This window comes from Nonomuraea sp. NPDC005983, assembly GCF_040614375.1.
In the GTDB taxonomy this organism is placed as follows: Bacteria; Actinomycetota; Actinomycetes; order Streptosporangiales; family Streptosporangiaceae; genus Nonomuraea.
On the sequence record NZ_JBEXUP010000053.1, the window covers coordinates 1 to 56,467 of the forward strand.

Genomic DNA, 56,467 nt, shown 5'->3' on the forward strand with positions numbered 1-56,467 from the left:
GCGGGGCCCGGGCCCCCCCCCATCACCCCCCCGCGCGCCCGTCGGGGGGGGGGGGGGGGGGGGGGGTGGGCCCCCCCCCGCCCGGCCAGTCGCAGGCGGCGGCCGGACGAGGTGCCCGGCGGCACCTTCAGCTTCGCCTCACCGCCTGGCGTGTCGATGGCGACCGTGGACCCCAGCGCCGCCTCCCAGGGTGTGAGGGGCAGGCTGACATGGATGTCGCGGCCCTCCACCCGGTAGCGGGGATGGTCGGCGAGCCGCACGATGAGGTAGAGGTCGCCCGGAGTCCCTCCCTCGCTTCCCTGCCCGCCCTGACCGGCCAGCCTGATGCGCTGCCCGTTCGTGACCCCCGCAGGGATCGTGACGTCCACCCGCCGGCCGCCGGGCAACGTGAAGGAACGGCGCCCGCCGTGGTACGCCTCCTCCACCGTGAGCGTCAGCTCCGCCTCCTGGTCGGCGCCGGGTATCGGCCCCCGGCGCCGCCGGCCGCGTCCGCCGAACACGCCGCCGAGCAGTTCCTCCAGGTCGACGTCGGCGCCTGCGCCGAACCCGAAGTCCTCGGCCCGCGCCGAGCGCCACGGGCCCCCGCCCCCGCCCGCGCCCGCTCCGGCGCGGGCACGGGCCCACTGCGCGGGATCCACGTCCGGCGGCACCTGACGGAAGTCGTGCCCGAACGCGTCGTAGCGGCGGCGGGTCTCGGGATCGGAGAGCACGGCGTAGGCCTCGGAGACCTCCTTGAACGTGTCCTCCGCCCCGGGGTCCTTGTTGACGTCGGGATGGTAGGAGCGCACGAGCTTGCGGTAGGCCCGCTGGATCTCGTCCTGGTCGGCGTTCCTGCCGACGCCGAGCACGTCGTAGAAGTCCCGTCGATCGGCCATCACGCCACCTTTTTCGCGACGACCACCACCGCGGGGCGCAGCTGCCGCCGGCCGTCGCCGTAGCCGGGCCGCAGCACGTCCACGACGGTGCCGGGCTCGACGTCGTCCCGTTCAACGGTCGCCACCGCCTCGTGGCGGGTGGGGTCGAAGGGCACGCCGGTCTCGTCGTGGCGGGCGTAGCCGAGGCGCGACAGCGCGGCGACGGCCTGGTCCCGCACCGCCCGTACCCCGGCGACGATCGCGTCGGCGTCCTCGCCCGCCCCCTGGCCGGCATGGCTGAGCGCGAGTTCCAGGTTGTCCAGGACGGGCAGCCACTCGGCGGTCACCCTGTCCCGCTCCTCGGCCCGCAGCCGCTCGCTGTCACGGGCGATCCGCTTGCGGAGGTTGTCCAGGTCCGCGACGGCACGCAGCCAGCGGTCCTCCAGCTCCGCGAGCTTGGCATCCGTCTCCGCGGCCCCGTTTTCCAGGGGGCTTTCCTGGGTGTCTTCCTGGGTCTGTGCCTCGGCCATCCGGCCGGTGGTGCCGGGCACCTCTTCGTGGCCGTTCATGTCACCCCGTTCGTGTCACCCCGTTCGTGTCACCCCTTCATGTCACTCGGAGTCGGATGTGGTGAACTCGGCGTCGATCACGTCCTCGTCACCGCCCGGGACGCCTTCCTTCCTGCCCTGTGGCGGCACGCCGGCCGCTGCCTCCGGCCGTGCGCCTGCCACGGCTCCGAGGCCGTGGTAGACCTGCTGGAGCTCGCTGCTGAGCGGGCGCAACCGGTCGATCGGCGCCTCTTCCTTGATCGCCTGCCGGGCGTCGCCGACGAGCTGCTCGGCACGCGCCTTCTCGTGCACGGGCACCGCGTCGCCGAGCTCCTGCAGCCGGCGCTCCACCTGGTAGGCGACCGAGTCCAGCTCGTTGCGCGCGTCGACGGTCTCGCGGAGCCGGGTGTCCTCGGTGCGGTGCTGCTCGGCGTCCGCGATCATCCGCTCGATCTCCGGCTTGTCCAGATTGGAGCTCTCGCTGATGGTGATCCGCTGCTCGGCACCGGTGTCCTTGTCACGGGCGGAGACGTTGAGTATGCCGTTGGCGTCGACGTCGAAGGTGACCTCGACCTGCGGCACTCCACGCGGCGCGGGGCGGATGTTCTCCAGCCGGAAGCGTCCGAGCACCCGGTTGTCGGCGGCGCGCTCCCGCTCTCCCTGCAGGATCACGACGTCGACGGCGTTCTGGTTGTCCTCGGCCGTGCTGAAGGTCTCGGTTCTGCGGGCCGGGATCGTCGTGTTGCGCTCGATGACCTTGGTCATGAGGCCGCCGAGGGTCTCGACGCCCAGCGAGAGCGGCGTGACGTCGAGCAGGACGACGTCCTGGACCTCGCCCTTGATGATGCCCGCCTGGATCGCCGCGCCGATGGCCACGACCTCGTCCGGGTTGACCGTCATGTTGGGGTCCTTGCCCCCGGTGAGCCTGCGTACGAGGTTCTGCACGGCGGGCATCCGGGTGGACCCGCCGACGAGGATCACCTCGTCGATGTCGGCTGGCCTGAGCTTGGCGTCCTCCATCGCCTGTTCGACGGGGTGGATGCAGCGCTCGACCAGGTCGGTGGTGATCTGCTCGAAGGTGGACCGCATGAGCGTGGTGTTGAGGTGTTTGGGCCCCGAGGCGTCCGCCGTGATGAACGGCAGGCTGATCGTGGTCTGGCTCACCGCGGAGAGCTCGACCTTGGCCTTCTCGGCCGCCTCGAAGAGCCGCTGCAGGGCCTGCGGGTCGCGGCGCAGGTCGATGCCCTGCTGCTGCTGGAACTCGTCGGCCAGGTGGTCGACGATCCTGCGGTCGAAGTCGTCACCGCCGAGGTGCCCGTCGCCCGAGGTGGCGCGGACCTCGATGACCCCCTCGCCGATGTCCAGGATGCTGACGTCGAAGGTGCCTCCGCCGAGGTCGAAGACCAGCACGGTCTCGTTGGTCTTCTTGTCCAGCCCGTAGGCCAGCGCGGCGGCGGTCGGCTCGTTGATGATCCGGAGGACTTCCAGCCCGGCGATGCGCCCCGCGTCCTTGGTCGCGTGGCGCTGGGCGTCGTTGAAGTACGCCGGAACGGTGATGACGGCCTCGGTCACCTTCTCGCCGAGGTACTTCGCCGCGTCGGCGGCGAGCTTGCGCAGCACGAGGGCGGAGACCTCCTCCGGCGCGTACTCCTTGTCGCCGACCTTGAAGCGGACGGCTCCCTGCGGCCCTTCCACCACGTCGAAGGAGACGGCGTTCAGCTCGCTGGTGACCTCGTCGTACCGGCGGCCGATGAACCGCTTGGCGGAGTAGATCGTTCCTTTCGGGTTGAGGATGGCCTGCCGGCGGGCGAGCTGGCCCACCAGGCGCTCGCCCTGGTCGGTGAAGGCCACCACGGACGGCGTCGTCCGGGAGCCTTCCGCGTTGGGAAGCACCTTGGGCTGGCCGTCCTCCGTGGCGGCGATCACCGAGTTGGTGGTGCCGAGATCGATGCCTACTGCTTTCGCCATGGCTCGCGCCCCCTTGGCGCCCTAGCTGTTCATCTTCGCGAGTAGTTCATGGGCCCTGGCCGCGTGCTGCGACTCGACGAGGACCTCGTACTTGTCGGCGACCAGGCCGCTCTTGGAGACGAAGTCCCGCGACGCTATCCGGTGCATACCTCTTCGAGGCTTCTCCGGGCGCTTCGCCGCCACATCCCCCAGACGTGTAGTCATAGCCGCTCAGCCGGGGGGTCGATCCGTCCCTGCGCGACGGCGAGCCGCGTGAGCTCGACCCGGGAGTTGATGTGCAGCTTGCGGTAGATGTGCCTCAGGTGGAAGGCGACGGTGTGCACGCTGATGAACATCTGGTCGGCGATCTGCCGGTTGGTCCACCCGTCGGCGACGAGCATCGAGACGCTGTGCTCGGTCTCGGTGAGGCTGTCCCAGCCGGAGATCGGCCGTTCGGCGTAACTCCAGTGCCGGTGGCGCACGCCCATGCCACGCAGCCGCTGGCGGACGCGCGCCGCGTCCCTGACGGATCCGATGTCGTCGTAGATCGCCAGCGCCTGATCCAGGCTGCCGGTCGCGTCCTCGCGCCGCCCGGCCACGGCGAGCGCCACACCGAGGTCCTCCGCGGCGGAGGCGCGCGCCCACACGTCCTGGGTCTGACCGGCGGCCCGGGAGAGGGCCTCACAGTCACCCTCGAGCAGCCCCCGGGCGTGCGCGGCGGAGGCGACCAGCGCGGGGAGGCCCGGGTTGGCACGGCTGAGGGCCTCCGCGGTGGCCACGACGGCCTCGGCCGCCGGCCGGTCGTCCACGGCGAGAGCCATGCGGACCAGCCACGCGCTCGCCGTGGGCTCCATGGTGAGCATCAGCCGTTGCCGCCCAGACGACCGGCCGGGAAGGTCCGCGAGCAGCGTCATCGCGCTCAGCGGGCCGTCGCGCATGTCCGAGACCCGCGCTGCGAGCAGGGCGTGCCGCGTACGGCCGTCGTGGGAGTCGCCGGGCACGTGTGCGGCGTGCCGAGTCGCCGCCCGGAGGTCACCGCACCGCAGCGCGACGGCGGCGAGCACGGAGCTGGCCACCGCGGCGGATCGGGGCGTGTTCAGGGAGGTGGCGAGGTCCAGGGCTCTCTCGGCCTCGGTGACGGCACCGTCGAGGTGACCCGCGAGGAGCTCGGCCCGGGCCTCCAGGGCGGCGGCGTCCGCGGCCCAGGCCAGATGGCCGTTGGCGAACATGTCCTTGCGCGCCTCCCGGAGGATCGCCCGCGCCTCGTCGAGCCGGTGCACGTCGGTGAGCATCGCAGCGGAGATCAGCCGAGGCTCGTAGCGGTGCGCGGCCGGCACGTTCGCCCCGGCCAGCCGCCGGGCCTCCTCGGCGAGCGCCAGCGCGTCGGAGAGCCGCCCTTTGTCCCACTCGGTCGCCGCGAGCGCCATCAGGGCCGCGACCGTGGCCGCCGCACCGTGGCGGGAACGCTGTTCGAGGATCTTGCGCGCGTACGCGCGCACGGACCTGCCGCGGTTGCGCAGGGACGTCATGGCGTACAGCCGCACCCGGATCGCCCGGTCGCGCACCTGGCCGGGAAGGTCCGGCGCGGCCAGCACCGTCTCGGCCTCTCGCGTGGCCTGGTCGATCCTTCCGGTCAGGTACAGGATGTCCGCCAGCGCACAGCGCAGTTCGGCCACCTCGGACGCCGGTTCGTGGTCGGTGAGCCGCCCCCGGACCATCTGCTCGGCCTCTTGCAGCCGTCCTGCGGCGATGGCGGCGTCGATGCCGCCGATGCTGTGGCCGGGACCCGGGACGTCCGGCAGGCCCGCCGGCTCATGCGCCCCTGGAACGCCGATCTGGTCCAGCAGCGCCTCCCGGACCGGTCGCGGGACCTGCGCCGCGACGACGCCCCTGACCAGCTCCTGGCGGAACGAGAGGCCGTGCTCGTTGACGGCCAGGATGCCCGCTGCCATGCACTCCTCCACCATCGGGAGCAGCGCCGCCGGTGTGGTGCCGAGCAGCGACGCGGCCTGCGCCGGCGAGAACGACTGGCCGAGCACGGCGGCCGTCTCCACCAGGTTCCTGGCGTCCGCGCCGAGGGAGTCGGTCCAGTGCCGCACCACCCTGCGAAGACGGTCGGGGACGTGCGCGTGCGACAGGTGAACGCCGTCGCCGGCGACTCGGAGCAGGCCTTCGTCGCGGAGGCCGGCGAGCAGCTCGGTGATCAGCAGCGGATTGCCTCCGGCGGCGGACACCAGGGCCAGCGTCGCCGGATCGGGCGGCACCCCGAGCAGGTCCGTGGTCAGCTCGGTGGCCGTGTCCGGGGAGAGCGAGGCGAGCGCCACCCTCGCGGCCCCGTTCTGCTCCAGGAGATCGAACAGGGAGGCGGCGTGGCCCTTGGCCGCGCCGGTCGAGCGGCTCAACAGCCAGCCGATCGATCGGGGGGCGAGCAGGCCGTGGAGGGCACGCAGCGCCATCAGGGTCGCCGGGTCGGCCCACTGGAGATCGTCGAGGGCGGCCAGCACCGGTGCCACGGCCCGCTCCTCGAAAGCCGCCCTCAGGCGCTCCAGCGCCCGCGCCCGTGAGTCGAGGCGGAACGAGGGATCGTCCCGGCCGGTGTCAGGCTCCGGCCGGAGATCCAGTGCTTCGAACAGCATGCCGCACGGAACCAGCTCGCCCAGCTCCTCCGGCCGGCCCCTGAGCACGCCGATGCCCCGCTCGGACGCGGCGGCCGCGGCCTCGGCGAGCAGCCGGGTCTTGCCGGCCCCGGGCTCGCCGTCCACGAGCAGGGTGCCGCCCCCGCCGCCGCCGACCGTTCGAAGCAGGCCGTCGACCTGTCGCCACTCCCGTTCGCGTCCCCGCATGTCGCGTCCCCCGACGGACCGCTTACCGGCCGGAGACCGCTGAATCCCATGCCTGCGGAGATCTTTCCCGCCTCAGCCCTGTCGCGGAGCTCGACCGGGGCTCCGGCGATCCTCCCCCGCAGTGGGCCGCGAAGGCCCGGCGAGCGGGTTTCTCAGCGGGCCGCGGGGACCGGGCGGGGGACGCGCGGGATGCCCCAGAGCCGGTTGTCCTCGCGCAGCGTGCGCAGGCGCTCCACCTCGGACGTCCACAGGGCCCCGTCGGGCGTCGCCTTGGCCTTGCGGCGGGCGATGCGGTCGTCGTACGCCTTGACCCCGAACGTGGCCCGCTGGCCGCTTTCGGCCGCGCGCAGCGCGTCGGTGAGTGCCTTGTCGAACGCCTGACCGGCCGCGAGCAGCTCGATCTCGTCAGCGTCGGCGGCCCGCAGATCGCGCAGCAGCTGCTCGGCCTGCCTGACCTTGTCGAGCAGCTCGGGGAAGCTCTTGGAGATCTCCTGGTCCGCGTGGTAGCGGACCTCGGCCTCGCGGCTCACCCGCGGACGGAAAAACGCCATCGACTCTGCCCCTTCAGCGCAATCAGTTCTTACCGCCGACCAGCGTACGCCGTCCGGCGACACGTCCCGTAATCGGACGGGCGCGACCGCCTTTACATAGTAAGCTGCCCGCATGCCGGCCAAGCGACCGCCCGTCCCCCTCTCCCGCGAGCGCATCATCGACTCCGCGCTGCACATCGCCGACACCCAGGGCCTGCGCAGGCTGACGATGCGCAGACTGGGCGACGCGCTCCAGGTGGAGGCGATGGCCATCTACCACCACCTGCCCAGGGGCAAGGAGGCGCTGATGGACGCGCTGGCCGAGCACGTGACGTCCGTCCAGGTGGAGCAGGGCCCTACCTGGCAGGACACCGCCAGGGCCTGGTGCCGGGCCGGCCGCGAGCTGCTGCGGGAGCATCCGGGCGTCCTCGCGCTGGCCCTGACGAAACCCCCGAAGGGGGCCACGCTGCTGGCCATCAGGGAGCAGACAGAACAACTCGCCGACGGCGGCCTGGAGAACGCGGCCGAGGCCGTGCGGTCCCTGCGGGCGTTCGTCTTCGGCAGCGTCGCGGTCGAGGTGCAGCAGTCGGGCTGGGCCGACCCCGAGGTGGACGTGTGGACCAGGCGCGACGAGCGCGCCGACGAGGACTTCGAGCGAGGGCTCGACGCGTTGCTGAAAGGGTTGCGAATCTAGTGGGCGTGTCGAGCTTGGACCGTTATCCTGCATAAGGCACGCTGTGTCGAAGGTCACACGGACGGGCATCCTCCTCTAACAGTCCTAACGGGCTATGTCGGAACGTGTGACATACGTCGCACACTTGTTAGTAAGAACAACCCGAGCCGCTCCCGCCGCTCGCACGCCGGGGGCCGTCCACGAGATATCGGAGGCACGCCGATGTGCCCGCACGACCCGGCCTGTCCGTCAGCCGACGCGCCAGACCGCGAGGCCGCACGTACCCTCGCCTGCCACCCTGAGCAGGGGTGGAGTCTCCTCTGCAACGGCGTCGTCCTGTTCGAGGACACTGGGGAGCTCCTGCCGGGGGGCACCGTCATCGCCCCGCACCGCCCGGTCGTCGGCGCCGCCTGACCTCCAGGTCACAGGCGCCGGGTGATCGCACGGTCGCGGGTGCGGTCCGACAGCCCCGCACGGCCACGGACGGCGGGTCACCGCCCAGCCCGCGACCATCAGCCCGACCAGGGGCAGCAAGCCCCTCGCAGCGGAAACCGGGCTCGCACCCGAGCCCCACACGCGGGCCTCACACCTGACGCGACAGCCATTCGGCGACGACCTCGCCCACCCGGGCGGGGTCCTTCTTCAGATCGTGCCCCTCCCCCGGCAGCACCACCAGGCGCGCCGCGTCGGCCGGGTCGGGCACTCCGAACGGGTCCCGATCCCCGTTGACCACCAGTACGTCCACCCCGGCCCCGCGCAGCTCGTCGGCCCTGGACCGTTCCGGCTTGCCGGGCGGATGCAGCGGGAAGGCCAGCGCCACCACCGCCGACGCGCCGACCGCCTTCGCGGTGCGGCACGCCACCCGGGCGCCGTTGCTCCGCCCGCCCTGCACCAGCGGCACGCCGGGCCAGCGGGCCCGCAGCTGCTCCAGGACCACACCCCACGCCTCGTCCTGCCGGACGGCCGAGCCGGGCGCCCTGGCACCGGCCAGCCTGAAGGGCTGCGTCACCTTGGCGACGGTCGCGCCGATGCCCAGCGCGGCGTCGCGGACGGCCAGCAGGTCGGGCGCGTCCACTCCCCCCGCCGACCCGTGGGTCAGCACGAGCAGCATCCGGGGCTCCGCCACCTCGTCGACCTCGACCAGCGCCGGACCACGCGGGGTCACAATCCTCACGCCAGCACCGTACCTGGGGATGAGAAGAGCATGGCCCCCAGGGCGGATGACGGCGCGCCGTCATCAGGGGATGATGAACCTCATGCCAGACACGAGCCCCATCCGTGAGGAGCTGCAGGCGACCCTCGACGCCCGCCGCGACCTCGGCCCCGACTATGAAGCCGCGCTGGTCGAGTCGTTCGCGGAGCGTCTCGAAGCCACGATCGCGGCGCGCATCCACACCGAGCTCGAGCTGCGCGGCGCGGCCCCGCAGAAGTCCAAGTCGACCGGCGCCGCGATGATCCCCGTCGCGCTCGGCTCGATGGGCATCGGCATCCCCCTGACGGCCATCGCCGTAGGCAACGCCGGGCTGGTGGGCCTCACGATCTCCTGGATCGCCATCGTCGCCATCAACGTGGCGGCCGCGGCCGCCATCATCCGCCGCGGCTGACCCGTCACCCCGGCGCCCGCCCTGCGCGGTCACGCCGTACCACCCGAACGAGCCGCCCGGGCGCGACACGGGTGGTGGGCGGGGGCGTCGGCCTGTGGGCGGGGGCAGGAGAGGGTCAGGTGTCGCGGTCGTAGCGGAGGCGGACCTCGGCGGCGAGCGTCTCGTCCTCGTGGTTGAGGCCGTACGCCCACACGCTGTCCGCCTCCTCGTCGCGCCCACGGAGCGGGAGGGTGCGCGCCAGCAGTTCGACGGCGAGGGCGCTGGTCTCGGCGTCGCCACCCTGCTCCAGCGAGGCCGTGAACTCCGCGCACGCCAGCTCCAGGTGCGCGATCCCGAGCTGGACGCGCAGCCGCGCCACGTCGCCGTCGGCGGCGCCCTCCAGGGCGTCGAGGAGGACCTCCGCCGCCTGCCCCGGCTCGCCGCGCTCCAGCAGCAGGTCGGCGAGCTGCTGGCGGGCGTCGACGGCGACCTCCCCGTCGGACGCCTCCACGGCGGCCCGCAGCTCGCGTTCGGCCTCGTCGTAGTCGGCTGACAGCCTGGCCAGCGCCAGATGGGCCAGCGGGACGTAGGCGCGGGTGCCGAGCCCGAGCACGGCCTGCCAGGCGGCCCTGGCCTGCTCGGCCCTGCCCTCCCGTTCGAAGCCCTGCGCCAGGTGGCAGGCCGCCTGAGCGGCGAACTCGGGGTGGCCGGTCGCCAGGGCGGTGCGGGCGGCGGCGCGGGCGCCTTCGATGTCGCCGCGCTCGTCGAGCACCACGGCTAAGCCGACGGCGGCCTGCGCTCTGTCGGGGCCGTCGGGGTCGGCGGCGAGGTCGGCGAGGATGGCCGCCGCCCCGTCGAGGTCGCCGACCTCCGCCAGGCGGCGGGCGGTGTCGAGGGGTGGGGTCTCCAGCTCTGAGGACGTCAAGAGAGCTCCTTAGGCGACGGACGCCCCGAGCCTAACGAGTTCTGGCGATCATGTCTGCTCACTTGACGGTGAAGGACTGGCCCGCACTCGGTTCGCCGGGTTTCGGCCCGGCGCGCAGCAGGCGCAGCGACCTGATCGCGATCACGCCGAAGGCCAGTTGGAAGGCCGCCTGCCCGAGCACCAGGTGCCCTTCGGCGCTCAATACGTAGATTCCGGACAGCACTCCGCTGCCGACCTGGACGGCGACCAGCGCGACCGCGGCGGCGTCGGCGCGGGCCCACGCGACGAGCCGGATCGCCAGGATCAGCTCGTGAAGGAACAGACCGGCACCGAACAGCCTGTGTATCCAGTGCACGGTCTCGGCCAGCGTGTAGGGCGTCAGCAGGACGCCGGTCAGTAACACGGCGAAGGAGTCTCCGGCCCGCCGCACGAACCCGGGCGAGCGCAGGTCCGGAGCGGCGGCCCGTAACGCGCGACGGGTGAACAGCGCGGCCCCGAGGAGACCGATCGCGTAGGGGACGATGGTCCGCCAGTGGACGCCGAAGTCGCTCATGCCGCAGTTGACCGTCAGGCAGTCCGGCATGGCGACCAGGCACGTGGTCAGCCCGCCGAACAGACAGAGCTGGCCTTTGACGAGGTCGCCGAGCACGCCGTCGCGCATGGAGCCCTCCCGCGGTGATCCGCCGCGTCCACCGTACCGACAAATCACGCGAAACGGCCCTCCCCGCAGCGCGGAGAGAGCCGTGACGCGAGAAGGGCCGTGACGCCGAAAGGCCGTAGCACACAGAGCCGCAGCGCACAGCGGGCCGCGGCGCCGGAAGGCGTCGCGGGGCGGAGCCGTCAGTCCTCGTAGGCCTCCAGCGGCGGGCAGGAGCAGACCAGGTTGCGGTCGCCGAACGCCTGGTCGATGCGCCGCACCGGCACCCAGTACTTGCCGTCACGCAGCGACGGCAGCGGGTAGGCCGCCTCGGTACGGGTGTACGGGTGCGACCACTCGTCGGCGGTGACCGAGTCGGCGGTGTGCGGGGCGTTGCTCAGCGGGTTGTCGGACCGGTCGTAGGCGCCGGAGGCGACCTTCGAGATCTCGCCCCTGATCGCGATCATCGCCTCGGCGAACCGGTCGAGTTCGGCGAGGTCCTCGCTCTCGGTGGGCTCGATCATGAGCGTGCCCGCCACGGGGAACGACATGGTCGGCGCGTGGAAGCCGTAGTCGATGAGCCGCTTGGCCACGTCGTCGACGGTGACGCCGGTCTCCTTGGTGATCTGGCGCAGGTCGATGATGCACTCGTGGGCCACCAGGCCGCCGCGCCCGGTGTAGAGGACCGGGTAGTGGGGAGCGAGCCTGCGGGCCAGGTAGTTGGCCGACAGGATCGCCTGCTCGGTGGCCGCGCTGAGCCCGTCGCCGCCCATCATCCGGATGTAGGCCCACGAGATCGGCAGGATGCCCGCCGAGCCGTACGGGGCCGCCGACACGGGCCCGACCGGCGAGCCGTCGCGCAGCGGGTGGCCCGGCAGGTAGGGCGTCAGGTGGCCGCGCACCGCGACCGGGCCGACGCCGGGGCCGCCGCCGCCGTGCGGGATGCAGAACGTCTTGTGCAGGTTCAGGTGCGACACGTCGGCGCCGAACTGGCCCGGCTTGGCCAGGCCGACCAGCGCGTTGAGGTTGGCCCCGTCGACGTACACCTGGCCGCCGGCGGCGTGCACCTTGGCGCAGACCTCGGTGATCGTCTCCTCGTAGACGCCGTGCGTGGACGGGTACGTCACCATGATCGCGGCCAGCGCGTCGCGGTGCTTGTCGATCTTGGCGTCGAGATCGCCGAGGTCCACGTTGCCGTCGGAGTCGCAGGCCACGACCACGACCCGCATGCCCGCCATGACGGCGCTGGCCGCGTTCGTGCCGTGCGCCGAGGACGGGATGAGGCAGACGTCGCGGTGGGTGTCGCCGTTGCCGCGGTGGTAGGCGCGGATGGCCAGCAGCCCGGCGAACTCGCCCTGGGAGCCCGCGTTCGGCTGGATGGAGACCGCGTCGTAGCCGGTGACCTCGGCCAGCCAGCCCTCCAGCGTCGCGATCAGCTCGCGGTACCCGGCGGCCTGCTCCTCGGGCGCGTACGGGTGGACGGCCGCGAACTCGGGCCAGGTGATGGGCTCCATCTCGGTGGTCGCGTTCAGCTTCATCGTGCACGAGCCGAGCGGGATCATCGACCGGTCGAGCGCGATGTCCTTGTCCTGGAGCTTGCGCAGGTAGCGCAGCATCGAGGTCTCGGAGTGGTGGTCGTGGAAGACCGGGTGGGTCAGGTAGCCGGACTCACGTGCCAGTGACGCCGGGATCGCGCCTGGCTCCGCGAGCTCGTGCAGCGAGACGGCGACGCCGAAGGCGGCGGCGACCTGCTCCAGGTGGCCGAGGGTGGTCTTCTCGTCGCAGGAGACGGAGACGTGGTCGGCGTCGGCCTGCCACAGGTTGACGCCGCGCGAGGCGGCCTCGGCCACGACCGCGGCGGCCCGGCCCGGCACGCGGGCGAGCACGGTGTCGAAGAACGCGTCGTGCACGACCTCGACGCGTCCGGCCCGCAGCACCTCGGCCAGCGTGACGGCGTGCGCGTTGACGCGGGAGGCGATGCGGCGCAGCCCCTCGGGCCCGTGGTAGGCGGCGTACATGCCGGCGATGACGGCGAGCAGCACCTGGGCGGTGCAGATGTTGCTGGTGGCCTTCTCGCGGCGGATGTGCTGCTCGCGGGTCTGCAGCGCGAGCCGGTAGGCGGGCGAACCGTCGGCGTCGACGGAGACGCCCACCAGGCGGCCCGGCATCTGCCGCTGCAGGCCCTCGCGCACCGACATGTAGGCGGCGTGCGGGCCGCCGAAGCCGAACGGGACGCCGAACCGCTGCGAGGAGCCGATCGCGATGTCGGCGCCCAGCTCGCCCGGCGCGGCGACCAGGGTCAGGGCGAGCAGGTCGGCGGCGGCCACCACGAGCGCGCCGGAGGCGTGCGCGGCGGCGGCGACCGCGCGGAAGTCGCGCAGGCGGCCCGACGCGCCGGGGTACTGCACGAGGACGCCGAAGCACTCGGGCAGCTCGCCGGTCAGGTCGCTCTCGACGAGGGTGATGCCGAGCGGCTCGGCGCGGGTGGCCAGCACGGCCTTGGTCTGCGGCAGCGCGTCGGAGTCGACGACGAACACGGCGCTCTTGGCCTTGCCCGCCCGCCTGGCCAGCGTCATCGCCTCGGCGGCCGCGGTGGCCTCGTCCAGCAGGGACGCGCCCGCGACGGGCAGGCCGGTGAGGTCGGAGACCACGGTCTGGAAGTTGAGCAGCGCCTCCAGGCGGCCCTGCGAGATCTCCGGCTGGTACGGCGTGTAGGCGGTGTACCAGCCCGGATTCTCCAGCAGGTTGCGCCGGATGACCGCGGGGGTGATCGTGTCGTAGTAGCCGAGGCCGATCATGGAGGTGAGCACCTGGTTGCGGTCGGCCAGGGCGCGCAGCTCGGCGATCGCCTCGGTCTCGCCGATCGCGGCGGGCAGCTGGAGGCGGTCCTTGGCCCTGATGGCCTCGGGCACGGCCACCGCCACCAGGTCCGCCACGGACTCGAAGCCCACGGTTTCGAGCATGCGCTGCTGCTCGGATTCCGACGGGCCGATATGCCGGGACGAGAACGGCGGTGCAGACAGGTCGGTCATGGAGGTGCCTCCCGAGGGCTTGGAGACCGGCGCCAGGGCGCGGACGAGTGCCGGATCTCCCCCTCTGTCATGGCGACCTGAGAGCTTCACCCCAAGGGGCTTGCACCGTCGGTGAGACGCGCCTGGCCGGCGCGCCTGCTTTCCAGAGTTGCCTCACCCGAGCGGTACTGGCGCCTGAGAGATTCCGGGGAGGGTTGCTCCTTCGGCGCCCCGGGGCAGCAGCCCGGGGACTCTCCCGCACGGGGTCATCAGCTTTTGTCCCTAAAGGTTACTACCCAATGCGACGCGCGCGTCGCCGCTGGGCCAGCTCGTCAGTGGGATGGTCGGCCGGGACGTCGTCCGCGACCGCCGCTCTTTCCCCCGGCAGCTCCGCGAGGGACCCCTCGACCTCGCGCCAGACCCGGCCGAGCGCGATGCCGAACACGCCCTGGCCGCCCTGGAGCAGGTCGATCACCTCGTCGGCCGAGGTGCACTCGTAGACGCTGACGCCGTCGCTCATCAGCGTGATCTGCGCGAGGTCGGCGACCCCGCGATCGCGCAGGTGCTGGACGGCGGTACGGATCTGCTGGAGCGACACTCCGGTGTCGAGCAGCCGCTTGACCACCTTGAGCACCAGGATGTCGCGGAAGCTGTAGAGCCGCTGGGAACCCGAGCCCTGCGCGGCTCTTATCGTGGGCTCCACCAAGCCGGTGCGCGCCCAATAGTCAAGCTGCCTGTAGGTGATGCCGGCCGCCGAGCAGGCCGTGGGGCCGCGGTATCCGATGTCACCTGGCAACGTCGCGGGCCGCTCGTCGAAGAGCAGTCCCTGCTCTCCGGCACGCTGCCGCGCGCTCTCGCGCCGCACCGGATCTTCCTGGCCGGCCGTCTTTCCCTCGCCGCTGCTGACCGCCACGCGGACCTCCGGCTTTCTCTCATCCCGCGGTCTGATCTGGGGGTTCGTAAAAGGGCGACCACGGGTTTCACTTGCACCGTAGGACCGTGACCATGCTCAGTCAACGATCCGGCTCGGCGCGTCGTGAAGCGTAAATGCACTGAAATACCTACCCCGCCCTGCCGAAGTCTTCGGGAGTGATCGTGTCAAGGAACTCCCTGAACTTCTCCACCTCATCCTCTTGGTCGTCGGGGATGATGACCCCCGCCTCCTGGACGACTTCCTCGCTGGCGAAGATACGCGCTCCGGTGCGAAGCGCAAGCGCGATCGAGTCGGACGGGCGGGCGCTGACCTCCACCCCGTTGGAGAAGACCAGGTCGGCGAAGAAGATGCCGTCGCGCAGGGCGACGATGTTCACGGCACGCAGGCCGACACCCAGGGCGCTCAGCACGTCCCTGAACAGGTCGTGCGTCAGAGGCCGCGGCGGAGGCTCCTCCGCCTGGGCCAGGGCGATGGCCGTCGCTTCGGTCATGCCGATCCAGATGGGCAGGAACCGCTCCCCGTGTGCCTCCTTGAGCAAGACGATCGGCTGATTTGTGGGCATTTCTACCCGAACGCCCACGACCTCCATCTGCAACACGGGCTGCTCCGTATTCGACTGGCCGGTGACCCGGCGCAGCTATTTGCTGGTCCGCTTCTGCATTTCAACGTAACACCCGTTGGGCCCAGTACGCCCCGCCGGTCCGGTCATCGTCCCAGAACGTCGCGTACGCCGGTACGCAGAAGGGCGGCATGGAGGTCGAGCAGCAGGTTCGACAGCTCTCTGGCCACCTCGTCGGCCTCGCCGATGGCGCCGGGGGCGCGGCGCTTGAGGATGGGCGCGACCGTCTGCTCGATCAGCCCCGCCTCGCGCTCGGCCGCCGCCCTGACCGCGCGCAGGTGGCGGGCGTGCAGGCCGAACCGGGCCAGCGCGCCCACGCTGCGGGCGATCTTGAGCGCGTCCTCGTCGTAGCGCCTGGCCTTGGCGGCGAGCAGGCCGTAGTCCTCCAGCTCGGTGAGCGTCTCGTCATCGAGCCCGGCGGCCTCCAGCAGCTCGGTGCGGCTCAGCCGCACCTCCTGCTTGTCCTGCACGGCGCGCGGACGGCCGAAGCTCTCGGCCATCCTGTCCTTGATCACCCGCAGCGGCAGGTAGTGGTCGCGCTGCTCGGTGAGGATGAAGCGCAACTGCTCTACGTGCAGGTGGGTGAACTTGCGGTAGCCGGACGGGCTGCGCTCGGGCTCGATGAGGCCCTCGCCCTCCAAGAAACGAATCTTGGAGATCGTGACATCGGGGAACTCGCCCTGCAGGAGCGCGAGCACCTCCCCGATGCTCATGTGCGAGCGTGCCGCCTGCGAGCTCATGAGCCTGCGGCGGTCCGCATCAGGAAGACGAGGCGGAACTTGCCGATCTGCACCTCGTCTCCGGAGTGCAGGGGCACCTCCTCGATGCGCTCCCTGTTGACGTAGGTGCCGTTGAGGCTGCCCACGTCGCGCACCGAGAACTGCCCCCCGCGGTGGCGGTAGAACTCGACGTGACGGCGCGAGACCGTGATGTCGTCGAGGAAGATGTCGCTCTCGGGGTGCCGGCCCGTGGTGGTGAGCTCCTTGTCGAGGCGGAAGCGGCTGCCCTGGTTGGGGCCCCGGGTCACGCTGAGCAACGCCGTACCGGGCGGGAGCTGCTCCACCAGCGCCCGCTCGGCCATGAGCATGTCGCCCGCCTCAGCCTCGTATGCCTCGATTCCCGCGATAGAGATCGTCGACGTGGTATCCCCTGAGACCTCCTGTCTGGTCAACGGTGACCCACAGCGGGAACAGAAACGGGCATCCTCGGGGTTGGCGTGCCCGCACTGCGTGCAGTAGACGCTCGGCATCGATCGGCTCGGCCTCCTACCGCGAAGACGCGGCAACGGTGCTCGGGGCGCGCCTCGCTCTTCAAGTTTGCGAATGCCGCAACTTACGCTGATCAGCGGCAAAGGTCAAGGCGGGGCGCTGGACGACAGGTTTGGACGGTGACAAAGTTACCGCCGCCCGCGCCGAAAGGTCCATGCCGCCGCGCCTCTTAACAATACGATCTTGACCCAGGAGTTCACAAACTATCTCATTTCCGATCGAATCCGGGTGATCCACGAGGGCGCGCAGGGGTCCACCAACCCTCGCGTGACGCACGGTCACCGTCCGCTGTCGCTCGGGTGGCGCGGGGCTCCCGTCCGGCCCTCAGGTGGTGCACTGCTCCACGACGCGCGCCCAGCGCTCCAGAAGGGCGGCGGCCGTGTCGACGTCCGGCCCCTCGGCCCACAGGTCGGTGACGGGCTCGGTGGCGGCGGGCAGGATGAGCACCCAGCTGCCGTCCGGCCCCTCGACGCGGACCCCGTCGGTGGTGTCGATGCGGTAGCCCTCGCCCACCGCCTCGGCCGCCTCGATGACCGAGCGCATCACCGCGCCCTTGGCCGCCCACTGCGTCGGCATGGAGCGCTTGAGCAGCTTGGCCTCGGGGATCCTGGCGTCGATCTGGCTGAGCGACAGGCGGGTGCGGGCCACCAGGCCGAGCAGGCGCATGAACGCGGCCAGGCCGTCGATCGCCGGGCTGAACTCCGGCACGACGAAGCCGCCCCTGCCGTCGGCCGCGAAGATCATGTCATGGTCGGCGGCGGCGGAGGTGAGGGCGTCCAGCGCGGTCGGGGTCCAGCGCGCCTCGACGCCGTGGAAGCGGCAGACCTGCTCGGCGACCCTGGTGGTGGTCACGGGCAGCGCCACCCTGCCGCCCCTGCGCTCGGCGGCGACCAGGTCGAGCACCACCAGCAGGGCGCGCTCCTCACCGATGAGCTGGCCCATCTCGTCCACCAGCGCGATCCGCTCGCCGACCGGGTCGAACCGGACGCCGAAGGCCGCCCGGGAGGAGCCGACCAGCTCCGAGAGGCGTTGCAGGTCGCGGCGGCGCTCGGCCAGCGTCTCGGTGGGCGAGGCGTCGTCGAGGCGGGCGTTGACGGTCAGCACGTCGATGCCGACCCGTCCGAGCAGCGTGGGCATCACCAGCGAGGACGTGCCGCCCGCGCAGTCGACGACCACCTTCATGCCCTTGACGCCGGTCATGTCCACCCGGCGGAGCAGCTCGTGGGTGTAGTCCTCGACGATCCTGGCGGGATAGGCGAGCCCGGCGATCTCGCCGGGGAAGGCGCGGCGGAACTCCTGGCGGGAGAAGACCCGCTCAAGCTTGCGCTGGGCGGCGGCGGGCAGGTCGGCGCCGCGGTCGTCCATGATCACGATGTCCACGCTCTGCGGGTCGCCGGCGGTGGTGCGCAGCGCGATGCCGCCCGCCGACGACTCGCGGGCCGTGTGGAAGCGGGCCACCGGCAGCGGCGAGGCCTCCAGGTCGAGGACGTTGACGGCGCTGGCGGTCAGCGCCGCCACTACAGCCCGCTTGAGCGCCCTGGCCGCGAGCGAGGAGTCGCGCGAGGTGACGACGTGCTGGCCCTTCTTCAGGGTGGTGGCGTAGGCGCTGGCGAGCCGCACGCACAGCTCGGGGGTGATCTCCACGTTGACCAGGCCGCTGACGCCCCTGGGCCCGAACAGGTTGCGCTGGCCGCGCGACTCCCAGATGACGCTGGTGTTGACGACCGCGCCCGCCTCGATGGTCTTGAACGGGTACACCTTGACGCCGCTGGAGACGTACGCCTCGGCCTCGATGACGCACTCGTCGCCGATGACCGCGTTCTCCTCTATGCGGGCGCCGCCCATCACGTCGGTGCTCTTGCCGATCACGCAGCCGCGCAGGTGGGCGCTGGGGCCGAGGTAGACGTTGTCGTGCACGACGGCCCGGTGCAGGAACGCGCCCTCGCGGACGACCGCGTTGTTGCCGAGCACCGTGTACTCGCGCAGTTCGGCGTTCGCCTCGACCTTGGCGTAGTCGCCGATGAGCAGCGGGCCCTTGAGCACCGCGTCGGGGTCGATGGTCGCCGACTCCGCGACCCAGACGCCCGGCGAGAGCTCGAAGCCGCTGATGTCCAGCTTGACGCGCCCGGACAGGGCGTCGGCCTGGGCCTTGAGGTAGCTGTCGTGGGTGCCGACGTCCTCCCAGTAGCCGTCGGCGACGTAGCCGTAGATGGGCGCGCCGCGTTCGAGCAGCCTGGGGAAGACGTCGGCCGCCCAGTCGACGGGCTCTCCGGTGGCCACCGCGTCGAGGACCTCGGGCTCCATGACGTAGATCCCGGTGTTGACGGTGTCGGAGAAGACCTGGCCCCACGTGGGCTTTTCCAGGAAACGCTGCACGCGTCCGAGCTCGTCGACGATGATGATCCCGAACTCGAGCGGATTCGGGACGCGTTTCAGACCAATGGTGACAAGAGCCGAATTTTCGCGATGAAAACGGATCATGTCTGATAAATCGATATCAGTGAGGGCGTCGCCGGAGATCACCAAGAATCGGTCGTCGCGGAGGCGGTCCTCGGCGTTCTTGACACTGCCGGCCGTGCCGAGCGGGACGTCCTCGGTGGCGTACTGCAGGCTCATGCCCAGCTCGTCGCCGTCGCCGAAGTAGTTGCGCACGAGGGCGGCCAGGAACTGCAGCGTCACGACCGTCTCGGTGACGCCGTGCCGCTTCAGCAGGCGGAGGACGTGCTCCATGATCGGGCGGTTGACCACGGGTAGCAGGGGTTTGGGCTGGTTGGCCGTCATCGGACGCAACCGCGTGCCCTCCCCGCCCGCCATGACGACCGCCTTCACCCGATCACTCCTTCTTCGCAGCGGCTACGAGCCGAACCACCTGTACTCCGTACAGCACCCCCGCCCACCAGTACAGGCCCGTTCCCCAAAGCGCGAACGCCCACCCGACAATTCGCGCTATATCGGCATACCACCCCGAGTGGGAGGCGAGGAAGAGGAGAGGGAAGGCGTACATGAGATTGAACATGGCAGCCTTGCCCAGGAAATGCACCTGGAGTGCCTTGTAACCGTTTTTACGGAGTACAGGGATGAAACAGGCGACGAAGAGTTCACGGCCGAGGATGATGGCCACCAGCCACCACGGGATGACGTCCCGCAGCAGCAGCGCCAGGATCGTGGCGAACACGTAGAGCTTGTCGGCGGCCGGATCGATGATCCGGCCGAGCCGGCTGGTCTGGTTGAACGCACGAGCGATCTTGCCGTCGAGCCAGTCGGTGAACCCGGCCACCGCGAGGATCCCGATGGCCCAGCCGTCCTCCCGCGGGCCGAGAACCAGCCAGAGGAAGACGGGAACGCCGAGAAGTCGCAGGAAGCTCAGCAGGTTGGGAACCGTCCAGATCCGGTCCTCGGCGGAAGTTTCGCTCACGAGCAGACCCTACTGCGTGCCCTCCCCGCCCAGCAGACGGCCCAGCGGCGGATCTGTGGCGGATCTGTGGCGGATCAGGCGCGCAGGAAGGCGTGGGTGCGGCCGATGGGCTCGAACCCGAGCCTGGCGTAGAACTCCTTCGGCCAGTCGGCGTCGTCGGCCACCAGGAAGATCAGCTCGCCGCCCGCGGCACCGGCCTCGGCCAGCAACGCGGTCATCAGCGCGCGGGCGTGCCCCTTGCCCCGGTGGCGGGTGCCGGTGAAGACGGTCTCGATCTGGGCGACGCCGCCCTGCAGGTAGAGGTCGGCCCTGGCGGCCAGCTCGCCGTCGGCGGCCCGCACCCCGCGGAAGCCCACCTGGTGGGCGCCGCGCAGCCGTGCCTCGACCCGCGTGGCGAGCTGCTCGACGACCTCGTCGGAGGCGCCGGGCAAGAACTCGCGCCACTCCTCGCGCAGCACCGGGACGATCGTCTCCAGGTCGAGGGGTTCGGCGGGCGGCGGGTTGCGCGGGAGCTCGCCCTGGAACGCCATGAACAGGTTGGTCCCGTGCTCGTACCCCGCGGCGACGAAGGCCGGGGCGAACGCCCTGCCCAGTTCGTCGTCGTCGACCTGGACGAGCCGGTGCCGCCGCGCGGCGAGCGTCTCGTCGGCCGCCGCGATCACCGTGGCGGGGTCGTGGCCCGTCCAGACGATCAGTTTGTTGTCGTCGTGCGAGCCCGGATACCGCTCGTTGAGCACGGCGAAGCCGCCGGGCACCTCGACGACCGCGCCGGCCTTGCGGCGGGCGAACGCGCGCTGGAAGGCCACCGCGCGCCCCAACGGGCCGCGCCTGTCAGAGTCGGACGCACCCGCGGCGGGCCGGTCAGAGGCGGGCCGGTCAGGCATGGCGGGCCGCCGTGAGGAAGTCGCGGATGAGCCGGGAGTCCTTGACGCCGGGCGACAGCTCGACGCCGCTCGACACGTCCACCCCCCAGGGGCCGGCGGCGGCGATCGCGTCGGCCACGTTGGACGGGTCGAGGCCGCCCGCGAGGAGCCAGCGGCCCGAGGGCCGGCCCCGGACGGCCGCCCAGTTCCACGGTTCGCCCGAGCCGGGGCGGGGCGCGTCGACGATGAGGAGGTCCTCGTCGTAGGCGCCGCAGCGCAGGTCGGACGCCGAGTCGACGGCCCTGACCAGGGTCAGGTCGAGGTCCTTCAGCGCCGTGAAGTCGCCGTGCGGGTGAGCGCCGTGGAGCTGGACGCCGCGCACCCCGGCGGCCAGCGCCGCCTCGCGGACCGCCCGCTGATCCTCGCCGCGGAACACGCCGACGGTCAGCACCCGCTCGGGCACCAGGGCGGCCAGCTGCCGCGCCCGCTCGGGAGTCACCTGCCGGGGGCTCCGGGTGAGGACGAACCCGATGGCGTCGGCGCCCGCCTCGACGGCCGTCTCCACGTGCTCAGGCTCGCTCAAGCCGCAAATCTTCACGTACATCCTCGAAACATTAGCGGCGGCGGGCGGCTCTCGGCGACCATGCCCAGACGAGCACCGCCGTGATGAGCCCGCACAGGGCGAGCCCGTTGGGCAGGTGCGCCCCGAGCCAGAGCCAGGTGACGTGCTGCGCCAGTCCGACGACGAACAGCGCGACGCTGGCCAGCGCGGGCCAGCCCGCGCCCCGCCCCGGACGCCACACGAGCACGGCCAGCACGATCTGCACCAGCGCCACCAGGTGGACGACCAGCCCGGCCATGACGTGGCTCTCGATCAGCGCGCCGCCCGTCTGCACCGCCTGGCCGGCGAGCGAGGCCGCCACGAGCAGCGCGACCGCCTGCGCGACGACCACGACGCGCAGGCTGTACAGCAGCCCGGCGGGCACCTGCCGGCCGGGCTGCTGTACGGCCACGGTTTCCTGCATGTTGGTCCTCCTTCGAACGTGAGGACCACATCGTGGCCGCCGGAGCCCGTGCCGGTCGTCAGCCTGGCGGGTTACTCACCGGTCCGCCCCTGGGATGACGGACGGGGCTGGCGGACGGGGCGGAAGGCCGCGTCGACCAGCCCGGTACGGTGGGCGACGACCGCCGCCTGGATCCGGTTGCGCAGGCCGAGCTTGTCCATGGCCGCGGCGATGTGGGTCTTGACCGTGGTGACGCCGACGTGCAGTTCCTCGGCGATCTCGGCGTTGGACAGGCCGGTGCCGACCAGGGCCAGCACCTCCAGCTCGCGCTCGGTCAGCCCGGCGGGGGCGGGCGCGGCGGCCTGCTCCTCGGCGTCCAGGAAGCGCTCGACGACCCGGCGCAGCACCGAGGGGGCCAGGAGCTGCTCGCCCGCGGCGGCCCTGCGGACGGCGTCGACCATGCGCTCGGGGTCGTCGTCCTTGACCAGGAAGCCGACGGCGCCGGCACGCAGGGCGGCGTAGACGTTGGAGTCCTCGGCGAACGTGGTGAGCACCACGATCCGGGTGCTCGGCCGGGCCGCGAGCACGCGTTTGATCGCCTCCAGGCCGTCGACCCTGGGCATCCGCAGGTCCATCAGGATCACGTCGGGCAGGTGCCGTTCGGCCTGCCTGACCGCCTCGGCGCCGTCCTCGGCCTCGCCGACGACCTCCATGTCGCCGGTGGCCTGCAGCAGCATGCGGACGCCCGCGCGGACCAGCGCCTGGTCGTCGGCGACCAGGACGCGGATCACGCGAGGCTCCTGACCGCGGGCAGGCTGGCCGCCAGCCGCCATCCGCCATCCTCGTCGGGGCCCGCCGACAGGGTGCCCCCGAGCGCGCGGACCCGCTCGCGCATGCCCGCCAGCCCCCGCCCGGAGGACGGCAGGCGTTCGACGGCGGTCGGCGGCCGGCCGTTGCGGACCTCCACGGCGAGGCCGTCACCGGAGGCGGAGACGGAGACGCGGACCCGGGTGCCGGGGCCTGCGTGTTTGAGCACGTTGGTGAGTCCTTCCTGGACGATGCGGGCCGCGGAGGCCCGGGCCACGAGCGGAGCCCGGTCGGTGGCCGGGTCGAGGTCGAGATCGACGAGGAGCCCCGCGGCGGACATCCGCTCGGCGGACTCCCGCACCACGTCTGAGGGGTCGGCCGGCAGGTCGGGCTGGCGGTCGGGGTCGCGGAGCAGGTCGATGAGGCCGCGCAGGTCCTCCAGCACCTGGTGCCCGGTCTCCCTGATGTCGGACAGCGCCTCGGCGACGGGCCCGTCGGGCGCGCAGTAGCGGGCGGCGCCGGCCCGCAGCACCATGGCGCCGACGTGATGGGCCACGATGTCGTGCACCTCGCGGGCGATACGCTCGCGCTCGGCGAGCTGGTCGGCGCGCACCTGGGCGACGGCCAGCCGCGCCGACTCGTGGGAGCGCAGCCGTTCGGCCTCGACGGCCGCCTGCCTGGCGCCGAGGTAGCGGCCGATGGCGACGGGGGTGGCCACCAGCGCCGTCAGCACGGCGACGCCGAACGGCGTGATCTCGGTGTCGTTCTGAACGAGCGCGCCCATGGCCAGCAGGGCCCCCGTCAGGTAGGCGGCGCCCGTCCAGATCCAGGACGGCACCCGCATGGCGAACACGCCGAGCGCGATCAGCATCAGGATCAGGCAGGTGTTGACCACGTCGGGCAGGTACTGCTCGGCGGCGAGCAGCACCACTCCCTGGAAGAGGAAGACCAGGCCGGGCAGCCTGCGGGCGACGCCGAGCGACAGCCCGGCGACGACCGCGAGCAGCCCGGTCGTCCAGGCCGGCGCCGAGCCCGTGTGCCAGTCGGTCCAGGTGCCGAGCACCGTGCCGGTCACGCCGCCGCCCGCCAGCAGCATGTCGAGGAAGAGGTCGCCCCGCTCCAGCCGCCCGGCCGGGCCGCGCAGGTAGCCGCCGACGATCGCCGGGACACCGGGGACGAGCACGGAGTACATCCAGGTGTTCACGGTGAGCGCGACGCCGGGGTCGGCCATGTTGATCGCGGACGCGAGGACGGCGGCGGCCAGCGCCACGCCGACGGCCCGCAGGCCGCAGCGGTTGGCGACCATGCCGACGGCGACGCACAGGAGTATCTGCGCGGTGTTGGAGGTGAACGAGATGATCTGGTCGGTGAAGACGAGGAAGGCGGCGAGGTAGAGGGTCACCGGGAGCGGCCTGCTCCTGACGAACCCCATGGGCACCCCGGCCAGGACGGCCATCGGGATCCACGAGCCGGCGGGCAGCATGGGGCTCTGGCCCGGCTCGCCGGAGGTCAGCAGGTCCAGCCCGGTGCCCGAGGCCGCGAGCAGGACGTCGAGCGGCAGACCGCGCCAGCGCATGCCCCACACGCTATCCGCGCGGCGGAGCCCGGCCGTCCTCCTGGCGGAGGACCCCGCCTCCTCCAAGTGGCCGGAAGGTCGTCTCTTCGGTGGAGCAGCCAGGTCTTCGCTCCCTACTAACGTTGACTCATGCCGAACGACACCGCATTGTTCCTTGGCCAGTTCCTGCGCGCCCCTACCACGATCGGCGCGGTGGCGCCCAGTTCCAGGCGGCTCGCGGAGGCGGTCTGCGCACCGGTGCCGGAGCGTGGCGAGCCCACCGTGGTCGAGCTCGGGCCGGGTACCGGGCCGTTCACCGCGGAGATCCAGCGCAGGCTGGAGGGGCGCGGCCACCACATGGCGGTCGAGGTCAACGAGCCGATGGCGGCGTTGCTCGCGAACCGCTTCCCCTCCGTGGACGTGATCCACGGCGACGCCGCGCAGCTGGGCCGGCTGCTGCTCGACCGCGGCCTGCGCCAGGCCGACGTGGTGGTCAGCGGCCTGCCGTGGGCGGCGTTCCCCGACGCCGCGCAGCGGACATTGCTGGAGGCCGTGACGCTGGCGATGAGCCCGGCGGGGGCGTTCACCACGTTCTCCTACATCCACGCGATCCCGCTGAGTTCGGCCCGCCGGTTCCGCGCGCTGCTCGCCGAGCGGTTCGAGGAGGTCGTGCCGGGCCGCACGGTGTGGCGCAACGCTCCCCCTGCGTTCGTGTTCAACGCGCGCAGACCTCGACCTTGAACAGAATCTGATTCTAGGATGGCGTGATGGATTTCACGCTTCCCGACAGCGCTCTGGCCGTTCGGCGCGGCATCGCCGACATCTGCTCGCGGTACGACCTCGGCTACTGGCAACGGTGCGAGTCGGACAAGCGCTGGCCGGAGGAGGTCTGGGCGGAGCTGGCCAAGGGCGGCTGGCTGGGGCTGGCCGTGCCGGAGGAGCACGGAGGCGGCGGGCAGGGGCTGCTGGAGCTGGCGGTGGCGACGGAGACGCTCGCGGCGTCCGGCGCGGCGGGCGGGTCGGCGTTCACGTACGTACTGACTCCCGGTTTCGGCGCGCTCACCCTCGCCAGGCACGGCACGGCCGAGCAGCGGGCGGAGCTGCTGCCGCGGCTGGCCACGGGCGAGGTGGAGACCTGTTTCGCACTGACCGAGCCCGACGCCGGGTCGAACGCGCTGGCCATCTCCACCTCGGCCAGGCGTGACGGCTCCGACTACGTGGTCAACGGGCAGAAGATCTGGATCACCGGCGTGCAGCGGGCCACCTGGATGCTGCTGGTCACCAGGACGATCCCGGCCGCCGACGCGAAACCGCGCACGAACGGCATGACGGTCTTCCTGGTGAACGTGCCCGAGGCGGTCGCCGCCGGGCAGCTCTCCTACCAGCCGATCCCCAAGCTGGGCGCCAACACCACGCCGTCCAACATGGTGTTCCTCGACGACCTGCGGGTGCCGGCCTCGAACGTGGTCGGCGAGGTGGACCAGGGCGCCGCCGTCCTGTGGGACATCCTCAACCCGGAGCGGATCCTGCTGGCCGCCTCCGCGCTCGGCGGGGCGGAGGTGGCGCTGCGGGTCGCCGTCGAGTACGCCAAGGAGCGGGAGGTGTTCGGCCGCCCGATCGGCGCGAACCAGGCGATCGCGTTCCCGCTCGCCCAGGTCAAGGCCAAGATCGAACTGGCCAGGCTGATGCTGTACAAGGCGGCCTGGTCCTTCGACCGGCGGCTGCCGTGCGGCACCGAGGCCAACATCGCGAAGCTGACGGCCTCCCAGGCGGCCTGGGAGGCGGCGGACGCGGCGTTCCAGACCCATGGCGGAATGGCGTACTCGCTGGAGTACCCGGTCGCCAGGCTCCTCACCGACGCCCGCATCGGAAAGGTGGCACCTGTGACGGAGGAGCTTCTGCTCAACTACCTCGCGACCCAGGTGCTCGGGTTGCCGCGCAGTTTCTGACTCGTCTTCTGGCGGCGTCCGCGGTGGACCTGACGGTCACCCTGATCTGCTCATCGCCTTGCGGATCATGTCCCTGGCCCTGTCCATGATCGCAACCGGTGGGCCCAGCAGCAGGTTCTTCGACACGCTCTCCATCCCCGGGTGGGGGTGGGTGGGCGCCACGGCCTCGGCGGCCCTGACTCCCGCGGCCATCGCCCGCCGCTCCTTGTCGCTGGTCTGCTGCCTCAGCCGGGGGAACTCCTCGCGTTCCTCGGCCTCCGCGTGCTCCACCACCGCGGCGCGCAGCGTGGCCAGGTTCGCCGCGAACTGCGGGTCGTCGACACCTGCCTGCTCGATCCGGCTGAGCATGACCTTGGCCGCGTTCTCCTCGGCCAGGCGCTCACCGACGACCTCGTCGCCGTCGTCGAGCTTGTGTCGGGTGTACGGGTGGACGATCTCCTCTTCTGCTGTCTCATGCACGGCCAGCAGGCGCACCAACCGCTGGAACGCCTCCGCTCTGTCGTCCGGGGCAGCGTTCTCGACCTCGGTGAACAGGCGCTTGATCTCTTCGTGCTGGTTCAGCAGCAGATCCACGACATCCTTGTCTGTCATGTGCTGCCACTACCCGAGGGCCGGGGTGTATCACCTGGTCAGGAGAACGACGGGGGCCTCTTCTCGCGCAGCGCGCGCACACCCTCGGCCACGTCGGGGCCGGTGAACCCGAGGAACTCCATCGCCAGGGACGCGTCGAAGGCAGGGCCTGCCAGGCGCAGCCAGTTGTTGAGCGCGTACTTGGTCAGCCGGATCGCCTCCTGCGAGCCCGACGCCAGCCTGACCGCGATCTCCAGGGCCTTGTCGTGCACCTGGTCGTCCTCGACGCAGAGGCTGACCAGGCCCATCCGCTCGGCCTGCTCGCCGGTGACGGGCTCGCACAGGAGCAGGTGGTACTTGGCCTTGGCCAGCCCGCACAGCAGCGGCCAGATGATCGCGGCGTGGTCGCCGGCCGCGACGCCGAGACGGGTGTGCCCGTCGATGATCCGGGCGGTGCGCCCGGCGACCGAGACGTCGGCCAGCAGCGCGACGGCCAGCCCGGCGCCCACCGCCGGGCCCTGGATGGCCGACACGACCGGTTTGGAGCAGTTGAGGACGTTGTAGACGATGTCGCGGGCCTCGGTGAACACGCGCAGCCGGGTGGCGTGGTCGCGGGTCATCTCCTCGATCATCGACAGGTCGCCGCCGGCGGAGAACGCCTCGCCCTCGCCCCTGACCACGACCGCCCTGACGGAGTCGTCGCGGTCGACGTCGCGCCAGATCTCGGCCAGCTCGCGGTGGCCGGTCATGTCGACGGCGTTGAGCCTGCGGGGCTCGCTGATCGTGATCCTCAGGACGCCGTCGGCGGGCGTGTCGGTCTTCAGCTTCTCGTACGTCACGACGCCTCCTCCCAGGCCTGCCGCAGCCGGGCCGCGACGTGCTCGCGGGCCTCGATGGCCTGGTCGAACAGCCCTGGCAGGCCGAAGAAGCCGTGCACGGCGCCGTCGAACCTGAGCACCTCGGCGGGGACGCCCGCCCCGGCCAGCCGTCTGCCGTACGCCTCGGCCTCGTCGCGCAGCACGTCGCACCCGGCGGTCACCACGGTCGCGGAGGCCAGGCCCGCCGGCGACGGCAGCCGCAGCGGCGACAGGCGCGGATCCGCCGGGTCGGCCCCGCCCGCGTACCGGGCGACGAACCACGCCATCTCCTCGGCGTCCAGCCCGAAACCCTTGGCGAACTCGCGGTAGCTGGCGGTGTCCATGGCGGCGTCGAGCACCGGGCAGACGAGCACCTGGTGGGCCAGCCGCAGCCCCGCGTCGCGGGCCTGCCAGGCGGCCACGGCCGCCAGGTTGCCGCCCGCGCTGTCGCCGAGGACCGCCACGGCGCCGTCGCTCTGGTAGAAGGCGGGCCGGGCGAAGATGTCGCGCACCACGGTCCAGGCGTCGTCGGCGGCGGCGGGGAACGGGTGCTCGGGGGCCAGCCGGTAGTCGACGGACACCACCACCGCGCCGGTGCGGATGGCCAGGTCGCGGCCGAGCGCGTCGTTGCGCTTGACGCTGCCGAACACCCAGCCGCCGCCGTGGAAGTAGACGACCACGGGCAGCCGGTCGTCGCCCCGGTCGGCCCGGTAGATCCGGATCGGCACGCCCTCGGCCGTCTCGTCGCGGACGAACGGCAGCCGGGTCAGCGGCCCCCGCTGCGCGGCCAGCGTGTCCTGCCCGCGCATCTCCTGGATCTTCGCCAGGTCGAGCGTGGCGAGGTCGGTGTCGAGGTCCGACGGATGCAGCGCGACGTACTCCCGCGCCTGGGGGTGCAGCGGCATGATCGCAGCCTAGCGGGCCGCTTCCACGAGCGCATCGAACAACCGGCCGTCCTCGCCGCGCTCCGGATGCCACTGGACGCCCACGCCGAAGCGGTGCCCCTGCAGCTCGATCCCCTCGACGATCTGGTCGTCGGCCCACGCCACCGCCAGCAGCCCGCCGCCGAGCCTGCGCACCGACTGGCGGTGCGGCGCGACGACCTCCACCTGGTCGCCGACCGCCTTGCCGAGCCTGCTGGACACGCTCACCTGGATGACGTGCGGCGTGCCGGGCTCGGCGTGCCGGTCGTGGTCGAGGACGTCGGGCAGCCAGGGGATCAGCGTGCCGCCCTGGGCGACGTTGAGCACGTGCATCCCCCGCTCGACGGCCAGGATCGGCACGTCGGCCTGCACGGCCGCGCGGGCCAGGGCCAGCTCGAACCGGTCGCGGTGCGCCTGCGCCTCGGCCGCCCGCGCGTCCTGCTCGCCCCCGTAGGCGGCGGCTCCCACCTCGACGCCGCCGGCGAGCACGATCCCGCGCAGCTGACGCACGTAGTCGTCGACGGCGTGCAGGTTGATCGGCGGCAGCACCAGCGGCGCCCCGCCGGCCCGTTCGACGGCCTTGGCGTAGGCGGGCGGCGACAGCACCGCCTCCCGCACCCAGTCCCCCCAACGGGCGGCTTCGAAGTAGGCGGTGATGCCGATCAGCGGTCGGGACATGCGATCTCCAGGGGCGTGCAGGAGTTCGTGCCGCCAGATGGGCGACAGTCACTAGCCCATCATGGCGCACACCATTTCGCTTATGTCACATCTCCCGAAGATCCCTGCTCCGGGTGGGCGCCGTAGCTAGCCGTGTAGCTGGACGGGCAGGGCGGCGACGGAGTTGGAGAACAGGGACGGGACGGGGGCGAGCTGCTCCGGGGGCACGGCCAGGGCGAGGTCCGGGTACCGGGCGAAGAGGGCGGGCAGGGCGATGGCGGCCTCGAGGCGGGCCAGCGGGGCGCCGAGGCAGAGGTGCGGGCCGCCGCCGAACGACAGGTGCCTGCGCTGTTCCCGCATGATGTCGAAGCGGTCCGCGTCGGGCCCGTGCTGCCCCGGGTCGCGCCCGACGGCGCTGTACGGGGCCAGGATCGCCTCGCCGGCGGGGATGGTGACGCCGGCGATCTCGATGTCCTCCAGCGGGTAGCGCGCCATGAAGTTGCCGATGGGGGCGTCCCAGCGGAGGGTCTCCTCCACGACGGCGGACCAGGTGTGCTCGCCGCCCGCCAGCGCGACGGCGCGCTGGTCGGGGTGGGTGAGCAGGGCGCGGACGCCGTTGACGATCAGGCTGAGGGTGGTCTCGTGGCCGGCCGCGAGCATGAGCCACATGGTGCCCACCAGTTCCTCGTCGGTGAGCCGGTCGGGGTCGTTCTCCTGGGCGGCGAGCAGGTCGCTGATGAGGTCGTCGCCCCGCTTGGCGTGGCGGGCCTCGACGAGCCGGTTGAGCAGGAGGTAGATGTCGCGCTGGGTGGCGATGACCTCCTCGGGGGCGGTGGTGGTGCGGAAGATGCTGTCGACCAGGGCGCGCAGCTCGGGGCGTTCGTCCTCCGGGACGCCCACCAGCTCGCAGATGACCTGCATGGGCACCGGGTAGGCGAAGTGCAGGCGCAGGTCCACGGACCCGTCGGCGGCCGCGCACCCCGGCAGGTCCTCCAGCAGGCCGGCCACGATCTCGGCGATGCGCGGCCGCATCGTCTGGACGCGGCGCGGGGTGAGGGTCTGGGTGACGAACTTGCGCAGCCGGTGGTGCTCGCGCCCGTCGGCGGTGACCATGTTGGTGACCTTGACCATGCCGATCAGCGGCCAGTCGTCGGGGATGTCGCCCTGGCGGATGGCGGTCCAGTTGCGCCAGTCCTTGCTGACCCGGCGGTCGGTCACCAGCGCGGCCAGTTCCTCGTGGCGGGTGACGGCCCAGGCGTGGATCTCCCCCGGCAGGACGACGCGCACGACGGGCCCCAGCTCACGCAGCTTGGCGGCCTCGCCGTGGTGGTCGGTCCCGGTGGGGTCGAGGGTGACAACGGGGATCATGAGCGGTCTCCAATGAGGGCGGTGCTGAAGTGAACGGGCAGCGAGGCGGGGCAGCGCGTCCACGGCGAGGGGTGCGGGGTCAGCTCTGCGGCGTCCACCGCGAGGCGCAGGTCCGCCAGCAGGTGCAGCGCGGTCTCCACGGCGGTGCGGGTGATGAGCCGGGCGGGGATCGGGGCGGGGCACACGTGCGGGCCCGCGCTCCAGGCCAGGTGGGCGCGGTTGCCCAGCTCGATGGTCTGGTCGCCGTTGTGGACGCGGGGGTCGGAGTTGGCGGCCGACAGGCCGAGGATGAGCGCGTCGCCCCTGGCTATGCGCTGGCCGCCCAACTCGGTGTCGCGCAGCGCGTAGCGGGCGGGCATGTTGGTCATGGGCGGGTCGCGCCAGAGCACCTCGTCCAGGGCGTCGTCCACGCCGAGCCGCCCGCCGCGCAGCCGGCCCGCGAAGCGCGGGTCGGTGAGCATGAGCCGGAGCGTCTGCGCGATCCAGGTGGTGGTCGTCTCCTGGCCCGCGGAGATCATCACCACCATCGACTGCAGCACTTCGGCGTCGCCGCGCAGGTCGGGGTGGGCGAGGAAGCGGCTGGTGAGGTCGTCGGCGGCGGCCTGCTTGCGGGCGTGCAGGATGCCGCCGAGGATCTCCTCGAACTTGCGGTTGCCCGCCTGGGAGTCCTCAGCGCTGCCGAACAGGGCGCGCAGCGCGGCCAGCAGCTCGTGGCCCTGGTCGGTGTCGAGCCCGAACAGGTCGGCGATGGCCAGCATGGGGATCACGGCGGCGTACTCGCCGACCAGGTCGGCGCTGCCCCGCTCGGCGAAGCCGTCGATGAGCTGCCTGCACATCGTCTCGACGGCGCGGCGCATGCGGCGCTGGTCGATGGCGGCCACGCCGTCGTCGAGGGGGCGGCGCAGGCGGCGGTGCTCGGCCCCGTCGGCACCGACCACGTTGGGCCGCCAGAACATCATCGGGCCGAGCCCCGAGTCGGGCGGCACCACGCCTTCCTGGAACAGCCGCCAGTTGCGGGCGTCGCGGGAGTAGAGCTTCTCCTGCCGGGTGATGGTGAGCAGCTCCTGGTAGCCCATGACGAGCCAGGCGCCGACGCCGGGTTCGAGCTCCACCCAGGCGACGTTCCCCCACTCGCGGCGCAGCTGCCGGAACAGATCGGGGCAGGAGGTGGTCGCGGAGAGCGGAGTCATACGGTGGCCTTCTGTGCGGTGAGTACGTGCTGGACCAGGGCGATCAGGGCCTCCACCGAGGAGTGCCTGTTCCTGGCGTCGCAGTCGATGACGGGGGTGCCCGGTCGCAGGTCCAGGGCCTCGCGCAGCGCCTCGGAGCTGTGCCGGCCGGAGTCGGGGAAGTGGTTGACCGCGACGGCGAACGGCAGGTCGTCGCGCAGTTCGAGCTGGTCGAGCACCTCGAAGCTGCCCTCGAGCCGCCGGGTGTCGACCAGCACGAGCGCGCCGACGGCGCCGATCGCCAGGCCGGTCCACAGGTCCCAGAACCGCTGCTGGCCGGGCGTGCCGAACAGGTAGAGGGCGATGCGGGGGCTGAGCGTGATGCGGCCGAAGTCCATGGCGACGGTGGTGGTGGCCTTGCCTTCGAGCCCGGCCAGGTCGTCGACGCCGATACTGGCCTCGGTCATCGTCTCCTCGGTGCGCAGCGGCTCGATCTCGCTGACCGAGCCGATCAGCGTGGTCTTGCCGACGCCGAAGTCGCCCACGACGAGGATCTTCACGGCCTGCTGGACCGTGTCGGGCAGGTAGCGGTCAGCGGAGCCTGCGGAGCCCATTCAGCACCTCCTGCAGGGTGTCCAGGTTGGGACGGGTGGCCTCGGGGATGCTGGAGCGGGCGATCAGATGTCCCGAGTCGACCAGGTCGGAGGCCAGGACGCCGACCACGCTCAGCGGCAGCTGGAGGTGGGCCGCCGCCTCCACCAGCGACAGCAGCCGCCCGCACATGCGCAGGAGGTCGCGCTCCTGCCGGCTGGCCGAGACCGGCAGCGGCTTGTCCGTGTCGGCCGCGACGAGCAGGGTGTCGATGCCGATCGTGTTGCGGGACGGGCGGGCCCTGCCCTGGGTGAGGACGTACGGCCGCACCGCGCTGTCGTGGTACTCGCCCTGGCCGCTCATGTCCTGGTGGAGCCGCGTGCCGGGGTGCTGAAGTTCCGCTCGCCGATCCTGTTGACCTGGGCCTGCATCTGCTGCGCGATCAGCCGGGGGTCCACGACCGGATCGGTGATGACGACCAGGTGGGAGCCGGTTCCCGCCGACCGGGCGAACAGGAAGCCGCCCTCGAAGCCCACCATCAGCTCCCTGACGGCCCGGCTGTCGGAGCCGAACTCGCGGCCGACGCTCTGCGCCAGCGACTGCAACCCGGAGCAGGCGGCCGAGAGGCGGTCGGCGACGTCCCTGTCGGTGCCCGGGGAGCGGGCCTTGAGCAGGCCGTCGGAGCTGAGCACGACGGCGTGCCGGACTCCCGGGACCCAGACGACCTCGGCGATCATCCAGTCCTGATCTTGCTGCATCCGTTCCTCCGTCATTGATCGTTCTGTTCGCCGGTCCCGTGGTCGAAGAAGGCCGCCATCCAGGCGCCCGCCTGCTCGGGGGTCGGCTGAGGCGCGGAGGCCGCGGCGCCGTCCGTGCTGTTGTGTGTGCTGTCGTCTGTGCTGCTTTCCATGCCGCCGTCGGAGCCGGCCGTCCCGCGTCGTGAGCGGCGGCGTGGCAGCCCGTCGTCGCCTCCCTGCTCCTCGGCGGACGGGGCGGCCTCGATCGGCTGCGTGTCGTGGCGGGGGGCCGTCTTCGGCAGCGCGTGCACGGGTGCGGGTTCGAGCGTCTCGACGACCTCGCCGGGCACCAGCACGACCGCGCGCACCCCTCCGTACGGGGAGGGCAGCAGGTCCGCCAGGAACCCGTGGCGGCGCACGTAGTGGCCGATCACCGCGAGCCCGGTCTGCGGGATCTCCCCTACCTCGCCCACGTCCACCGGCCTGCGCCCGGACACGATCTCGCGGGCCTGCTCCAGGTGGTGGTCGTCCATGCCGACGCCGCCGTCGTCGATCTCGATGACCGCGCCGCGCTGCACGTTGCGGACCGCCACCAGCACCTTGGTGGACGGCGGCGACGACTGGGTGCCGTTGGCCAGCAGCTCGGCCACCAGATGGATGAGCGGCTCCACCACGTGGGCGGCCGCCGCGGTGTCGGGGTCGCCCGACACCTCGACGCGCTTGTAGGCGACGATCCTGGACGCGGCGGCGCGCACGACGTCCACCAGGGCGAGCGGCTTGGGCCACTGCTGGCCCGGCCACTCGCCGCACAGCACGGCCAGGCTCTGCGCGTGCCGGCCCTGCTGGGCGGCGGCGTGGTCGACCTGCATGGCGGCCTCGAGCACGTCCGGGTTGTGCGAGTGCCGGTCGGCCATCAGCGACACCGTCTCCTGGATGCGGTGCGCGGACGTCTGCACCCGCCTGGCCAGGGCCAGGGTGGCCAGGCGCAGCGACTCCCGCCGTTCCCGCTCCTGCTTGGCGACGTCGGAGACGGCGTCGAGCAGGTCTTCCAGGCGTGCCGCCGCGTCCTCGTCCAGCGCGCTGTTCTGGCGCGGCGGAGGCACGGCCGACTCGCTGATCACGGCCGGGATCCTGGCCTCCACCAGGTACTTGATCGCCTCCTCCAGCGCCGAGGAGCGGGCGTTCACGTGGTTGCCCCACTGGGAGTTGCGCTGCTGCAGGTGGTGCTGGAACTCGGCCTCACGCCGCTTGGTGGCGGCCTCTCGCTGGGCCAGCGCGCGCTCGGTCTCGGCGCTGCCCTGCCGGAGCCCGGCGACCGCCGCCAAGGTGACCAGGGCGAGGACTCCCGCCGCCACGGACGCCCAGATGGCGCCCGGTCTGCTGTCGACGATCGTGGCGGCGAACGCGCAGACGGCGACGGCCACGGGGAGTGCCAGGGTGGCGGGCCAGAGCCAGTGCGGCTGCCGGGAGGTTTGGGAACGTGCCATGACTGCCTTTGCGGGATGGATTGGCGTGGCGCGGCGCGCGGCTGGACCAAGATCCGATTATGTCCACTTCACAGAATCAGTCAACTTAATCCCCGACAATCGTCAGATATATGGCAAAGATGCTAAATATCCCCTTTGTCGCTCATGTACGACTTCCGGGAGCGCTCCCCGCCCGCCGGCGGCCCCGCCCCGTGAGCGGGGCCAGCGGGTACCGGCACATCGCCGAGAGCGGTCCGCCAGGCGGCGGGCCGCAGGTGGCATGGCCGACGACACGCCACCCCCGGCGCCCGGCAGCGCATCCCCGTCGAGGCGACAAATGACCGGGAAAGCGAACACGATAAACATTCACTTTAGATCCCGATAAATCGTGACAGCGTGTGCACGGAAAATAACAGCGCCATTACGGAAAGTTCTTGTTCGCACCCCATTGGGGTGAAACGGTTGTGACGCCCAGGACGCGGTGTAACACTCATTTTTGAGCGTCTGGCTGAGCCGGGGCCCTCCGGACGCTCGTCACCCGGAGCCGTCAGGGAGGTGGCAAGCTCGTCCGGAATGTCATTCCGGACTATAGGTGGGGGTCGTTGGAATGTCGTTGAATCCGCGCCTGGTAAAAGAGAGTTTCTCCGTCGTGGAACCGCTGGCCGACAAGGCGGCGGCCTACTTCTACGGCCGGTTGTTCGCCGAAAGTCCGCACTTGCGGGGCATGTTCCCGCCCGCGATGGACGTCCAGCGTGACCGGCTTTTCAGAGCGTTGACCCGCGTCGTGTGGAGCCTTGACAGCCCCGACAGCATGGCCTCCTTCCTCGGCCAGCTCGGACGCGACCACCGCAAGTACGGCGTGCTCGCCGAGCACTACACGGCGGTCGGCAACGCGCTGCTCGCTACCATCAAACGGTTCGCGGCGGACGTCTGGACGGCCGAGATCGAGGCGGCCTGGGTCGCCGCCTACTCGGTCGCCGCCGACCTGATGATCAAGGCGGCCGAGGCCGACGCCGGGGTGGCCCCCGCGTGGTGGCTGGCCGAGGTGATCGACCACGAGCTGCGCACTCCGGACATCGCAGTCATCACGCTCCGGCCCACGCAGCTCCTGCCGTACAAGCCGGGGCAGTACGTGAGCGTGCAGACCACGCGCTGGCCGCGCGTGTGGCGGACGTTCTCCATCGCGAACGCGCCCCGCGCGGACAACACGATCAGACTGCACGTCCGCTCGGTGTCGGGGGGCTGGGTCTCGACCGCGCTGACCAGCCACACCCGTGTCGGCGACACGATCATGCTGGGCCCGCCGATGGGCACGCTGACCCTGTGCGAGCGCAGCGCCCGCGACGTGCTCTGCGTGGCGGGCGGCACCGGGCTGGCGCCGCTGAAGGCCATCATCGAGCAGGTCATCTCCTCGGACAGGCGCCCCAACGTCCATCTGCTGTACGGGGCGCGCACCGCCGACGAGCTGTACGACCTGCCCGACCTGATCCGGATGGAGTCCTCCTACCCGTGGCTGCGGGTGCTGCCCGTGGTGTCGGGGCAGCCGTCCTACGACGGGATGCGCGGCCACCTGCCGGAGGTCACGCAGCGCTTCCGCTCGTGGGCCGAGCACGACGTGTACGTCTGCGGCCCGTCCGCGATGGTCAACGAGACGGTGCGGCGGCTGCAGACCGACGGCGTGCCCCTGGCGCGCATCCACCGCGACGTCGTCCAGTCGGAGGGCGAGCCGTGATCTGACGGACGGACGGGATCAGGACGGACGGGGTCAGGAGGGCCGCGGGCTCGGCTGGAAGGCCGCGGCGGTCTCCTCGTCGTTGGGCCAGAACGTCTCGATGGCCAGCTCCGAGACCGTCACGTCCACGGGCGTGCCGAACGTGGCGATCGTGGTGAACATCGACAGGATGCGGTCGCCGTGCCTGACGCGCAGCGGCACCAGGATGTCGGCGGGCCCGGGCACGTGCGCGACGTTGAGGTTCACACCCGGGTAGGTGTAGGCGGCGAGCTCGTCGTGCAGTTCGGCCAGCCGCCCGTCGCCGGACGCCTCGGCCTGCCTGCGCAGCTGGTACAGCAGGTGGGCGCGGACCTCCGGCAGGTTCGCCAGCTTGCCGCCCATCGCGTCGGGGTGCAGGGAGAGCCGCATCACGTTGATCGGCTCCTCCAGCAGCTCCGCCGGGACCCCGTCCATGAACATCGCCGCCGCGCTGTTGGCCGCCACCAGGTTCCACTCGGCGTCCACGACCAGCGCGGGGTACGGCTCGTGCCCGGCGAGGATCTTGTCGAGCGCCTGCCGCACCACCTGCATCTCAGGCGCGCGCACCGCCCGCTCGGGGAACACCGGCGCGAACCCCGCCGCCATCAGCAGTCTGTTGCGGTGCCGCAGCGGCACTCCGAGCTCCTCCGACAGTTTCATCACCATCTCGCGGCTCGGCCGGGCACGCCCGGTCTCCAGGAAGCTGATGTGCCGGGCCGACACGTCCGCCTCGATCGCCAGGTCGAGCTGGCTCACGCGGCGGCGCTGCCGCCACGTCCGCAGCAAATCACCAAAAGTCTCTTCTTGTACGGCAACTGCTCCCATACCAGGCCACGTTACCGAAAGCAGGGAAGCAGCACGATTACCTCCCTGGTAATCAGGAGGCGCAGGTCATCAGTGGACCGTGGGGCGAGGTGAGCCCTGCGCGCGAACGCCGCGTCCCGTCACCCCCTGACGGCGGGACCCCGATATGGCCAGGCTGTCAGCCCGCTGTTCTATGGTGGCGGCCATGGTCGACATCGAGGTGCGCAGCCGGATGCCCGGCAGGTCCGGCGATGACCTGCCAGCGGTGCTGGTACGGCTGGCCGACGAGGGCACGACAGTGCGGGAGCTGATCCGGCGCACGGTCGAGGAGCAGATCCGGGAGCTGCGCGCCGACGCGGCGCGCTGCCGGCAGATCCTCGACCGCCAGTACCTGTCCAACGACGATCTCCGGACGCAGGCCGGCACCGGTGCGATCAGGATGCCGCCGCAGGTGCCAGCGGACCCGGACGTGACCACGGAAGTGGCCCGGGCGCACCGGGCCTTCGCCCGGGGCGCCTTCGTGGTCTTCGTCGGCGGACGGCAGGTCGTCGACCTGGACGAGGAGGCCGCGCTTCGGCTCGGTGAGCCGGTCGTGTTCCTGAGGCTGGTCGCGCTGGCGGGAGGCTGATTACGGTGGAGCGATCCGTACCAGAGATCTACATCCACGTCGTCCACGAACAGCGCGAGGCGCTGTGGCGGCTGGTGGACCAGGCGCGGGTCGCGGCGAAGGCCGGCGACCTCGCGGGCCTGCGGGACACCGCCGAGGAGATCCGGCTCCGGATCAAGCAGGGCGACGACCAGACGATCGGCAACCTGGCACCGCACGTGGGCGATATCGTCGCGGAGGTTGACGAGCTCTACGACGCCGGCTTCCCGGTCGACCGGCCGGACGACATCACCGGCCTGCTGGCCGCGCCGTGGCCGACGGCTCACCGGAAAGCCCTGCTCGCCACGTTCCTCGGGCGCGACGTCCGCCACCGGCTGCTGCTGGACGAGGTGGCGGAGCGGGCCATCGCCACTACCGACACCCACCTGCTGCGGGTGCTCATCTCCACCCCACTGGGCACCCTGCGCCGGGAGACCGTGGCGCAGATTCTCGACACGCTGCACCGGGCCGGCGCCCTGGACGCCACCGTGGTCGAACGGGCCTTCACCGACGACCGCTACCTCGGCTACGCCATCATCGGCCAGTCGCCGAGCGGCGACGCGACCAGCCCGCCGCTCGCCTGCGCGGACGCCGTACGGAAACACGTGGACGCGCTGACCTGGCGGCTCGTCTCCGCACCAGCCCCGGCCGACTGGGACGAGCTGCCCAAGGTGCCGGTGCCCCGCGGCCTGAGGTTCGTCCGGGCGGCGCTGACCTGGCACGGTGACCAGCGGGTGGCCGACCACCTCGGCGTGGCGGAACTGACCGACGAGGACCGCGGCGCCCTGCTCGACCTGCTGCGGGATCGGCCGGTGGAGGAGCAGCGCCGAGCGTTCGGATGGCGGCTGCGCGCGGGTGACGCCGACGCGTTGCTACCGCTGTTCGGCCTGGCACGCGCCGCGCCGTTGCTGCGCCTGATCCGGGCGATGCCCGTCGGCGAGGCCACCCGCCAGGACCGGGCCGTCCTCCTCGCCGCGATCGAGGACGCCGGCGCGGACGCCGCCCGGCGTCTGCTGGAACTCGAACCGAACGAGCTGGTCTCCGCGGTCATGGGGTGGAACCGCGCCCAGGTGCTGAAGCGCGTCAAGCACAACGCGCTGCAGGGTATCGCCGCGTTCGGGATGCTGCCCCTCGGTCCGGACGAGACGGTCCTCGACCGCTACCTGGCGTTGCGCGAGTCCGCGAAGAAGGGCGCCAAGCTCGGCCCCAATCGCAGACACAGCCACGCCGCCGCGATCGCGGTCGCCCTCGATCACTTGGCGCAGGTGGCCGGCGTTCCGGAGGCGAGCCGTCTCGAATGGGACTGCGAGGCGCGCATCGCCACCGAGACGCCCATGGAGGCGAAGGTCGGCGACTACCAGATCGCGTTGCGGTTCGACGGCGCCGACCCGGCGATGACGGTCAGCCGGGCAGGCAAGGCGCTGAAGTCGGTGCCGGCCGCCGTCCGCGCCGACCCCGGCTACCAGGAGCTGCGTGAGCACCAGGAGCGACTGCGGGACCAGGCTCGCCGGATGCGGACCAGGCTGGTGGAGCGGCTGGTCGCTACCGCCGGTACGCTGGCGCCGGACGAACTGGCCCGGCTGCTGTCGCTGCCCGCCGGTGCGGCGATGCTGCCCGCGCTGCTCTGGCGGGACCAAGCGGGCGTGATCGACCTGCTCGACCAGGTCGACACCACCGGCCCGGTCACCGCCGTCCACCCCGTCGAACTGCACGAGCGGGGGGCGCTCGCCGACTGGCAGGCGGAGATCGTGCGGCGTCGCCTCCGGCAGCCGGTCAAGCAGGCGTTCCGGGAGTTGTATGCGCTCACTCCCGCGGAACGCGAGGCGGGCGACGTGTCGCGGCGGTTCGCCGGTCAGACGGTCAACGGCAAGGTGGCGGGCCAGTTGCTGTCCGGCCGGGGCTGGTCCACCCACGGCGAGTACGACGACCACCAGGCGACCCGCGCCGTCGGCGACAGCCTCATCGCTGCGCTGCGCTGCGACTTCCACGGCTACTTCGGGATGGGGGACGTCCTTGTCGGCGAGATCCGCTTCCTGACCGGCGCCCACCGTGACCCGGGCCGTCACGGCGCCCCGACCGGCTCGGGCAGCGTCGGCGGCACACCAGTGCCGCTGGTCGACGTGCCGCCGGTGGTGTTCTCCGAGGTAATGCGAGACCTGGACTTGGTGGTGTCGGTCGCCGGCACCGAGCCGGAAGCGTACCTGTCGCCGGCGCAGGCGGCGAGTCGGGCGCAGGTGCTCGCGGCGCTCATCGCCGACCTGAGGCTGGCCCGGGTCACCGTCGAAGGGCACTCGGCCGTGGTACGCGGCACCCGGGCGACCTACCGGGTGCATCTGACCAGCGGCAGCATCCACGTCGACCCGGGCGGCTACCTCTGTGTGGTGCCCGCCTCGTTCGGCGCCACGGCGCACCGGCGGCTGTTCCTGCCGTTCGCCGACGAAGACCGGATGACGAGCATCATTCTGAGCAAGGTGCTCCTGCTCGCCGAGGACGAGAAGATCAGCGACCCGTCGATCCTGACTCAACTCGACTCCCTCACCGGCAAGGCCGCTACCTCCCCCTCGGGGAGCCGAACAGGGGAGCCGGTGTGAGCCGACTCCCCTGGACCGCTTCCGCCCTCCCGCAGATTCCGCAGGCGGTCAGCGGAGGCTGTCGCGCAGGCGGTCTTCCACCTCGGCTGCCGCGCCGATCTCCTGAAGGCCGAGCAGCGCGGCGCCCACGGCCGGGGGTACGTCCACCACCAGCGTCTCGGCCTTCGGAGCGGTCTGACGACATCCGGTGCGGATACGGTCGAGCAGGTACTGATCGCCCGCCGCGAGGATGCCGCCCCCGAGCACGATGTCGACCGGGACGTCCAGCAGGTCCAGTCGGCGCAGCGCCGCCGACGCGAGCAGGACCACCTCCTCGGCGAGTCGATCGACCACCTTGGTGGCCACGGCGTCCCCGGCTCGGGCGATGGCCAGCAGCTGCGGGTTGAGCTCCTGCAGCCGGGTCCGGCGGACCTCCCCGAAGTGGAGCTGTTCGACCAGCTCGGCCACGGTGGACACGCCGAAGTGGGCGAGCACCGCTGGTCGCAACGCGGTGTCGGGGCCTCGGCCGTCTTCGGCCCGCACGGCCCGCCACAGCGTCTCGTCACCCAGGAACAGGCCGCCGCCCCAGTCGCCGGACAACCGGCCGATCGCCGGGAACCGCAGGGTTCTGCCGTCCGGTGCCACGGCGACACAGTTGATGCCCGCCCCGCAGACCACAGCCACCCCGTGCCCGCGACGGGTGCCGGCGCGCAGCAGTGCGAAGGTGTCGTTGTCGACGGTGATCCCTTCGGACCAACCCAGCTCGGCCAGCGCCCGTGTCAGCGCCTCCTGCTCGCGGCCGAAGTCGACTCCGGCGAGGTAGGCCGCCGTATGCCGGACGTACGGAGGCCGCGCTTCGGGATCGACCTGCCGAACCGCCTGCTGGACCAGCGCGTCAAGGGTGGCGGCGCTGGCGGCGACGCCCACACTCTGCGCCGACGCCCCCGGACCTCGCACCTGCGACAACACGGTGCCGTCCGCCGCGACGAGGAGCACGTCCGTCTTCGAGTTGCCGCCGTCGAGCGCCAGTATCGCGTCGATCACTTCGCCGCCCAGGGCAGGAAGTGGCGGTTGACCGCGACCAGCCGGTCGGCCAGGGTCGTCGCCTGCTCGATCTGGCCGATGAGCGGGTGCGCCATCAGCGCGTCGAACACCCGGTCACGGCCGCCGTACAGCGCCGCCTCCAGGGCCAGGTTCTCGTACGCGGTGACGTGGGCGATGAGACCCGCGATAGCCGGCGGAAGCGGAGCCATCGGCAGGGGCGCCGGGCTCGCGCCGGTGATCCGCGCGGGGACCTCGACGACGGCGTCGGCGGGCAGGAAAGGCAGGGTGGAGCCGTTGCGGGTGTTCACCACCTGCACATCTCCCCGGCCGGTCAGCAGGGACGCGACCAGTTGCACCGCCGCCTCCGAGTAGTAGGCGCCACCCCGCTGCTCCAGCAGAGCCGGCTTGGCGACCAGGCTCGGATCGCGGTACAGGTCGAGGAGGTCGTGCTCCAGCGCGGCCACGTCCTCGGCCCGTGGAGAGCGGACGCGCTCCTCGGCCACGATCTCGTCGTGACGGTAGTAGTACTTCAGGTAGTACGACGGCACCGCGCCGAGCCGGCGCATCAACGCGGCGGGAAGCCCGACGTGCTCGGCGAGCTGGTCGGCATGGTCGGCCAGCAGCCGGGGGAGCACGTCCACGCCGTCGACCCGTACCGCACGCACCCAGGTGAGATGGTTGAGGCCGACGTGCTCCAAGGCGACCGTGTCCGGGGCGACGCCGAGCTGCCCGGCCACCCAGCGCTGGAAGGTGATGGCGACGTTGCAGAGCCCCACCGCGCGGTGACCGGCGTTGAGCAGCGCCCGGGTGACGATCCCGACGGGGTTGGTGAAGTCGACGATCCAGGCCTTCTCGCCGGCGATCTGCCGGACCCGGTCCGCGACGTCGAGGACCACCGGCACCGTGCGCAGCGCCTTGGCCAGGCCTCCCGCGCCTGTGGTCTCCTGGCCGACGCACCCGCACTCCAGTGGCACCGTCTCGTCGGTTGCGCGGGCGGCCTGGCCGCCGACGCGCAGTTGGAGCAGCACGGCGGCGGCACCGTCGACGCCTGCCTCCAGATCGGAGGTGAGGCGCAGCTTGGCCGGATGACCCGCGTGATCGAGGAGGCGGCGCGCGAACCCGCCCACGACCTCAAGACGTTCCATGTCGGGGTCGACCAGCGCGATCTCCTCGATATCGAGGCCGGCGTGCCGATCGGCGATCCCGCTTACCAGTTCCGGGGTGTAGGTGGAGCCGCCCCCGATGACGGTCAGTTTCAACCCTTGACTCCTGTGAAGGTGATGCCTCTGACGAAGGATTTCTGTGCGAAGACGAAAAGAAGGATCACCGGCAGCATGACCACCACCGTGGCGGCCATGGTGAGGTTCCACTGCACCTGGTGTGCGCCCCGGAAGGACGCCAGCGCCAGCGACAATGTCCAGTTGTCCGGGTTCTCCCCGGCGTACAGCAGTGGACCGAAATAGTCGTTCCAGGTGTACATGAAGCAGAACAGGGACACCGCGGCGATGCCGGGCCGGGTCATCGGGAGCAGCACGCGCAGCAGCGTCCGCAGGTCGCCGCAGCCGTCCACCCGCGCGGCGTCCAGGTAGGACTGCGGGATCGTGAGGAAGAACTGCCGCAGCAGGAAGATGCTGAACGCGTCGACCAGGAAGTACGGCAGGATCAGCGGCCACAGGGTGCCGGTGAGGTGCAGACGCGCCCACAGGACGTAGAGCGGCACGGCCAGGACCTGCGGCGGGATCATCATGGCGGCGATCACTACCAGGAACGCCACCTCGCGACCCCGCCAGCGCATCCGCGCCAGGGCGTACGCGGCCGGCACGCTGGAGACCAGCATCCCGGCCGTGGCCAGCAGCGAGTACATCACGCTGTTGCCCAGATACTTCAGCAGCGGCGCGGTGCGGAACACCTCCGCGAAGTTCTCCGGATGCCAGGAGCGCGGCCACAGATCGGCCGTCAACGCCTGCCGGTCGGACATGAACGCGGTGAGCGCGACGAAGACCAGGGGCAGCACGAACATCACCCCGATCGCCAGCGCGATGCTGTGCGTGGCGATCCAGCGCAGGACGCCGCGCCGCCGCGGGCCTCTCGTGGTGGTGCCGCTGGTGGTGAGAGCGGCCATCACGCCATCCCCTCGGCGTGTGCCCCTCGGCGCAGCCGGTGGACGAAGAGCAAGGTGAACACCGTCGAGACCGCGAACAGGACGATCGACATGGCTGATGCGTAACCCATGTTGTAGTAGTGGAATCCCTGCTGGTACAGCCAGACGGGGAAGGTCAACGTCGAGTTGTCGGGGTAGCCGATGACCCGCTGGCTGCCGGCGATGTCGGCCGACCCGGAGGCCACCGAGGCCGCCACCACCGCCTGGGTGAAGTACTGCAGCCCCAGGATGATGGAGTTGATCACCCCGAAGACGAGCACCGGCGCGATCGACGGCAGGGTGATGTGCCAGAACCGTCGCAGCGAACCCGCGCCGTCCAGGCCCGCCGCTTCGTAGAGCTCACCGGGCACGTCGAGCATCCCGGCCAGCAGGATGATGATCAGCTCGCCCGAGACCCACAGGGTGAGCAGGGTGAGCCCGGGCTTGGCCCACGCGGGGTCGCTGAACCACAGCGGCCCCTGGATGCCGAACCAGCTCAGCACCGTGTTCACCGGCCCGGTACCGGGATTGAAGAGGAAGGTGAAGACCAGGGTGGCCGCCACCGGAGGGGCCAGCGCGGGCAGGTAGATCAGCGTCCGGAACAGCCCCGCACCGTTCCTGATCCTGGCCAGCACGGCGGCGACGCCGGTCGCGAAGATCAGGCGCAGCACGGTGATGACGACGACCAGCCACACGGTGTTGTAGGCCGCCTTGCGGGCCAGGGGGTCCTGCGCGACGAGGAAGGCGTAGTTGCGCAGTCCGACCCACACCGGGGTATTGAGCAGGTCGTAGCGGGTGAAGGAGTAGTAGACGAGCGCGCCGAGAGGGTAGGCGAAGAAGACCGCGAAACCGATCAGAGCAGGTGCCATGAAGGCCAGCGGCCGTACCCAGTGCCCCGGCCGTGGCCGGGTCCATCCGGCGAGGACGAACCTGGCCGCGCGCGCAGCCTGTGGCTTGGTGGTCATCGGTGGTCAGCCGCCGAGTTGCGCGTCGGCGTCGATCTGCGCGGCGGCCTTCGTCAGGCCCGCCTTCAGGTCGGGCACGCTGCCGCCCTGATAGGCGGTGGCGAAGTCTTCAGCGGTCTTGATGTAGGCGCCGCCGTTCGAGCTGGCCGGGTTGGTGGCGAGGTTCGGGCTGGCGAAGATCTCCAGGAAGGTCTTGAAGTGCTCGTCCTGCTGTAGCGTGGGGTCCTGCAGCGCGGGGACCGTGGAGGGGACGTTCTTGAGCCCCTGGGCCAGCCCCTGCAGGGCGGCGGTGTCCGTCGACAGGTACTTGACCAGCTCCCACGCCGCGCCAGGGTTCTTGGCGCCCTTCGGGACCCCGATGATCGTGCCTGTGGTGTAGCCGCCTCCGTACAACTCGGGCTTGTTGTCCGCGACCGGGAACGGCGCGGTCGCGTAGTCCAGGTCCGGCGCCTCGGCCGCGATGAAGGCGGTGCGATACTCGCCGTCCATCGCCATGGCGATCTGGCCCTTCTCGAAGGCGTGATCCGGTGAGTACTCCTGGCCGAGACCGGCCGTGAACTTGGCCAGCTTGTCGCGGCCGTAGAAGTCGGTGAACTTCTTCGCCCATTCGAGCATCGCCTGCCACTGGGGGTCCGTGCCGAGGGCGGACTTGCCGTCCTGGCCCTTCCACTGCACGCCCCAGTTGGCCGCCCACATCTGCACGTGGTTGGAGTAGAAACCGATCGTGGGCACGAACCCGGCGACCTTGATGGACCCGTCGGGGTTGAAGACCGTGAGCTTCTTCGCGTACTCGAACAGCTCCGACATGGTCTTCGGGGGCGTGCTGATGCCGGCCTTGGCGAACATCGCCTTGTTGTAGTAGAGGCCGTACACGTCGGCGAGCAGCGGCATCGCGCACCGCGCCCCCTTGAACTCGGTGTACGTGCGGGTGGCGGCGGGAAGCTGGTTCAGATCGAGCTTGTCGCGGGTGATGTAGGGCTTGAGGTCCTGCCAGGCTCCGCTGGAACAGAACTGGCCGATGTTGTCGGTGGAGAAGGAGATGGCGACGTCGGGCGGGTTGCCTCCCCGGATCGCCTGAGCGACCTTGTCGTCGTCCTGGCTTCCGCGGTTGTCGACAGTGATGTTGGGGTGCTTTACGTGAAAGCCGTCCAGCGCCTTCTGGAGCAGTCCCAGCTCGCGACCGCTGAACTTGCTCCAGACGCTGAGGGACACTTTCTCGTTGGCGGCCGGCGCGTCCGCCGTGCCTGATGAGCTTGTCACCGCGCCACATCCGCCCGCGATCAGGGCGAGTGCCAGGCACGCCGTCGCGACACCGATTCGTCGCATTGAACCCTCCAAGGGGGGAAACTGCCGACCCGCCACCGTGGCCGGGTCAAGGGGGGGGCGAGATAAGCCATCAGGAGGGGATGGCGAATACCTCTTCACGCGCTTGGGCCAGGGCCAGCCGCAGCGCGCCTGAGCGGACCGGGTTGCCGGTCACCAGGCTTGGTTGGATGTCCGGTCGGGGCAGGACGAGGTCGGCCAGTTCGTCGGCGACCAGGCCGCACAGGGCGCTGCCGCCGGCTCTGCCGACATCGCCCGCGAGGACCACGAGTTCGGGATCGACGACGGACACCACTCCTGCCACCGCCAGCGCCACCCGGCCGGCCACGTCGCGCCGGAAGGCGGCACAGGCGGCGGGGTCCGCGCCGAGATCCCCTGCGAGGAGCTTGTCCAGCTCGTCTCCGGCCAGGCCGTGCGTCCGGGCCAGCTCCGTCAGCGCGTTGCTGCTGAGCACGTCGCCAACCCGCTGCCGGTGAGTCACGGCTTGGCCGCCGGTGGCCCGCGGAGCAGGGCAGGGCATCCAGTCGATCTCACCGGCGCCGCCGGACGCCCCTCGCAGCAGGCGTCCCTCGGAGACCACCGCGGCGCCGGTTCCTCGTCCGATCCAGATCAGCACGAAATCGTCGAGGCCCACCGCCCGGCCGACCGCCATCTCGTCGAGCGCGACCAGGTTCACGTCGTTCTCGACCGTCACCGACGTGGCAAGCGATCCGGCCAGCCGTTCCAGCACGTCGAAGCCCTGCCATCCGGGCAGATGCGGGGCGAAGCCCAGCAAGCCGGTCCGCCTGTCCACGGAGCCGGGCAGCCCCACGACGACCCGCCGCAGTTCTCCGGTGGCCAACCCCACCTCGCCGGCGGCGAGGGCGACCGACTGGCGCAGGTCCTCCACGCCGAGACTCGCGTTCTTCTCGGCGTGGTAGCGGTACTCGGCGACGATCTCCCCGCAGATGTCGGAGACCGCGACGTCCAGAGTCTGAGGGGTGAGGTCGACGGCCGCCACGTAGGCCTGCGCGCCGTTGACCGACCAGAGCTGTGCGCGCGGCCCCTTGCCACCCTCTCGGAATCCCGCGCGTCGCACGTGGCCGCTCTTCTCCAGGCGGAGCAGCAGGTCAGCGGTCGCCGGCTTCGACAACCCGATGTGCGACTCGAGCTCCAGACGGGTGAGCGGCCCTCGCTCGAGCAGCGCCAGCAGCGCCACGCGATCGTTGATCTGGCGCAGCAACTGGGGGCTTCCCGCGCGCTCTCCCACAGCCTTCTCCTCTACTGTCTGGGAACTTCCCAGATAATTTCGAGGAACGTACTTCCGCGCATCGACCCACGTCAAGGGGTTTCGGTTTGGCCTTTGCTCCCGCGGCGGAAGCGTTATAAACGCAGAGGGCGGCGCACCTCGTCGTGCGCGTCGGCCCGCAGACCGTTCGTCCGGGGCTGGGAGCGTACGGGCGATGAGGGAGGCGTCGACGATGTCGGTGACGCACTCGCCGCGGCCGTAGGCGGTGTGGCCCCAGCCGTCGTAGGGAGGGAGAGCCGGCTTCCGTCGTCCCGCGACAATCGCCGCAGGTCATCCCTTTCCCTATCGACCCACCCCGACCCCGTTGGACTCACCGGCCCTACCTCCCAGGTAATCGGTCAGCAAATCGCGCAGTCCTCAGCGGTGCCCGCCGCCGCATGTCACGATGGCCAGAAGCGAACATGAGAGCGATGGGAGCTTGGTATGAGCGACACGATGCTCGCGATCGGCACCCGCAAGGGCCTGTTCCTCGCCCGTTCGACGGACGGCGGCCCGTACGAGGTCGAGCCGATCCGGTTCTCGACGGTCGCGGTGCCCGCGGTGGCGATCGACACGCGCGGCGCCACCCCCAGGCTGCTCGCCGGCATCGAGTACGGCCACTTCGGCCCGTCCGTGATGTACTCCGACGACCTCGGCGAGAGCTGGCAGGAGGCGGAGCGGCCGCCCATCGCCTTCCCCGAGAAGACCGGGGCCACGCTGACCAGAGTGTGGCAGCTGCTGCCCTCGCCGTCGGAGCCCGGCGTGGTGTGGGCCGGCGCCGAGCCGGGCGCGCTGTTCCGCTCCGAGGACGGCGGCGTCACCTACCGCCTGGTCGAAGGGCTGTGGGAGCACCCGCACCGGGAGCGGTGGCAGCCGGGCGGCGGCGGGCTCTGCCTGCACACGATCGTCAGCCACCCGACCGACCCCGCGATCATGGGGGTCGCGGTCTCGGCGGCCGGCTTCTACCGCACCACCGACGGCGGCCTGACCTGGCAGGCGGCCAACCAGAACATCCGCGCGCCGTTCCTGCCGGAGGGCCGGCAGTACCCGGAGTTCGGCCAGTGCGTGCACAAGGTCGGCATGGACCCGTCGCGGCCCCGGCGGCTGTTCCTCCAGCACCACTTCGGCGTCTACCGCAGCGACGACTTCGGCGGCACCTGGCAGGACATCGGCTCATCGCTGCCGTCGGACTTCGGCTTCCCGATCGTGGTGCACCCCTCGCGGCCCGACACCGTCTACGTGCTGCCGCTGCAGGCCGACATCGACCGCACTCCGGTCGGTCACCGCTACCGCGTCTACCGCAGCGACGACGCGGGCGAGAGCTGGCAACCGTTCGACCGCGGCCTGCCCGAGGGCCCGGTGCACGCCGCGGTGCTGCGCGACGCGCTGACCGCCTCGCAGGCGGGTGTGTTCTTCGGCACCCGCGACGGCGAGGTGTACGCCTCCCACGACGACGGCGAGAGCTGGTCGCAGGTGGCCAGGCACCTGCCGGACGTGCTGACCGTCCGCGCGGCGGTGCTGTAGTCGATGAGCGAGTCCTTCGCGGTGCCGTTCTCGATGCCCGTCACCATGGTGGTGTTCGTCCTGCCCAACTCGCTGCGCCGATGGGTGAGCGGAAGGAGCGAGGTGAAGGTCTTCGCGGTCGGCGCCGACCGCGACACCCCGCCCACCCTGGGCTCGGCCCTCGACCGGCTGCGCCGGGCGCATCCGCTGCTGGAGGAGCGGTTGCGCGACGACTACGGCCGTATCCGCCGCCACATCAACATGATCGTGTGCGGCGAGAACGCGCGCGGCCTCGGCGACCTCGACTGCGCGCTGCCGCCCGGCGCCGAGGTGTACGTGCTCCCCGCCCTCACCTAGACCCGCGCCCAGAGCGCCGGCGCGCTCGCTAGACCTTGCGCCAGCCGGGGATCCAGGCGCCGTCCTCGACCACGTAGTCGCCGAAGAGTGCGGGGGCCTCCTTGCGCATCAGCTCGCCGATGCGCTGGAACAGCAGGCGGATCTCCTCCTCCGCACCGACCGCGGTACGGGCCTCGATCGTGTGCCGCAGGGTGCGGACGTTCGCGGTCCACACCAGCCCGGTGGCCAGCCCCTCCGGCGCGAACCTGCGCATGAACGAAGTGCGGTGCTTCTTCTCGGAGAAGGGCACGCCCTCCTCGTCGAGGCCGAAGTGGTCGGCCATCCAGAGCTGGAACTGCTCCAGCTGCTCCAGGACGGCGGTGGCCCGCGTCATCAGCTCGGGGTCCTGCTGGGCCCACTCGGGGAACCAGAACGGCAGCTCGTCGAGCCGGACGAAGCGCAGCGACTCCTGGGAGATGGCCACGCCGGGGCGGTGCCGCACCAGCTCGTGCGTCAGGACGCGGCTGACGTTGTGCAGCACGAAGCTGAAGCTGACGTGCTCCAGGACGGAGCCGTGGGCGCTGGCCAGGATGTTGCGGAGGTAGTCGTCCTGCCTCTCCCTGATCCTGACCACGTTCGGGTTGAGGCCGGGCTCGAAGGATCGGTAGCAGAGCCGGCCGGCGAACTCGGCGAGGTTCTGCGCGTCGAGGTCGCCCCGGTCGAGGCGTTCCAGCCAGCTCTGCCCGCCGACCTCGCCCAGGTAGCGGGCGAGCTCGTCGTAGTCCAGCTCAGGACGGGCGACGATGAAGACCTCGGGTTCGACGGTGCGCATGGCGAGCCCCCGCTCGGTGATGGGTGATGTGACGGCCCAAGCAAACCAGGTCCCGCGACCGGGCGCGACTCTGCCCCCGGGTGATGGCACCGCGCGGCGTGGCGAGCGGCGCCTTCCCGGCCTTGGTGAGCCCGCCGCGCGGCCCTTCGGGGGTCAGAGGCGGTAGATCCGGCGGGCGCTGCCGGAGCCGATCATGTGCGCGATCCTGGCCGCGTCGGCGGCGCTCCACTCCCCCGCCTCGATGCGCCACTTCAGCGCGCCGGCCAGGGCCCGGCGGAAGGCGAGCGCGCCCAGCAGGCAGGTCTCGGCCACGCCGTGGCAGTCGGAGCTGTAGAGCAGCTTGTGGAACGGCGTGAGCTCCAGCAGCTCGTCCATGACCCGGGCCGAGCCCGCCGCGGTGTGGGTCAGCGCGAGGCCGACGTCCGCGTACACGTGCGGGTACGCGGCGGCCAGGTAGGCGGCCTGGCGGTGGAAGGGGTAGCAGTGCAGCAGGACCACCGGCACGCCGATCGGCTGGAGCGCCCTGATGAAGCCGGTCATCCTGGCCGGGTCGGCGCGGTGCAGGTCGACGTCGGGGTCGCCGCCGAGGCCGGTGTGGAACTGCACAGGCAGGCCGCGTTCCCTGGCGACGTCCACGGCGGCCCAGAGCAGGTGGCGCAGCAGGATCGGGTCGGTCAGCCGCGCCTTCGGGTCGGCCAGCCGCTGGTTGGCGGCGGCGATCACCGCGCCCCGGGTCGGCCTGGACGGGTCGAAGCCGAGCCCGCACCGGTAGGCGATGACGGTCGTCATGCCGACGGCCCTGGCGGCCCTGGCGGCCAGCTCCTCGGCCAGGCTGTCGAGGTAGTCGACGGCGGCCTGCGCCATCTCGGCCACGTCCTGCTCGATCTGCTCGATCCTGACGATCTCGTCGATCGCCGCGCCGCTGTGGCGGCCCATCTCGGCGGCCGACAGCAGCTCGGCGCTCTCCAGGCCGGTGTCGACCAGGATCGCCATCACCCCGGCGGCCCGCAGCAGCCGCCGGTTGGCCTCGTCGGCGCCCAGCTCGGCCCGGCGCGAGAGGTAGACGGCCGCCGAGGTGTGCGGCTCCAGGTCGAGGACGGGGGCGCACCAGCGGCGGATGGCCGCGCCGAGCGGGGTGTCGAAGTGGGTCGTTCCCGGCGGGGCGGGAGCGCCGCTCGGACTGATCAGCAGCTCGAACCCCGCCCTGGACAGGTCGTCGCGGCGCACCCCGTGGCAGTGGTGGTCGACGAGCGGGGCGAGCAGGGCGTCACGCACCGTGCCTGGCAGGTCTACGGGGAGCATGCGGAGACTCTAGGTGCTCCCCGCACGCTCCCGTGGACGTTTTACCGACGCGAGAGGCGCAGCGCCTCCCTCACCGGCGCGACAGGCGCAGCACGTTGCGGATGACCTTCGCACCTGCGCCACCCTCGACCGTCAGGATCGACTCGGGGTGGAACTGGACGCCGAAGCGGCGCTTGGCGGTGTCCTCGATGGCCATCACGTTGCCGTCGGGCGTGAGCGCGGTGGCGGCGAAGCCGACCACGCCGGGCCGCTTGGCGTGCAGCGAGTGGTAGCGGGCCGCGACGAACTCGCCGGGCAGGCCGTCGAGCAGCGCGCTGTCGCCGAGCCTGGACACCCGGCCGCGCTTGCCGTGCTCGGGGTAGTCGAGCAGTTCGAGGGAGCCGCCCGCGTGCTCGACCATCGCCTGCAGGCCGAGGCAGACGCCGAAGAGGGCGAGGTCGCGGGCGTAGATCTCGTCGATCAGCGCCGACATGCCGAAGTCGGACGGCCAGCCGGGGCCGGGCGACAGCACGACCAGGTCGGGCCCGATCTCGTCGATCATGGCCGGGGGGAAGCCGTGGCGCAGCGTGACGACGTCCGCGCCCTCCTGGCGGAAGTAGTCGGCGAGGGTGTTGACGAAGGAGTCCTCGTGGTCGACGAGCAGCACCTTCATGCCCTGGCCCGGCTGCTCGCGGACCACCGCGACGGGCTCGGCGTAGGCGTCGGGCTCGTTGACGGCGGCGAGCGCGCCGAGCAGGGCGCTGGCCTTGAGCTCGGTCTCGCGCTCCTCGGCCGCGGGGTCGGAGTCGAACAGCAGCGTGGCCCCGGCCCTGACGGCGGCGATACCGTCCTTGATCTGGGCGGTGCGCAGGGTCAGGCCGGTGTTCATGGAGCCGTCGAAGCCGATGAAGCCGATGGCGCCGCCGTACCACCTGCGCGTGGTGGCCTCGTGGTCCTCGATGAACTGCATGGCCCAGGTCTTCGGCGCGCCGGTGACCGTGACGGCCCACATGTGGGTGAGGAAGGCGTCGAGGGCGTCGAACTCGGGGCGCAGGCGGCCCTCGATGTGGTCGACGGTGTGGATCAGGCGGCTGTAGAGCTCGATCTGGCGGCGGCCGATGACCTGCACGGAGCCGGGGACGCAGATACGCGACTTGTCGTTGCGGTCGACGTCGGTGCACATGGTCAGCTCCGACTCCTCCTTGACGCTCGACAGGAGGGTGCGGATGGCCTCGGCGTCCTCGACCGGGTTGCTGCCGCGCGCGATGGTGCCGGAGATGGGGCAGGTCTCGACGCGGTCGCCGTTGACCCGGACGTACATCTCGGGCGACGCGCCGACCAGGTGCTCGCCCTCGCCGAGGTTGATGATGAACTCGTACGGGGCCGGGTTGCTCTGGCGCAGGCTGCGGTAGAACGCGGACGGGTCGGCGCAGGTGGTGTGGAAGACCTGGCCGGGGACGACCTCGAACAGGTCGCCGCGCTTGAACTTCTCCTTGGCGGCGGCGACTACCTTGGCGTACTCCCCCTTTTCAGGATTTTTCGGGACATTTTTCAGGGCTTCGCCGGGGGTGGCCGCCGGGGTGGCGGTGCCGGTGCGGTCGAGGCCGCGCGTGGTGGCGCCGTCGACGGTGAACTCGTAGCGGAACTCGACGCAGGTCTCGCGCTGCCTGTCGATCACGACGAGCCTGTCGGGCAGGTGGAGGACGAGGTCGCGCTGGTCGTCGGGGCGGACGAGCTCCTGCCTGATCGGCTCGAACTGGAAGGCCAGGTCGTAGCCGAACGCGCCGTACAGGCCGAGGTGCGGGTCGTCGCCCTTGAACGCGGCGATGACCTCGCGGATCGCGGTGAACACGGTGGGCCTGCGGCTGCGCATCTCTTCGGGCAGCAGGCTCTCGGACTCGGGGACGTGCACCTCGACGTGGTCGGCGGTGGGCTCGGAGACCGGCTTGCCCGCGGCCAGCAGGCAGGAGGCGACGGCGGGCAGCACGACCCGGCCGCGCGCGTTCAGCGCCCTGGCGGAGATCACGCGCCCCTTGGCGACCAGCTCCAGGCAGGGGTCGACGTACCCGAAGGCCCATCGGCTGTAGCGGCCCGGATAGTCCATCCCGGACGAGAACGCGCCCCCGCGCCTCTCGGAGAGGGCGGTCACGATCTCCTCGAGCGCCTCCTCCGGCACGTCACGTGCCTCGCGCTCGACGCCGATGCCCCCAGCCGTCGTGTATCCGCTGGTATATCCGCTCGTCTCCACCACTGCCCCTTAGTCACATGATGAGCCCCGAGGGCGGGCAGAAGTATGGCCGCCTTCCGGGACGGCCGTCTGTCGAAGAATGCGAGATCGCGCGCCGCCTAGGAGCGGCGCCACCAGGAAGGCTGCAGGCTGATTCGCACCTGGTCAGGTTAACCGCCACAACGGTGATCTCGCAACGCGACTACAGCCAGCCCTCACGCTGGGCGTGCATGCCCGCCTGGAACCGGGTGCGCACGCCGAGCTGGTCCATCAGCCGCCGCACGCGCCGTTGCACGGTGCGCGGGTGCCAGCCGAGCTGCCGGGCGATCGCCTCGTCGGTCATCCCGGCGGCGAGGAGTGTCAGGAGCCGACCGTCGTCCCCTCCCAGCGGGCTGCGCCCACCGGGCGTGCCGGTCAGCCGGGAGTAGGGCGAGGCCCGGTTCCACACCGACTCGAACAGCGCTCGCAGCGCCGTGAGCAGGGAGGAGTCGTGGATGATCAGCACGCTGTCGGCGGCGGCGGGCCGCCTGCGCGAGATCATGCCGACGGCGTCGTCCGCCAGCAGCATCTTGACCGGCACGTCCGAGGCCACCCGGGCCTGCTCGCCCTGCCCGATGTGCGCCTCGATGTCGGCCAGCCGGCCGGGGACGGCCAGCGCGGCGGTGTCGTAGACGACGCGGTAGCCGACGCCCTGGGCGTGCCGCTCGGGCTGCACCGGGTTGGCGTGCGTGAGGTACGGCGGCCGGTCGAGCACGCAGATCTCGTGCCTGGCCCCGCGCTGGATCTGGTTCCACCGCTGGCGTACCGCGTCGGGGCCTTCGACGGTCTCGACGACGCCGTCCTGGCCTCCGGGGCCGTCCTGGCGGTGCGCGGCGCGGAAGCGTTCCGCGAGCCGCAGCACGTCCAGGCGGACCCGCTGGAGCTCCTCCTCGCGGGAACGGACCAGCAGTTCGAGCGCGACCTGCGGAGGTGCGGCCGCGTAACGCGCCGGGTTGCCGGCCAGCCGGACGGCCAGCCCCTTGGCCTGGAGCGCGGCTAACGTGCGGGCGCTGGCGCCGAGGTCGCGCAGCTCGGCGGCGGTCACCGCCGGATGGTCGAGAAGGGCCTGGTAGGCGGCCTCCTCCCGGCCGCTCAGGCCGAGCGCCTCGAGCATGCGACCTCCCCGCCCCCGATGTCGGGCTCGTTGTCGGATTTGCGTCAATGTCCGCTATTGGGCAAGGCGAAGTGTTCCGTGCCGGCTCGCCGCTGTGCAAACCTCCGATCCGTCCCCACTGATCTGTACTTGGAGCCTGCATGCGGTCCTCCCCCCGACCACTCCTCGCCCTGCTGGCGACGGCCCTGGCGGCCGGTCTTCTGCAGGGCGGTCCCGCCCGGGCGGACGCGGCCCCGCCGCCTGGAGCCGTCACCCTGATCACCGGCGACCAGGTCCTGCTGGACGTGCTGCCCGACGGCTCCCCCGGAGTGAGCTTCCTGCCGGCCCCGGGCCGCGCGGGCATGCCGTACACGCAGGAGGTCAAGGACGGGCACGTCTCCGTCGTCCCGTTCGACGTGCGCCGGCTGGTCGACACCGGCGCGCTGGACCCGGCGCTGTTCGACGTGACCGGCCTGATGGCGAACTGGAGCGCCGGCAGCGACACGCTGCCGCTGATCGTCGGCTACGCCTCCCCCACCGCCGTCAAGGCGGGCAAGGACGCGCTGCGCGCCGACGGCGCGCAGGTCAAGCGGGAGCTTCCGTCGGTCAACGCGGCGGCTGTCACTGTGGCGTGGGCGCGGGTGGCGGAGTTCTGGAAGGGCGTCAACCCGAACGCTCCCGCCCAGGCGGACCGGCTGGCCGACGGGATCCAGAAGATCACGCTGGACGGCACGGCCAAGCCGCTGGACGTGGAGAGCACCGGCCAGATCGGCGCGCCCGCCGCGTGGCGGCGCGGGCTCACCGGCGCGGGGGTGACGGTGGCGGTGCTCGACACCGGCGTCGACGCCACGCACCCGGACCTGGCGGGCAGGATCGGCGAGACGCGCGACTTCACCGCGAGCGCGACCGGGGTCGCCGACACGGTCGGCCACGGCACGCACGTCGCGGGCATCATCGCCGGGTCCGGCCGGTATCCGGGTGTGGCCCAGGGCGCCACGTTGATGATCGGCCGGGTCTGCCTCAACACCGGCTGCCCCAACTCGGCGATCATCGCCGGCATGGAGTGGGCGGCCGCTTCCGGCGCCAAGGTGGTCAACCTCAGCCTGGGCGGCGGCTACACCGACGGCACCGACCCGTTGTCGCAGTCGCTCAACGCGCTGAGCGCCACGTACGGCACGCTGTTCGTGGTCGCCGCGGGCAACGACGGCGGCAAGGGCACGGTCACCGCGCCCGGCAGCGCCGACTCCGCGCTCACCGTCGGCAGCGTCACCAAGGACGGCCGGCTCAGCTACTTCTCCAGCCGCGGCCCCCGCGCAGGGGACAACGCGGTCAAGCCGGAGATCTCCGCGCCCGGCTACTCCATCACCGCGGCCCGCGCCACCGGCACCGCGATGGGCCTGCCGATCGACGACCGGTACACGCTGGCCAACGGCACCTCGATGGCGACCCCGCACGTGGCGGGCGCGGCGGCGATCCTGGCCGCCCTGCACCCCGGCTGGCCGGCGACCCGGCTCAAGGCGGCGCTGGTCAGCACGGCGAACCCGATCGACGGGGCGAGCGTGTTCGAGCAGGGCACCGGCGTCGTGGACCTGGACCGGGCGACCGGCCGCCATCTGCTGGCCGAACCCGCCACGCTCAACCTCGCGCCCGCCCACACCTCGGCGATCACCTACCGCAATGACGGCGACCGGCCCGTCCACCTCACGCTGGACGCCCCGAGCGGGATCACCCTCGACCCGCGCCACGTCACCGTCCCCGCGGGAGGCGAGGCGAAGGTCGCGGTGACCGCCGGGACGAGCGGCCTCATCACCGCCAGGGGCGCCCGTGACCTGGTCAGGGTCGCCGTGTCGGCCGTGCCGGCGACGCCCGAGCGGCAGCTGACGCTCACCACGATCGACCGCGACGGCGTGGCCAACGGCGCGACCTACGGCTTCGCGGTCTACCTGGCCAACCACGACACCGGCACGTACTACAGCGGCTCCACGTTCGGCAGGCCGCTCACGGGCACGCTGCCGCGGGGCCGTTACACCGCGTTCTCCTGGATCCCGACCAGGAACCCGGAGCGCGAGCCGTGGATTCCGTCCTTCACCCTGGTCGCCCAGCCGGTGTCGCTGGACCGCGACGCCGAGGTCACGCTGGACGCCCGCGCCGGGGTGAAGGTCGCGGCCACCCTGAACGGCACTGAGGCCACCGGGACCTCGGGCACCGCCGTCGGTCTCGCGGGGACGGGCCGGGCCTTCGCCGCCCAGGCGATCGAGGCGTACGTCGTCCCGGCGCGAACCCCCGGCCTGGTCTACACCGCCTCGCAGTACCTGCGCGGGGTGGCGGGCCGCGCCGTCCGGGC

53 protein-coding genes and 1 riboswitch are annotated in these 56,467 nt (G+C 71.6%); of the genes, 11 read left to right on the top strand and 42 right to left on the bottom strand.

What is annotated here, in order from left to right; translation table 11 throughout:
• The 6 genes from ABZ297_RS23035 to ABZ297_RS23060 all read right to left on the bottom strand — a co-directional run.
• The coding region (locus tag ABZ297_RS23035) for a DnaJ C-terminal domain-containing protein (RefSeq protein ID WP_355349618.1) at positions 1–875 on the bottom strand (875 nt) is incomplete at its 3' end.
• A complete protein-coding gene (locus tag ABZ297_RS23040; RefSeq protein ID WP_355349621.1) occupies positions 875–1,423 on the bottom strand; it encodes a nucleotide exchange factor GrpE in 549 nt (182 codons plus the stop codon). The genes ABZ297_RS23035 and ABZ297_RS23040, both read right to left, overlap by 1 nt.
• Positions 1,424–1,465: 42 nt before the next feature.
• Positions 1,466–3,370, bottom strand: coding sequence for a molecular chaperone DnaK (gene dnaK / locus ABZ297_RS23045; RefSeq protein ID WP_355349624.1), 1,905 nt, complete (start codon positions 3,368–3,370; stop codon positions 1,466–1,468).
• Positions 3,371–3,391: 21 nt separating this feature from the next.
• The gene (locus tag ABZ297_RS23050; protein WP_355349627.1) at positions 3,392–3,517 is read right to left on the bottom strand and encodes a hypothetical protein; all 126 of its coding nucleotides are present in this window, start codon (positions 3,515–3,517) and stop codon (positions 3,392–3,394) included.
• Positions 3,518–3,570: 53 nt separating this feature from the next.
• Positions 3,571–6,192, bottom strand: a complete 2,622-nt coding sequence (locus ABZ297_RS23055) for an AAA family ATPase (RefSeq protein WP_355349630.1) — start codon at positions 6,190–6,192, stop codon at positions 3,571–3,573.
• 152 nt (positions 6,193–6,344) lie between these two features.
• Positions 6,345–6,743: a hypothetical protein gene (locus tag ABZ297_RS23060; RefSeq protein ID WP_355349633.1), complete on the bottom strand. Its 399-nt coding sequence runs from the start codon at positions 6,741–6,743 to the stop codon at positions 6,345–6,347.
• 112 nt (positions 6,744–6,855) lie between these two features.
• Between ABZ297_RS23060 and ABZ297_RS23065 the strand changes: the two genes are divergently transcribed.
• Both ABZ297_RS23065 and ABZ297_RS23070 read left to right on the top strand, forming a co-directional pair.
• Positions 6,856–7,416, top strand: coding sequence for a TetR/AcrR family transcriptional regulator C-terminal domain-containing protein (locus ABZ297_RS23065; protein WP_355349636.1), 561 nt, complete (start codon positions 6,856–6,858; stop codon positions 7,414–7,416).
• A gap of 201 nt (positions 7,417–7,617) precedes the next feature.
• Positions 7,618–7,809 carry a DUF5999 family protein gene (locus tag ABZ297_RS23070; protein WP_350805928.1) on the top strand — a complete coding sequence of 64 codons (192 nt, stop codon included), beginning with the start codon at positions 7,618–7,620 and terminating at the stop codon, positions 7,807–7,809.
• A 169-nt stretch (positions 7,810–7,978) separates the two neighbouring features.
• Here ABZ297_RS23070 and ABZ297_RS23075 read toward each other — a convergent pair whose 3' ends face one another.
• Positions 7,979–8,569 (bottom strand): alpha/beta family hydrolase, encoded by a 591-nt coding sequence (locus tag ABZ297_RS23075; RefSeq protein WP_355349640.1) that lies wholly within the window; start codon positions 8,567–8,569, stop codon positions 7,979–7,981.
• Between the two features lie 82 nt (positions 8,570–8,651).
• On the opposite strand from ABZ297_RS23075, the gene ABZ297_RS23080 reads away from it, so the two are divergent.
• Positions 8,652–8,999: a hypothetical protein gene (locus tag ABZ297_RS23080; RefSeq protein ID WP_355349643.1), complete on the top strand. Its 348-nt coding sequence runs from the start codon at positions 8,652–8,654 to the stop codon at positions 8,997–8,999.
• A gap of 115 nt (positions 9,000–9,114) precedes the next feature.
• On the opposite strand, the gene ABZ297_RS23085 is transcribed toward ABZ297_RS23080, so the two are convergent.
• From ABZ297_RS23085 to ABZ297_RS23150, 14 genes are all read right to left on the bottom strand, one after another.
• Positions 9,115–9,903 (bottom strand): hypothetical protein, encoded by a 789-nt coding sequence (locus tag ABZ297_RS23085; RefSeq protein WP_355349646.1) that lies wholly within the window; start codon positions 9,901–9,903, stop codon positions 9,115–9,117.
• Between the two features lie 58 nt (positions 9,904–9,961).
• On the bottom strand, positions 9,962–10,564 hold the full coding sequence (locus ABZ297_RS23090) for a hypothetical protein (RefSeq protein ID WP_355349648.1): 603 nt from the start codon (positions 10,562–10,564) through the stop codon (positions 9,962–9,964).
• Positions 10,565–10,743: 179 nt separating this feature from the next.
• A complete protein-coding gene (gene gcvP / locus ABZ297_RS23095) occupies positions 10,744–13,572 on the bottom strand; it encodes an aminomethyl-transferring glycine dehydrogenase (protein WP_355349650.1) in 2,829 nt (942 codons plus the stop codon).
• Positions 13,573–13,724: 152 nt separating this feature from the next.
• A riboswitch (glycine riboswitch) is annotated at positions 13,725–13,820 on the bottom strand.
• Positions 13,821–13,843: 23 nt separating this feature from the next.
• Positions 13,844–14,464, bottom strand: a complete 621-nt coding sequence (locus tag ABZ297_RS23100; protein ID WP_350805921.1) for a MerR family transcriptional regulator — start codon at positions 14,462–14,464, stop codon at positions 13,844–13,846.
• A 148-nt stretch (positions 14,465–14,612) separates the two neighbouring features.
• On the bottom strand, positions 14,613–15,083 hold the full coding sequence (locus ABZ297_RS23105; RefSeq protein WP_090771501.1) for a bifunctional nuclease family protein: 471 nt from the start codon (positions 15,081–15,083) through the stop codon (positions 14,613–14,615).
• 107 nt (positions 15,084–15,190) lie between these two features.
• Entirely contained in the window at positions 15,191–15,817 is a 627-nt protein-coding gene (locus ABZ297_RS23110) for a MerR family transcriptional regulator (RefSeq protein WP_355349655.1), read from the bottom strand.
• Positions 15,818–15,840: 23 nt separating this feature from the next.
• On the bottom strand, positions 15,841–16,353 hold the full coding sequence (locus ABZ297_RS23115) for an FHA domain-containing protein (RefSeq protein ID WP_355349658.1): 513 nt from the start codon (positions 16,351–16,353) through the stop codon (positions 15,841–15,843).
• Between the two features lie 343 nt (positions 16,354–16,696).
• Positions 16,697–19,201: a mannose-1-phosphate guanyltransferase gene (locus tag ABZ297_RS23120; protein WP_355349661.1), complete on the bottom strand. Its 2,505-nt coding sequence runs from the start codon at positions 19,199–19,201 to the stop codon at positions 16,697–16,699.
• A 4-nt stretch (positions 19,202–19,205) separates the two neighbouring features.
• On the bottom strand, positions 19,206–19,787 hold the full coding sequence (locus ABZ297_RS23125) for a CDP-alcohol phosphatidyltransferase family protein (RefSeq protein ID WP_355349664.1): 582 nt from the start codon (positions 19,785–19,787) through the stop codon (positions 19,206–19,208).
• Positions 19,788–19,861: 74 nt separating this feature from the next.
• Positions 19,862–20,671 carry a GNAT family N-acetyltransferase gene (locus tag ABZ297_RS23130; RefSeq protein ID WP_355349667.1) on the bottom strand — a complete coding sequence of 270 codons (810 nt, stop codon included), beginning with the start codon at positions 20,669–20,671 and terminating at the stop codon, positions 19,862–19,864.
• Positions 20,664–21,254: a phosphoribosylanthranilate isomerase gene (locus ABZ297_RS23135; protein ID WP_355349670.1), complete on the bottom strand. Its 591-nt coding sequence runs from the start codon at positions 21,252–21,254 to the stop codon at positions 20,664–20,666. The genes ABZ297_RS23130 and ABZ297_RS23135 overlap by 8 nt, the downstream gene beginning before the upstream one ends.
• Before the next feature lie 10 nt (positions 21,255–21,264).
• Positions 21,265–21,675: a hypothetical protein gene (locus tag ABZ297_RS23140; protein WP_355349673.1), complete on the bottom strand. Its 411-nt coding sequence runs from the start codon at positions 21,673–21,675 to the stop codon at positions 21,265–21,267.
• Positions 21,676–21,746: 71 nt separating this feature from the next.
• A complete protein-coding gene (locus tag ABZ297_RS23145) occupies positions 21,747–22,445 on the bottom strand; it encodes a response regulator transcription factor (protein ID WP_355349676.1) in 699 nt (232 codons plus the stop codon).
• Positions 22,442–24,037 (bottom strand): histidine kinase, encoded by a 1,596-nt coding sequence (locus ABZ297_RS23150; protein ID WP_355349679.1) that lies wholly within the window; start codon positions 24,035–24,037, stop codon positions 22,442–22,444. The genes ABZ297_RS23145 and ABZ297_RS23150 overlap by 4 nt, the downstream gene beginning before the upstream one ends.
• A gap of 129 nt (positions 24,038–24,166) precedes the next feature.
• On the opposite strand from ABZ297_RS23150, the gene ABZ297_RS23155 reads away from it, so the two are divergent.
• Both ABZ297_RS23155 and ABZ297_RS23160 read left to right on the top strand, forming a co-directional pair.
• Entirely contained in the window at positions 24,167–24,757 is a 591-nt protein-coding gene (locus ABZ297_RS23155; RefSeq protein WP_355349682.1) for a methyltransferase domain-containing protein, read from the top strand.
• Positions 24,758–24,783: 26 nt separating this feature from the next.
• On the top strand, positions 24,784–25,965 hold the full coding sequence (locus ABZ297_RS23160) for an acyl-CoA dehydrogenase family protein (protein ID WP_355349685.1): 1,182 nt from the start codon (positions 24,784–24,786) through the stop codon (positions 25,963–25,965).
• 36 nt (positions 25,966–26,001) lie between these two features.
• On the opposite strand, the gene ABZ297_RS23165 is transcribed toward ABZ297_RS23160, so the two are convergent.
• From ABZ297_RS23165 to ABZ297_RS23210, 10 genes are all read right to left on the bottom strand, one after another.
• Positions 26,002–26,556 carry a hemerythrin domain-containing protein gene (locus tag ABZ297_RS23165; RefSeq protein ID WP_355349688.1) on the bottom strand — a complete coding sequence of 185 codons (555 nt, stop codon included), beginning with the start codon at positions 26,554–26,556 and terminating at the stop codon, positions 26,002–26,004.
• Positions 26,557–26,594: 38 nt separating this feature from the next.
• Positions 26,595–27,374, bottom strand: a complete 780-nt coding sequence (locus tag ABZ297_RS23170) for an enoyl-CoA hydratase/isomerase family protein (protein WP_355349691.1) — start codon at positions 27,372–27,374, stop codon at positions 26,595–26,597.
• A complete protein-coding gene (locus ABZ297_RS23175; RefSeq protein WP_355349694.1) occupies positions 27,371–28,297 on the bottom strand; it encodes an alpha/beta hydrolase in 927 nt (308 codons plus the stop codon). Before ABZ297_RS23175 ends, ABZ297_RS23170 begins: the two co-directional genes overlap by 4 nt.
• 9 nt (positions 28,298–28,306) lie before the next feature.
• Positions 28,307–28,993, bottom strand: coding sequence for a gamma-glutamyl-gamma-aminobutyrate hydrolase family protein (locus ABZ297_RS23180; RefSeq protein WP_355349697.1), 687 nt, complete (start codon positions 28,991–28,993; stop codon positions 28,307–28,309).
• 126 nt (positions 28,994–29,119) lie between these two features.
• On the bottom strand, positions 29,120–30,340 hold the full coding sequence (locus tag ABZ297_RS23185; protein ID WP_355349700.1) for a cytochrome P450: 1,221 nt from the start codon (positions 30,338–30,340) through the stop codon (positions 29,120–29,122).
• Complete coding sequence (locus ABZ297_RS23190) at positions 30,337–31,530, bottom strand: cytochrome P450 (RefSeq protein WP_355349703.1); 1,194 nt, start codon at positions 31,528–31,530, stop codon at positions 30,337–30,339. Before ABZ297_RS23190 ends, ABZ297_RS23185 begins: the two co-directional genes overlap by 4 nt.
• Positions 31,527–32,123, bottom strand: a complete 597-nt coding sequence (locus ABZ297_RS23195) for an ATP/GTP-binding protein (protein WP_355349705.1) — start codon at positions 32,121–32,123, stop codon at positions 31,527–31,529. Before ABZ297_RS23195 ends, ABZ297_RS23190 begins: the two co-directional genes overlap by 4 nt.
• Positions 32,101–32,463, bottom strand: coding sequence for a DUF742 domain-containing protein (locus ABZ297_RS23200; protein WP_350805898.1), 363 nt, complete (start codon positions 32,461–32,463; stop codon positions 32,101–32,103). The genes ABZ297_RS23195 and ABZ297_RS23200 overlap by 23 nt, the downstream gene beginning before the upstream one ends.
• Positions 32,460–32,858, bottom strand: coding sequence for a roadblock/LC7 domain-containing protein (locus tag ABZ297_RS23205; protein WP_355349708.1), 399 nt, complete (start codon positions 32,856–32,858; stop codon positions 32,460–32,462). The genes ABZ297_RS23200 and ABZ297_RS23205 overlap by 4 nt, the downstream gene beginning before the upstream one ends.
• An 11-nt stretch (positions 32,859–32,869) precedes the next feature.
• Positions 32,870–34,324, bottom strand: coding sequence for a hypothetical protein (locus ABZ297_RS23210; protein WP_355349711.1), 1,455 nt, complete (start codon positions 34,322–34,324; stop codon positions 32,870–32,872).
• Between the two features lie 628 nt (positions 34,325–34,952).
• Here ABZ297_RS23210 and ABZ297_RS23215 point away from each other — a divergent pair.
• Entirely contained in the window at positions 34,953–36,035 is a 1,083-nt protein-coding gene (locus ABZ297_RS23215; protein WP_355349714.1) for a globin domain-containing protein, read from the top strand.
• A 33-nt stretch (positions 36,036–36,068) separates the two neighbouring features.
• Here the strand turns inward: ABZ297_RS23215 and ABZ297_RS23220 are convergent, their stop codons facing one another.
• Positions 36,069–36,878, bottom strand: a complete 810-nt coding sequence (locus ABZ297_RS23220; RefSeq protein WP_355349717.1) for a helix-turn-helix transcriptional regulator — start codon at positions 36,876–36,878, stop codon at positions 36,069–36,071.
• Between the two features lie 184 nt (positions 36,879–37,062).
• Between ABZ297_RS23220 and ABZ297_RS23225 the strand changes: the two genes are divergently transcribed.
• Together ABZ297_RS23225 and ABZ297_RS23230 are read left to right on the top strand one after the other, a co-directional pair.
• Positions 37,063–37,485 carry a hypothetical protein gene (locus ABZ297_RS23225; protein ID WP_355349720.1) on the top strand — a complete coding sequence of 141 codons (423 nt, stop codon included), beginning with the start codon at positions 37,063–37,065 and terminating at the stop codon, positions 37,483–37,485.
• Between the two features lie 5 nt (positions 37,486–37,490).
• A complete protein-coding gene (locus tag ABZ297_RS23230) occupies positions 37,491–40,094 on the top strand; it encodes a DUF4132 domain-containing protein (protein ID WP_355349723.1) in 2,604 nt (867 codons plus the stop codon).
• A 48-nt stretch (positions 40,095–40,142) separates the two neighbouring features.
• Here the strand turns inward: ABZ297_RS23230 and ABZ297_RS23235 are convergent, their stop codons facing one another.
• The 6 genes from ABZ297_RS23235 to ABZ297_RS23260 form a co-directional block, all read right to left on the bottom strand.
• A complete protein-coding gene (locus ABZ297_RS23235) occupies positions 40,143–41,117 on the bottom strand; it encodes a BadF/BadG/BcrA/BcrD ATPase family protein (protein ID WP_355349726.1) in 975 nt (324 codons plus the stop codon).
• Positions 41,114–42,376 (bottom strand): 6-phospho-beta-glucosidase, encoded by a 1,263-nt coding sequence (locus ABZ297_RS23240; protein ID WP_355349729.1) that lies wholly within the window; start codon positions 42,374–42,376, stop codon positions 41,114–41,116. The genes ABZ297_RS23235 and ABZ297_RS23240 overlap by 4 nt, the downstream gene beginning before the upstream one ends.
• The gene (locus ABZ297_RS23245) at positions 42,373–43,239 is read right to left on the bottom strand and encodes a carbohydrate ABC transporter permease (RefSeq protein ID WP_355349732.1); all 867 of its coding nucleotides are present in this window, start codon (positions 43,237–43,239) and stop codon (positions 42,373–42,375) included. The genes ABZ297_RS23240 and ABZ297_RS23245 overlap by 4 nt, the downstream gene beginning before the upstream one ends.
• The gene (locus ABZ297_RS23250) at positions 43,239–44,222 is read right to left on the bottom strand and encodes a sugar ABC transporter permease (protein WP_355349735.1); all 984 of its coding nucleotides are present in this window, start codon (positions 44,220–44,222) and stop codon (positions 43,239–43,241) included. The genes ABZ297_RS23245 and ABZ297_RS23250 overlap by 1 nt, the downstream gene beginning before the upstream one ends.
• A gap of 6 nt (positions 44,223–44,228) precedes the next feature.
• Positions 44,229–45,548 carry an extracellular solute-binding protein gene (locus ABZ297_RS23255; protein WP_355349738.1) on the bottom strand — a complete coding sequence of 440 codons (1,320 nt, stop codon included), beginning with the start codon at positions 45,546–45,548 and terminating at the stop codon, positions 44,229–44,231.
• 70 nt (positions 45,549–45,618) lie between these two features.
• On the bottom strand, positions 45,619–46,794 hold the full coding sequence (locus ABZ297_RS23260; RefSeq protein WP_355349741.1) for an ROK family transcriptional regulator: 1,176 nt from the start codon (positions 46,792–46,794) through the stop codon (positions 45,619–45,621).
• Positions 46,795–47,256: 462 nt separating this feature from the next.
• On the opposite strand from ABZ297_RS23260, the gene ABZ297_RS23265 reads away from it, so the two are divergent.
• Positions 47,257–48,336, top strand: a complete 1,080-nt coding sequence (locus tag ABZ297_RS23265; RefSeq protein WP_355349744.1) for an exo-alpha-sialidase — start codon at positions 47,257–47,259, stop codon at positions 48,334–48,336.
• A gap of 3 nt (positions 48,337–48,339) precedes the next feature.
• Positions 48,340–48,672, top strand: coding sequence for a hypothetical protein (locus ABZ297_RS23270; protein ID WP_355349747.1), 333 nt, complete (start codon positions 48,340–48,342; stop codon positions 48,670–48,672).
• A gap of 28 nt (positions 48,673–48,700) precedes the next feature.
• Here ABZ297_RS23270 and thyX read toward each other — a convergent pair whose 3' ends face one another.
• The 4 genes from thyX to ABZ297_RS23290 form a co-directional block, all read right to left on the bottom strand.
• Positions 48,701–49,483, bottom strand: a complete 783-nt coding sequence (gene thyX / locus ABZ297_RS23275) for an FAD-dependent thymidylate synthase (protein ID WP_355349749.1) — start codon at positions 49,481–49,483, stop codon at positions 48,701–48,703.
• A 153-nt stretch (positions 49,484–49,636) separates the two neighbouring features.
• Complete coding sequence (locus ABZ297_RS23280; protein WP_355349752.1) at positions 49,637–50,785, bottom strand: amidohydrolase family protein; 1,149 nt, start codon at positions 50,783–50,785, stop codon at positions 49,637–49,639.
• A 70-nt stretch (positions 50,786–50,855) separates the two neighbouring features.
• On the bottom strand, positions 50,856–53,012 hold the full coding sequence (locus ABZ297_RS23285) for an anthranilate synthase component I (RefSeq protein WP_355349755.1): 2,157 nt from the start codon (positions 53,010–53,012) through the stop codon (positions 50,856–50,858).
• Positions 53,013–53,193: 181 nt separating this feature from the next.
• Positions 53,194–54,144 (bottom strand): helix-turn-helix domain-containing protein, encoded by a 951-nt coding sequence (locus ABZ297_RS23290; RefSeq protein WP_355349758.1) that lies wholly within the window; start codon positions 54,142–54,144, stop codon positions 53,194–53,196.
• A gap of 140 nt (positions 54,145–54,284) precedes the next feature.
• Here ABZ297_RS23290 and ABZ297_RS23295 point away from each other — a divergent pair.
• Positions 54,285–56,467 (top strand): S8 family serine peptidase (locus tag ABZ297_RS23295; protein WP_355349761.1); only part of this gene is annotated, 2,183 nt, incomplete at its 3' end.

Excerpts from the sequence above, each read along its gene's own strand:
- ABZ297_RS23040 (WP_355349621.1), bottom strand. The coding sequence starts at position 1,423 with ATGAACGGCCACGAAGAGGTGCCCGGCACCACCGGCCGGATGGCCGAG.
- dnaK (WP_355349624.1), bottom strand. The coding sequence starts at position 3,370 with ATGGCGAAAGCAGTAGGCATCGATCTCGGCACCACCAACTCGGTGATC.
- ABZ297_RS23050 (WP_355349627.1), bottom strand. The coding sequence starts at position 3,517 with ATGCACCGGATAGCGTCGCGGGACTTCGTCTCCAAGAGCGGCCTGGTC.
- ABZ297_RS23055 (WP_355349630.1), bottom strand. The coding sequence starts at position 6,192 with ATGCGGGGACGCGAACGGGAGTGGCGACAGGTCGACGGCCTGCTTCGA.
- ABZ297_RS23060 (WP_355349633.1), bottom strand. The coding sequence starts at position 6,743 with ATGGCGTTTTTCCGTCCGCGGGTGAGCCGCGAGGCCGAGGTCCGCTAC.
- ABZ297_RS23065 (WP_355349636.1), top strand. The coding sequence starts at position 6,856 with ATGCCGGCCAAGCGACCGCCCGTCCCCCTCTCCCGCGAGCGCATCATC.
- ABZ297_RS23070 (WP_350805928.1), top strand. The coding sequence starts at position 7,618 with ATGTGCCCGCACGACCCGGCCTGTCCGTCAGCCGACGCGCCAGACCGC.
- ABZ297_RS23080 (WP_355349643.1), top strand. The coding sequence starts at position 8,652 with ATGCCAGACACGAGCCCCATCCGTGAGGAGCTGCAGGCGACCCTCGAC.
- ABZ297_RS23090 (WP_355349648.1), bottom strand. The coding sequence starts at position 10,564 with ATGCGCGACGGCGTGCTCGGCGACCTCGTCAAAGGCCAGCTCTGTCTG.
- gcvP (WP_355349650.1), bottom strand. The coding sequence starts at position 13,572 with ATGACCGACCTGTCTGCACCGCCGTTCTCGTCCCGGCATATCGGCCCG.
- ABZ297_RS23110 (WP_355349655.1), bottom strand. The coding sequence starts at position 15,817 with ATGAGCATCGGGGAGGTGCTCGCGCTCCTGCAGGGCGAGTTCCCCGAT.
- ABZ297_RS23115 (WP_355349658.1), bottom strand. The coding sequence starts at position 16,353 with ATGCCGAGCGTCTACTGCACGCAGTGCGGGCACGCCAACCCCGAGGAT.
- ABZ297_RS23130 (WP_355349667.1), bottom strand. The coding sequence starts at position 20,671 with ATGCCTGACCGGCCCGCCTCTGACCGGCCCGCCGCGGGTGCGTCCGAC.
- ABZ297_RS23135 (WP_355349670.1), bottom strand. The coding sequence starts at position 21,254 with ATGTACGTGAAGATTTGCGGCTTGAGCGAGCCTGAGCACGTGGAGACG.
- ABZ297_RS23140 (WP_355349673.1), bottom strand. The coding sequence starts at position 21,675 with ATGCAGGAAACCGTGGCCGTACAGCAGCCCGGCCGGCAGGTGCCCGCC.
- ABZ297_RS23150 (WP_355349679.1), bottom strand. The coding sequence starts at position 24,037 with ATGCGCTGGCGCGGTCTGCCGCTCGACGTCCTGCTCGCGGCCTCGGGC.
- ABZ297_RS23155 (WP_355349682.1), top strand. The coding sequence starts at position 24,167 with ATGCCGAACGACACCGCATTGTTCCTTGGCCAGTTCCTGCGCGCCCCT.
- ABZ297_RS23160 (WP_355349685.1), top strand. The coding sequence starts at position 24,784 with ATGGATTTCACGCTTCCCGACAGCGCTCTGGCCGTTCGGCGCGGCATC.
- ABZ297_RS23165 (WP_355349688.1), bottom strand. The coding sequence starts at position 26,556 with ATGACAGACAAGGATGTCGTGGATCTGCTGCTGAACCAGCACGAAGAG.
- ABZ297_RS23175 (WP_355349694.1), bottom strand. The coding sequence starts at position 28,297 with ATGCCGCTGCACCCCCAGGCGCGGGAGTACGTCGCGCTGCATCCGTCG.
- ABZ297_RS23180 (WP_355349697.1), bottom strand. The coding sequence starts at position 28,993 with ATGTCCCGACCGCTGATCGGCATCACCGCCTACTTCGAAGCCGCCCGT.
- ABZ297_RS23185 (WP_355349700.1), bottom strand. The coding sequence starts at position 30,340 with ATGATCCCCGTTGTCACCCTCGACCCCACCGGGACCGACCACCACGGC.
- ABZ297_RS23190 (WP_355349703.1), bottom strand. The coding sequence starts at position 31,530 with ATGACTCCGCTCTCCGCGACCACCTCCTGCCCCGATCTGTTCCGGCAG.
- ABZ297_RS23195 (WP_355349705.1), bottom strand. The coding sequence starts at position 32,123 with ATGGGCTCCGCAGGCTCCGCTGACCGCTACCTGCCCGACACGGTCCAG.
- ABZ297_RS23200 (WP_350805898.1), bottom strand. The coding sequence starts at position 32,463 with ATGAGCGGCCAGGGCGAGTACCACGACAGCGCGGTGCGGCCGTACGTC.
- ABZ297_RS23205 (WP_355349708.1), bottom strand. The coding sequence starts at position 32,858 with ATGCAGCAAGATCAGGACTGGATGATCGCCGAGGTCGTCTGGGTCCCG.
- ABZ297_RS23210 (WP_355349711.1), bottom strand. The coding sequence starts at position 34,324 with ATGGCACGTTCCCAAACCTCCCGGCAGCCGCACTGGCTCTGGCCCGCC.
- ABZ297_RS23220 (WP_355349717.1), bottom strand. The coding sequence starts at position 36,878 with ATGGGAGCAGTTGCCGTACAAGAAGAGACTTTTGGTGATTTGCTGCGG.
- ABZ297_RS23225 (WP_355349720.1), top strand. The coding sequence starts at position 37,063 with ATGGTCGACATCGAGGTGCGCAGCCGGATGCCCGGCAGGTCCGGCGAT.
- ABZ297_RS23245 (WP_355349732.1), bottom strand. The coding sequence starts at position 43,239 with ATGGCCGCTCTCACCACCAGCGGCACCACCACGAGAGGCCCGCGGCGG.
- ABZ297_RS23250 (WP_355349735.1), bottom strand. The coding sequence starts at position 44,222 with ATGACCACCAAGCCACAGGCTGCGCGCGCGGCCAGGTTCGTCCTCGCC.
- ABZ297_RS23255 (WP_355349738.1), bottom strand. The coding sequence starts at position 45,548 with ATGCGACGAATCGGTGTCGCGACGGCGTGCCTGGCACTCGCCCTGATC.
- ABZ297_RS23265 (WP_355349744.1), top strand. The coding sequence starts at position 47,257 with ATGAGCGACACGATGCTCGCGATCGGCACCCGCAAGGGCCTGTTCCTC.
- ABZ297_RS23270 (WP_355349747.1), top strand. The coding sequence starts at position 48,340 with ATGAGCGAGTCCTTCGCGGTGCCGTTCTCGATGCCCGTCACCATGGTG.
- thyX (WP_355349749.1), bottom strand. The coding sequence starts at position 49,483 with ATGCGCACCGTCGAACCCGAGGTCTTCATCGTCGCCCGTCCTGAGCTG.
- ABZ297_RS23280 (WP_355349752.1), bottom strand. The coding sequence starts at position 50,785 with ATGCTCCCCGTAGACCTGCCAGGCACGGTGCGTGACGCCCTGCTCGCC.
- ABZ297_RS23290 (WP_355349758.1), bottom strand. The coding sequence starts at position 54,144 with ATGCTCGAGGCGCTCGGCCTGAGCGGCCGGGAGGAGGCCGCCTACCAG.